The following is a 47,108-nucleotide window of genomic DNA, read 5'->3' as shown; positions in this document are numbered from 1 at the left end:
GGAATCCTCGTCCGGCAGGATGCCGCTCGGATGCGCCAGGCGTTCGTCCGTGTTGAAGGGCAGATCGTCGTCCTCGTCGTCGAGCGCGATCGACGGGGCATCGACGGCGCGGCGGCCGTCCATCGAGGGTTCGACGCGTTCGGACGCGCGCGGCGCAGCGCGGGCGCGCACCGGTTCGTTCAGCGTGCCGAATTCGTCCTCGTTGAAATCATAAGGCTGCTCGATGCCGCGCGCCTTGCGGCGCTGGCCGGTGAGGCCGAAAAGACGGCGCACCCGCGCCTGACCGGTGTACCAGGCATGCGTCATGGCGCCGGCAAACACGGTGAGCGGGCCTTCCCTCTCCTCGTCGTCCTCTTCCTCGGCAACCGTGCGGGCGCGGCTCTGGACGGGGACGGGCGCGAAGTCCTCCTCGTCGTCGATCGTCACGGTGCCGATGAGGCCGGCGCTGAACACCATCAGCCAAGCCGCCGGAACCGCAATGATGCCACCGAGGATGCTGGCCAGCATGCCTGTCGGATAGGCGCCGGTGAAGAGGGCGGGGAAACGCAGGATCATGTCGCCGAAGACGCCGCCAAGGCCCGTCGGCAACGGCCATGTGACCGGGCCGGGCACGCAGGCAAGCGCTGCCGAAGCGAGGATCGCGCCGCCGAGCCAGGCGGCCGCGCGCTGAGGAATGCGGTTGAAGCGGCGGCCGCTGATCAGCCCGATCGCCCAGGCGACGACGGGCAGCAGAGCGATCACGCTGGCAAGGCCGAAGAACTGCATGAAGATATCGGCGAAGACGGCGCCGGGATAGCCGAGCAGGTTCACCGGCGTGCCGCTCGACGCATAGGACAGGCTGGGGTCGGAGACGTTCCACGTGGATAGTGCGGCGATCGCCAGAGCGAGGCCGAGGAAAATGGCCAGCCCGAAAAGGACCTGCACCTGCCGCCAGACGAATGCCGACAGAACGAAACGGTCGTGACGGTTGTCCAGCCCTGCCGAAATGCTTCTGCTCATGGTTACAGCCTGTGCCCACGCAATGAAATACGCACCCTTTCCGCGCGATTCGCGGATGTGCCTGACTGCAAACCCTACGAAGGAAGTTTTAATGGCGCGTTAACCATGCCTTCCCCGATCATGGTTTCCCCAGCGTAAACAAAAAGGGCCCGGACCAGGGTCCGGGCCAAGGGCGGTCTGGTTTCCCAGGCCGCGACGGTTGCATGGCGGCGGCCCGCAAGCCGCCGCGATCTTTTTAGGAGTGGTAGGCCGCTTCGCCGTGCGACGAGAGGTCGAGACCTTCGCGTTCGGCTTCGACCGAGACGCGCAGACCGACGACCAGGTCGACGACCTTGTAGAGGATGGCCGAGACGACGCCGCACCAGACGATGGTGATGACGACGGCGGTGAGCTGCGTCGTGAACTGCGAGGCGATCGAGAAGTCGGCAGCGCCCGTACCGCCGAGCGACGGGGCGGTGAAGATGCCCGTGCCGAGCGCGCCGACGAGGCCGCCCACACCATGGACGCCGAAGACGTCGGCCGTGTCGTCGTAGCCGAACTTGTTCTTCACGACGGCGACGAAGAAGTAGCAGATCGGCGAGGCGATGAGGCCGAGCACGATGGCACCGAACGGACCGACGGAGCCGGCAGCCGGGGTGACGACGACGAGACCGGCGATCATGCCCGAGGCCGCACCGAGCAGCGAGGCCTTGCCGCGGGTGAAGGCTTCGACCACCGACCAGGCCAGGATGGCGGCAGCGGTGGCGACGAAGGTGTTGACGGTGGCGAGAACCGCGCCGCCCGAGGCTTCGAGGTTCGAGCCGGCGTTGAAGCCGAACCAGCCGAACCACAGCATGGCGGCACCGACGAGGGTGAGCGTCATGGAGTGGGGGGCCATCATGTCCTTGCCGAAGCCGGTGCGCTTGCCGACCATGATCGCGCCGATGAGGCCTGCGACGCCGGCATTGATGTGCACGACGGTGCCGCCGGCGAAATCAAGCGCGCCCATGTTGAAGATCAGGCCGTTGCCGTCCCAGACCATGTGGGCGATCGGGAAATAGACGAAGGTGGCCCAGAGCACGGTGAAGAGGATGACGGCCGAGAACTTGATGCGCTCGGCGAAGGCGCCGATGATCAGGGCCGGCGTCAGCGCCGCGAAGGTCATCTGGAACAGCATGAAGATATATTCCGGAATGACGACGCCGTCGGAGAAAGTCGCCGCCGTGCTGTCGACGGTCACGCCCGACAGGAACATCTTGGCGAAGCCGCCGAAATAGGGGCTCGTCGAACCACCGAAGGCGAAGGAATAGCCGTAGGTGACCCAGACGATCATCATGACGGCGCCGATGACGGTGCACTGCATGAGAACGGACAGCATGTTCTTGGCACGCACCAGGCCGCCATAGAACAGAGCGAGGCCCGGTATCAGCATGAAGAAGACGAGCAGCGTCGACAGGAACATGAAGACGGTATCCGCCTTGTCCGGAACGGGTGCAGCAGCAGCGGCTTCGGTTGCGGCGGGTGCCGTTTCCTGCGCGAAGGCGACCACGGGCGCAAACACGGCCGTCGTGGCGGCAGCCACGCGGGAAAGGGTATGAGAAAGCTTGAATGACGACATTGTAACTAGGCTCCCTGAAAGGCCGTTTGCTTAGAGCGCTTCGGTATCGGTTTCGCCGGTGCGGATGCGCACGGCATGGTCGATGGCATAGACGAAGATCTTGCCGTCGCCGATCTGGCCGGTCTTGGCGGCACCGGCGATCGCTTCGACGGCTCTGTCGGCGAGGTCGCCCGGCACGGCGATCTCGATCTTCAGTTTCGGCAGGAAGCTGACGGCATATTCGGTGCCACGGTAGATTTCCGTGTGGCCCTTCTGGCGCCCGTAACCCTTCACTTCGGTCACGGTCAGGCCCTGGATGCCCACGGCGGTGAGGGCTTCGCGCACCTCATCGAGTTTGAACGGCTTGATAATGGCCATTACGATTTTCATCTGGTTTCCCATCCTTCGTGCTTGTCCCCCAGCCGGGGCCATGTCTCTGGCCGTTTGCAGATGCAACGACTGAGACCTACACATTCAAGGGGCGTGCCAGATTCGAACGCCTCAGCTAAAACGCTGATTTTCAACCAATAAAAATAGCTCTTATGCTGCGGCGCAAAAAATCGTCACCGCAGATGATCAAAAAGTAGGCGATATTAGTATTATGAATGAAATTTAGTCAGTTGCCTTTTTCCGAATCAGCCCCTCCTGGGCGACGGAGGCAAGAAGGGTGCCGGAACGGCTGAAAATTGCGCCACGCGTCATGCCGCGCCCGCCGAAGGCCGAGGGACTGTCCTGGCTGTAGAGCAGCCAGTCGTCGAGAACGGGCGGGCGATGGAACCACATGGCATGATCGAGGCTCGCCACCTGCAGCCTGCGATCCAGCACGGAGGTACCGTGCGCGAAAAGCGACGTATCGAGCAGCGTCATGTCGGAGAGATAAGCAAGCACCGCCGCCTGCAGGTGACGCTCGGCCGGCACCGGCCCGGTCGTGCGCACCCAGATATTCTGGCTCGGCTCCAGCTTCTCGGCGGAAAAATAGTGGTCGAGCGCGATGGGGCGCAGCTCGATCGGCCGGGGACGCTCCCAATAGGCGCGGATATGCGCGGGCGCCTGCGTCAGGAAACGCTCCTTCAGATCCGCCTCCCCGAGCAGCGTTTCCGGCATCGGCACATCCGGCATCGGCGCTTGGTGCTCGAAACCGTCCTCATCGTCCTGGAAGGAAGCGGTCATGAAATAGATCGGCTTGCCGTGCTGGATGGCAGTGACGCGGCGCGTGGCGAAGGAGCCGCCGTCACGGATGTTTTCGACGTCGTAGATGATCGGCACGGAGGGATCGCCCGGCCGCACGAAATAGGCGTGCAGGGAGTGCACGAAGCGCCCCTCCTCCACCGTGCGCGTGGCCGCCACCAGCGCCTGGCCGATCACCTGCCCGCCGAACACCCGCTGCCAGCCGACCTGCGGGCTCTTGCCGCGAAAGAGCTGCGCCTCGAGCTGCTCGAGATCGAGCGTTTCGATGAGGAGGTCCATGGCGGGGTTCTGGGCAGGATGGCGCGACATTTGGACGTGGCTCCGATAGGTGGCCTGAGGTAGGAAAGCGGTCCTTCCTCCTCTATATAGGGGGAAACAAGACCTCAAGCGGCCAGGAGCCTTCCCATGACCGACGCGACCAAGCCCGACGCTCCCATGCTCGACGTTCTTGTCGCCGGCGGCGGCTATGTCGGCCTGTCGCTGGCCGTCTCGATCAAGAAGGCCGCGCCGCACCTTGCCGTCGAGGTGGTCGATGGCGCGCCGGAGCATGTCTGGCAAAAGGACGAGCGCGCCTCGGCCATCGTCGCGGCCGCGCGCAACCTGCTCGACGTGCTCGGCGTGTGGAACGAGATCGCCGCCGAGGCCGAACCGATCCGCTGCATGGTCGTCACCGATTCGCGCACCGCCGATCCCGTGCGCCCGGTCTTCCTGACCTTCGAGGGCGCCGGCTCCGGCGATGACGGCCAGCCCTTCGCCCATATGGTGCCGAACCGCGCCATGACCGGCAGCCTGCTGCGCCAGGCCGAACTTCTGGGCATCCCCGTGCACTGGTCGACATCGGCCGAGGGGTTTGCCACCGGCCAGCATGCCACCGACGTCACCCTCTCCGACGGCTCCACGCGGAAAACCCGCCTGCTCGTCGCCTGCGACGGCGTGCGCTCGAAACTGCGCGACATGGCCGGTATCAAGACCGTGCGCTTTGACTACGGACAATCCGGCATCGTCACCACCGTCGCGCACGAGCGCCCGCATGACGGCACGGCGGAAGAACACTTCCTGCCCGCTGGCCCCTTCGCCACGCTGCCGCTCACTGGCAACCGCTCCTCGCTCGTCTGGACCGAGCGCACGGAGGACGCCCGCCGCCTCGTAGAGAGCGACGACCTCGTCTTCGAAGAAGAGCTGGATCGCCGCTTCGGCCACAAGCTGGGCGCACTGAAAGTCGTCGGCGGCCGCCGCGCCTTCCCGCTCGGTCTCACACTCGCCCGCGCCTTCATCGCGCCGCGCTTCGCGCTGGCGGGCGATGCCGCGCACGGCATCCATCCGATTTCCGGCCAGGGCCTCAATCTCGGCTTCAAGGATGTCGCGGCGCTGGCCGAAACAATCGTCGAAGCCGACCGTCTCGGCCTCGATATCGGCGCCGTCTCGGTTTTGGAGCGCTACGAGACCTGGCGCCGCTTCGACACGGTGCGCATGGGCGTCACCACCGATGTGCTGAACCGCCTGTTCTCCAATGACATGACACCGATCCGCGTGCTGCGCGACGTCGGCCTCGGCGTCGTCGACCGCCTGCCGGGCCTCAAATCCTTCTTCATCCGGCAGGCCGAAGGCACCACCGGCGGCGGGCATCCGCGCATGCTGGTCGGTCAGCGGATTTGATTAGCAGCGCATCTCTAAACGCGCACCCCACCCACCTCCGTCATCCTCGGGCTTGACCCGAGGATCCATGCCACAGGCAGGACAGTGCGGATGCGTGGATCCTCGGGTCAAGCCCGAGGATGACGAAGGAGAGGGCTGTGTTCAAAGCCCCCAACCACACCTCAATCCTTGATTTCACGCGCCTCAGAAATCAGCATGATCGGGATGCCGTCGCGGATCGGATAGGCGAGCTTGGCTTTTTCGGAAATCAGTTCGCCGGCCTGCGCATCATAGTGCAGCCTCCCCTTGGTCAGGGGGCAGACGAGAAGTTCGAGCAGTTTGGGCGCGACCCGGCTGGTGCTTTCGTCCATCGATACCGTCCTACTGTAGCCGCGTATCGACATCGCCATAGCTGCGCGCCAAAACGATCTCGGTGATGGCGATCAGCGTTTCGGCGCGGGTTTTGAGATCCGGTGCCTCCAGCAGCGCCTGCTTTTCCGCGGGGCCATAGGGCGACATCATCGCCATGGAATTGACCAGCGTCGTGTTGCTGGCACGCTCCACGCTCTCCCAATCCGCCTCCAGCTTGTTGGCGTCGAGATAGGCCTTGAAGGCGGCGAGCAGCGCGTCACGGTCGACGGTATTCTCGTCATCCTGTGCGGAGAGATCGCCGATGAAGGGCGCGATGCGGAAACTGCGGTAGGATTTCGCGCCGGTGGCTTCCTGCAGCAGGCGGTAGCGGCACACGCCGGTCAGCGACACGACATAGCGCCCGTCACCCGTTTCCGCGAAGGAGGTGATGCGGCCGATGCAGCCGACCTTGCAGAGCTCGGGATTGTCGTGGCCGGTCTCGTACGCGCGGTGCTCGCCGAAAACAGGCTGCACCATGCCGATCAGCCGGTGCGAGGCGAGCGCATCGTCGAACATGGAGAGATAACGCGGCTCGAAGATGTTGAGCGGCAGCTGGCCGCCGGGCAGGAGAAGCGCCCCCGTCAGCGGAAAGACGGGGATCGTCTCGGGCAGGTCCGCCGGCTTCAGATAGCGCGCATTTCCCACATGCATGGCATTGCCTTCCCTTCCACGGCGCGGTGCTGCGTCCGGGCTCCTCCGTCCCGGCCCCTCGCCGACGCGCCTTTTCCGAATGTGGGGCGGGCGCGCCGTTTCTCAAGGGATGCTGTCTTATCCCGGGCAAAAAACCTCAGGAAAACAGGATCGACGAGAGCTTGCGGCGGGCCGATATCGTCGCCGGGTCCTTCGGTCCCCAGACATCGAAGAACTGCAGCAATTCGCGGCGCGCGCCGTCATCGTCGAAGGCGCGATCGCGCTTCATGATATAGAGCAGGTGCTCGGCCGCCGCCTGGCGATCGCCCTCGACATTGCGGATCTTCGCAAGGTTCAGCCGGGCGGTGTGGTCGTCGGCATTCAACGCCAGCGCCTGCTCAAGGGCGGAGGGATCGCCGAGCTTGCGCGCCTCTTCGATCTGGTCGAGCTTCTTGAGGACTGCTAGCACGGCAGGATCCGCCGCGACCGCGTCCGGCAGGTTGCTCAGCGTCTGGCGGGCATTCTGCACCTGATCGACGGCGATCATGCACTCGGCAATGCCGGCAAGAGCCACGGCGTTTTCAGGATCGGCTTGCAGCAAGGCGCCGTAGAGATCGGCGGCACCGGCAACATCGCCGGCATCGAACAGCGTCTTGGCCTCGGCCAGCAGCGCCTCGATCTCGGCCTTCTCATCAGTACCCGCCGGGCCGGCGACCTTGTCGATGAAGTCGCGGATCTGGCTTTCCGGCACCGCGCCCATGAACCCATCCACCGGCCGACCGCCGACGAAAGCGACGACGGCGGGAATGGACTGGATGCCAAGCTGGCCGGGAATGGACGGATGGTCGTCGATGTTGAGCTTGACGAGCTTCACGCGGCCGGCGCTTTCGCGCACGACCTTCTCGATGATCGGCTGGAGCTGCTTGCAGGGGCCGCACCAGGGCGCCCAGAAATCGACGAGAACGGGCTGCTGGCGCGAGGCCTCCATCACGTCGCGCGAAAAATTCGCCGTCGTCGTGTCCTTGATCAGGTCATCCGCCGCCGGAGCCGCGCCGCCACCATAGCTCGCCGAAACGTTCATCTGGCCGCCATAGGACGATGCATAGGGGTTTTCACCTGCACTCATGGTCTTCTCCTGTGGCGCCAAGCGCCTGAATCACGTGTCTGCGCCCAAAATCGTATGTCAGGCGGTGACTTTCAAGACAAGCGGCTCATGTCCCGTCGCCTCGATGAAGCGCAACAGGTCCTTCGAGCCGATCGATGTCGTCGCGTCGTTGCGCAGCGGATGGCAGTTGATCGTATCGTATTGCATGAGATCGGCATCGACGATCACCTTTACCTGGCGTTCGGTATCGTTGATGACGCCGAAAGCGGTGACGGCGCCGGGAATGACGCCGAGATATTCCATCAGCTTTTCCGGCTTGCCGAAGGAGACCTTGCTCGCCGCGCCGATGACCGTATGGATGGTCTTCAGGTCGATCGTCGCATGTTCCTCGACAGTCATCAGGAAGTAGTTGTCCTTCTTGTCCTTCACAAAGAGGTTCTTCGTGTGGCCGCCGGGAATTTCGTCACGCAGCGCCACCGATTCGGCGACGGTGAAGACCGGCGCGTGCTCCTTGGTCGAATGGGCGATGCCGAGCCCGTCGAGAAACTGGAAAAGGTCCTTGTCGGTCTTCGGCTGCGGTTCGCTCATGTCATCGTTCCCGGCGTGATTTGTCCCTGCCGCTGATAGGGCTTAGATCCCTTTAGCGCAACCGCCTGAGAATCCGGCGCTTTGAAAGCCGCTGTAATTTTTTCTTCAAAATCCGAAATTTCCCTGTTGCCTTTTAAAAGGCCTTGGGCCATATACCGCCCGTCGCCGCAACGCAGCGACCTTCGGCCAAGCGATCTACCCCAGGCCGTCGCAGATGAGCGGGTGTAGCTCAGGGGTAGAGCACAACCTTGCCAAGGTTGGGGTCGGGCGTTCGAATCGCCTCACCCGCTCCATTCTCTCCAAAGTTTCGAAGCCTCGGTTTTCCGGGGCTTTTGTTTTTTCTGGCTTTCGCTACGGCATCGCCGGGCGGTTTTCCGTGCGCCAGGTGGCTGGGCTCTGGGCGGTGACGCGGCGGAATTCGCGGTTGAAGTTGGATTTCGTCTGGAAGCCCGATTCGAGCATGGCCGTGGTGACGGGCATGTCGGTCTCACGCAGCAGCCGGCAGGCCTCCTTGATGCGGAAATCATTGATATATTGCGAGACGTTCTTGCCGGCGAGTCGGTTGATCGCGCCGGAGATTTGCCGCGCCGGTACGTTTGCACGCCGGGCGAGGCGCGCGAGGGTCAGATTGTCATCGCGAAACAGTTTTTGCTCCGAAAGCAGCCGGTCGACGCGTTCCAGCACATCGCGGTCCCTTTCAGCGATCGCTGCGTCTTCTTCCGTCTCCTCCGAGGGCAGGGAAGGCGCGCGGGCGCGCGCCGCAACCGTCGCGGTCAGGCCGACAAGGAGGAGGCCCAGCAGATTGGCGTTGCTGACGAGCATCGGCACGTTTTCTCCGCGACTCCATTCGAATGCGAGAAGCACGGCGATGTCGAAGCAAGCTGAAACGCAGAGAGCGCCCGCGGCGATCAGAAGAGCCTTGTGGGCGCTGACGGCGTCATCGAGTCGGGCTTCCTCCAGCCCATCGGGCCCGGCATGGGCGAGCCGCAGCAGGATCATGGCGTAACCGACGAAGATGACGACGAGCGCGCCATCGATGAGACTGGGTGCCAGCAAAAGCAAAGCGAGAACAACGAACGGCGGCGCGATATTCAGCCAGCGGATGTTCGCGCGGTCACGATGGATAAGGCTTTGAAAGCTCGCCAGCACCAGCGGCGGCAGGGCGCCCGCCAGCACCGGCAGGACGAAGCGCACTGCCGTCACATCATAGCCCCAGCGCAGGCCGACGGCGATCGACTGTACGATACAGAGACCGATCAGCACCAGAAACGGCCGGTTGCCGACCTCGTGCTGGCGCAGGAGAGCGACGAAGCGCAGGAAAAGCAGAATGGCGATGACGAAGGGCAGGGGGATGAAGAGCACGGACAGCACGGTTCGATTGACGGTGACGGCCATCATGGGCCGGATCGCGATCAAGGGCGACCTCAAACACGATCGAGGACGCGTTGAGCGGCGCTTGCAATGAAGATTTCGGGGTCAAACGCAACCAAACGAGGTTTTCATGACCCGCCACCGTTTTCTTCCCACCCTCCTGCTTGCCGGTATCGCCGCCACATCGGCCCATGCCGCAGATGTCGGGGTTCGCACGATCTCTGTTTTCGCACCAGACCGCGGACGCGATATGCCGGTCACCGTCTGGTATCCGGCCACCGCCGGCGGCACGCCCGGTCTGGTCGGCGACAACAAGCTCTTCAAGGGCGCGCCGGCGCTCAAGGATGCGCCCATCGCCGAGGGACATTTTCCGCTGGTGCTGTTCTCCCATGGCTCAGGCGGACGCATCGAAGGCATGGCCTGGCTGGCGACTGCGCTCGCCGAATCCGGCTTCATCGTCGCAGGGCCGAACCACCCCGGCACGACGAGCGGCGATTCGACGCCGGCCGCGACGCCGAAGATCTGGGAGCGTACCGCCGATCTCTCGGCTCTGATCGACCGGTTCTCGACCGATGCCGGCTGGCGTGCGGCGATCGACCCCGCGCGCATCGGTGTCGTCGGCTTTTCGCTCGGCGGCGCCGCGGCGATGGAAATCGCCGGCGCCCGCGCCGATCTCAAGGCCTATGCACGCTATTGCGACAGCTACGGCAAATGGGATTGCGCCTGGTTTTCTGGTGGGCGCGGTTATGTCGGCGATGTGCCTGTGGACGTGGAGAAGGTCGATTTGCGCAAGATCGACAAGACGCGCTTCGAGCAGTCGAACCGCGATCCGCGTGTGCGCACCGTGGTGGCGGTCGATCCCGGCCTGGCTCAGGCCTATCAGCCGGACAGCCTGAAGGCGGTCGACATTCCGCTCACCTTCATCAATCTCGGCAATCCGGACACGATCCCCGAGGCGGTGATCTCGGACAAGCTTGCGGCACTCGTTCCCGACAGCGCCTATGCGGCCGTTGCCGATTCCGTGCATTTCAGCTTCCTACCGGAATGCAAGGATGGCAGCGCGGCGCTGCTGAAGTCGCTCGGCGAAGTCGATCCGATCTGCGACGAACCCGGCAAACGCACGCGTGGTGACATCCATGCCGAGCTGAAGCAGCTGATCGTCGAGGCGCTCCAGCGCGATCTCAAGGCTTCGTTCTGACCGGAGGAGAAAAGCCGGCGACCCGTTGCGGGCGCCGGCCTTTCCGTATGAGATAGCGATCCGCCTCAGGCGGCGCGGCGCTGCTGCATGGACGGCCCGCGCCCTGCTGCGATGTGGAACTGCGACAGCGCCGTCTGAAGCTGGGCGGCTTCGCTGGCCAGCACCTGGCTGGCGGCGGTGGTTTCTTCCACCATCGCGGCATTCTGCTGGGTCATCTGGTCCATCTGGTTGACGGCGGTGTTGATTTGGCCGAGTGCGGCGGACTGTTCCTGCGCCGCGCGGGTGATCGAGACGACATGGTCGTTGACGCGGTTGACGAGGTCCTTGATCTCGGAAAGCACGTCACCGGTCGAGAGCACCAGCGAGACGCCGCCCTTCACTTCGCCGGCCGAAGCGTTGATCAGGGTCTTGATCTCCTTGGCGGCATTGGCCGAGCGCTGGGCGAGTTCGCGCACTTCCTGGGCGACGACGGCAAAGCCGCGGCCGGCTTCGCCCGCACGCGCCGCTTCCACGCCGGCATTCAGCGCCAGCAGGTTCGTCTGGAAGGCGATTTCGTCGATGACCGAGATGATCTGGCTGATCTTCTGCGAGGACTGCTCGATGCGGCCCATGGCGTCGATCGCGCTCTTGACGATATCACCCGACTTTTCGGCGCTTTCCTTGGTCTCGCGCACGATCTCGGAGGCTTCGATGGCGCGCGTGGTGGAGGTCTTCACCGTCGTGGTGATCTCCTCGAGCGCGGCTGCGGTCTCCTCCAGCGAGGCGGCCTGCTGCTCCGTGCGGTGGGCGAGCTGGTCGGCGGCGGCCGAAAGCTCGCGGCTGTTGCCGGTGATCGTGCCGGCCGTGGTGAGGATGCCACCCATCGTGCTGCGCAACGTGCGCATGGCGCCGTTGACGTTGGCCTGCAGCTCGGCGAAATCGCCCTGGAACTGGCCTGCCATTTCCTGCGTGAGATCGGCATGCGAGAGCGAGGCGATGACACGACGCACTTCGCTGACGCCGCGGTCGACATTCTGCACCAGCGCGTTGACGCCAGTGGCGAAGCGGCTGAGATCCTCATCCTCATAGGCTTTGGTGATGCGGCGCGAGAAATCGCCGGCAGCGGCAGCCGCGACGATCGTCGAGATATTCGATTGCAGGTCCTTGCTCTGCGCCTGAAGGGCTGCTTCCTGGGCTTCCATGTCGCGCATCTGCATCTCGTTGGCGCGGAAGACGTCGAGCGTACGGGCCATGGCGCCGATCTCGTCCTGGCGCTCGGTGCAGGGGATCGCGTCATCGAGCTTGCCGGCGGCGAGGTTCGACATGACGCCGGTCAGAAGCTGGATCGGGCGCACGATGCCCTTGCGGGCAAAGGCGATGCTGAACAGCATGCCCGCGACGATGCAGACGAAGGCGGTGGCAAGCAGCAGGACCTGCGTGGTCGTCGAGCGCGAGATGGCGGTGGCGCGTGATTCCGAAAGCGTCCTGGCGGAATAGGTCGTGTATTCCTTGAGCGCCGCGGTGACGGCCTTCTGACCTTCCAGCGCCTTGTCGAGCGCGGCGAGAATGGCTGCGCGGTCGTCACCCTTTTCCGTGGCAACGGCGACCATGGCGCGGATCTCGTCGAAATAGGGCGTCATGGCAGCGCGCACGCCGTCGAGCAGCTTCTGTTCGCTGGCGTCAGCCGTCGAGGCAATCTTCGGCAGGCGGTCGAGCATTTCCTTCGAGCGCTTATCCGTCTCGGCGGCGAAATCGCCGGCCTTTTCCGGGGCGAGCGCCAGCTGATAGGTCATGCGGCTGATGGCGATGACATCGATGCGCAGGTCCATGGCCTCGCGGGCCACCTCTTCCCGCGCACCGGTATCCTCAAGCGCACCGCCGAGCGAGGTCAGGCCGCGGCTGCCGACGGTGGCGATGGTGCCGGCGGCAATGCCCATTAGGAGCACGAGAAAGCCGACCTTCCGGGAGATCGAGAGATCCGAGATTTTCATGGACAGAAGTCCCCTGGGGCGACCGACGCTGTCCTGGCGCATTCATCCCGCACAACCCGGCATCATTCCGGGTCCATGCGGGCCTTGTGCGGCACAAAGGTTTCGATTGTCTTGCGTTTTTCCCGTTGCCTTTGGGGGTCGGGAACCGCCGTCAGGCCTTGCGGAAGACGTAATCCGTCTCCTGCCGCAGCGTCTCGCCGGGGCGCAGGATCGCCTTGGGGAAATCCGCGTGATTGACGGCGTCGGGCCAGATCTGCGTCTCCAGGCAGAAGCCGGCGAACGCGCCGTAGTGGCGACCTTCGAGGCCGGGAACGGCCGGACCGACCTTGGCGCCGGTATAGAGCTGCACACCCGGCTCGGTCGTCAGCACGGCAAGCGAAACGCCCGAAACGGGGCTGCGCACCTCGGCGACGGGACGCTTGGCCACGCGCTCCGGCGAAAGGCAGAAATTGTGGTCGAAGGCGACACCTCCCTCTTCCGTCTGGCGGGCAAGCGGGGTCCATTCCCTGAGATCGAAGGGCGTGCCGGCGACAGGGCGGACCTCACCGGTCGGAATGAGGTTTTCATCGACGGGCAGGTAGTGTTCCGCCGCCAGACGGATCTCGTGGCCCAGCGCATCCGCGCCGCCATCCAGAATGAAATAGCTGTGCTGGCAGAGATTGACCGGCGTCGGCGCGTCGGTCACGGCCTCATAGACGACGGAGAGCACGCCCTCGCCCGGCAGGCGATAGGTGCAGGTGATGGCGCAATTGCCGGGATAACCGGCGCGGCCGTCGGGATCGGTCAGCGTGAGCGTGACGAAATCGGCGCCCTTTTCGGCAATCCGCCAGTTCTGCCGGCCAATGCCGTCGCTGCCGCCGTGCAGATGCGTGACGCCGCGCTCGTTGCGTTCCAGCTGGTAGTCGCGACCGTCGATGGCGAAGCGTCCGCCGCCGATCCGGTTGGCGCAACGGCCGGGCGTGGCGCCGAAGAACGGCGAATGATCGAGATAGGACGGCAGGTCTTCGAAGCCGAGCACCAGCGGCGCATCGTGCCCGTCAAGCCTGAGGTCCTGGATGACGGCGCCCCAAGTCAGGACAGAGGCCGTCAGTCCGCCGCCCGATATCGTAACGCGCTCCACCGCTTCCCCCTGATCGAGCCGACCGAAGATATCCTGTTGCTGACCCACGCTTGCGTCTCCTCCGCCGGCTTTCCCAGCGCGGCAACCTGCTTCAATTCCTTGCCGGCCGCAACCGAAAAGTCATACTATTCGACAACCCGTCAGAGGTTCTTCTGATAGACGAGGAAGGAGGTCTTCTCGGCGATGCGGTCGTAGAGTTGGCGCGCAGTGGCGTTGAACTCCTGTGTCATCCAGTAGACCTCGGGCGAGCCGGCCTCCTTCGCCTTGGCATAGACGCCTTCGATCAGCGCGCGGCCAATGCCGCTGCCGCGCACGTCGGGATCGGCAAAGAGATCCTGCAGGTAGCAGACATTGCCAACCGTCCAGCACGAGCGATGGAAGAGGTAGTGCGCGAGGCCGACAGGCTTGCCGTCGAGCGTGGCGATGAGGCCACGGTATTCGCCCTCGGCGACCTCGCCCGTCAGACGGGCGAAGGTCGTGGCAAAAATCTCTTCCGGCAGAACCGTCTCGTAGAAGGCGAGATAGGCGGTCCACAGGCGGCGCCATTCGCCTTCATCATCCTTGTGCAGCGGGCGAATAACGACACGGCTCATGGTCAGGCTCCCGTTCCGATCTTTTCGAGGTCGTATGGCGTTGTCTGGTAGATTTCGTTGATCCAGTTGCCGAACAGCAGATGCGCATGGCCGCGCCAGCGGTTCTGCGGCGGCAGCGCCGGATCGTTGTGGGGGAAATAGTTCTTCGGCATCTTGATCGGCACGCCGGCCGAGACGTCGCGGAAATACTCGTCTGCGAGCGAGGTCGAGTCGTATTCGACATGGTTGAAGATATAGAGCCGGTTGCCGGCCGTCTCCTGCACGAGGCAAACGCCCGTCTCGTCGGATTCGAGCAGGATATCGAGATCGTCGACCGCGCGGACGTCCTCCGTGCGGATCTCCGTCCAGCGCGACACCGGCACTTCGAAATCGTCGGAGAAGCCGTTGAGATAGACCGATGACGGCTTGCGATTGTGGTGGCGATAGACCCCGAAAGCCTTTTCGTCGAGCGTGTGCTTGGGCACGCCGTGGAAATGGTAGATCGCCGCCATCGCGCCCCAGCAGACATTCAGCGTGGAATGCACATTGGTTTCGGTCCAGTCGAGGATGGCCTTCATCTCGTCCCAGTAGGTGACGTCCTCGTAGTCGAGCGTCTCCACCGGCGCACCGGTGATGATGAAGCCGTCGAACTTGCGGTGCTTCACTTCCTCCCACGTGTCGTAGAAGGCAAGCAGGTGCTCCTCGGAGGTGTTCTTGGCGCGATGGCCGCCGACACGCACCAGCGACAGTTCGACCTGCAACGGCGAGGCGCCGACGAGGCGTGCCATCTGCACTTCCGTCTTGATCTTGTTCGGCATGAGGTTGAGAAGCCCGATCTGCAACGGGCGGATATCCTGCCGGATCGCCATCGTTTCGGTCATCACCCGGACACCCTCGTTCACGAGAGTTTCGAAGGCGGGGAGCGTATCGGGAATCTTGATGGGCATGTCTCAACTCGATCCAAAACAAAAACCGGCCGCAACGACGTCGCAACCGGTCCACGTAAGGGTCTTCCTCGCGCGGCCCTTTAGCGACTTGTTTAACGTGGCTGCAAGCCGGCCGGCCAAATCACCACGAGGCATTTAAATAGCGCCACTCCGCCTGCGAATCAATCCATGCCCGAATGCACCGAGGCCCGGATGCGGCGGGCATCCGGGCCTCGATCGGAAATCTCGATAAAGGCTCAGTAGTAGCCGAACGAGAAGCTGTAGCCGTTGTGGCTGTTGTAGCCGTAGCTGCCACCGTAGTGCTTCTTGTAGCCATGGTGTTTCTTGTAGCCGTAATGGCCACCATAGTGCTTCTTGTAACCGTAATGCTTCTTGTAGCCGTGATGCTTGTGGCCATAGCCGTAGCTGTTGTAGCCGTAATTGCCAGCCTCGGACGGGGCGGCGAAGGACACGGCAGCGACAGCGGCGACGACGGCGGAAATGATGAACTTGCGCATGGGATGCTCCTGATCTCTTTCGGTTGCAGGATGAGCGCTTCTCATCCAATGACCCGACTATCCCATGGTCCGTTCATGCGCGCTGTTTCGGATGGAACAGGGCTTTTACCCTCAATCCCACCCACTGCCGTCATCCTCGGCCTTGAGCCGAGAATCCATACCGCACCCGCAGCGGTGGATGCTCGGGTCAAGCCCGAGCATGACGAGGAGGGGGGTGGCGGCGACATGTGTCCGGAAAGGGCTCAGCCCTCCAGTTCCTCCCGCAGCATTTCCAGCTCCAGCCATTCCTCTTCCATCTTCGTCAGAGATGCGCGCAGCTTTTCCATCTCCGTGGCCAGCTTGTTGAAGGTGGCGCGGTCCTTGGTGAAGAGGTTGGGATCGGCCATCTTCGCCTCGCGAGCGGCGATCTCCTTTTCCGCCTTCTCCATCTCCTTCGGCAGGTTTTCCAGCGCGAATTTCTGCTTGTAGGAAAGCTTGCCCTTGGCCTTGCCGTCCGCCGGGGCGGATGCGGGCGATGCCTCGGCGGCCTTCGCCTTCTCGGCCTTTTCCGCCTTGCGCTTCTCGTCGATCGCGCCACGGCGCTGCGCCATCATGTCGGTATAGCCGCCGGCATATTCGATCCAGCGACCATCAGGGTTTTCCGGGTCGGCAGGCGCGATGGTCGAGGTGACGGTGCGGTCAAGGAAGTCGCGGTCGTGGCTGACGAGCAGCACCGTACCGGCAAAACCGGCGACGATTTCCTGCAACAGGTCCAGCGTCTCGATGTCGAGGTCGTTGGTCGGCTCGTCGAGGATGAGCAGGTTGGTCGGGCGCGACAGGATGCGCGCCAGCATCAGCCTTGCGCGCTCGCCGCCGGAGAGGTTGCGGATCGGCGTGCGGGCCTGTTCCGGCTGGAAGAGGAACTCCTTCATATAGCCGGTGACGTGGCGCTGCTCGCCGTTGACCAGCAGGTTTTCGCCCCGGCCGTCGGTGAGGTAGTGGGCGAGCGTGTCATCGAGGTTCAGGTCCTCACGACGCTGGTCGAGCGTGGCGATCTCCAGATTGGTGCCGAGCTTGACGGTGCCGCTATCGGGTTCCAGCTGGCCGGTCAGCATTTTCAGCAGCGTCGTCTTGCCGGCACCGTTCGGGCCGACGAGGCCGATGCAATCGCCCCGGTGCACGCGGATCGAGAAGGGCGCGACGATGGTGCGCTCGCCGTAGGCCTTGGTGATCTTTTCCGCCTCGATGACCAGCTTGCCGGATTCCTGCGCATCGGAGGCGCTGGCCTGCACACTGCCCTGCGGGCCCTTGTGGCCGCGATAACGCGAGCGCAAATCGTGCAGCGCGCCGAGACGGCGCATGTTACGCTTGCGGCGTGCCGTCACGCCGTAGCGCAGCCAGTGCTCCTCGCGCTCGATCGCCTTGCCGAGCTTGTGCTGCTCCAGCTCCTCGGCCTCGAGCACCTCGTCGCGCCAGGCTTCGAAATGGCCGAAACCGCGGTTGAGCCGGCGCGACTGGCCGCGATCGAGCCAGACGGTGGCATTGGAGACCTTTTCGAGGAAACGACGGTCGTGCGAGATGACGACGAGCGCCGAGCGGGTCGATTGCAGCTCGCCTTCCAGCCATTCGATGGTCGGAAGATCGAGATGGTTGGTCGGCTCGTCGAGCAGAAGAATATCCGGTTCCGGCGCCATGACGCGGGCAAGTGCGGCGCGGCGCGCCTCGCCACCCGACAGCGACTTCGGGTCTTCCGTGCCGTCGAGGCCGAGATGTTCGAGCAGATAGGTGACGCGGTACGGATCGTCGCTCGGGCCAAGCCCGGCTTCGGCATAGGCCGCGACCGTGTCGTAGCCGTCGAAATCCGGCGCCTGGTGCAGGTAACGGATGGTCGCGGAGGGATGGCGGAAGACCTCGCCCGATTGCGCCTCAGCAAGGCCGGCGGCGATCTTCATCAGCGTCGACTTGCCCGAGCCGTTGCGGCCGACAAGCGAGATTCGGTCACCGGGCTCCACCTGGAGGCTCGCGCCAGCCAAGAGCGGCGTGCCGCCGAAGCTCAGAAAGATATCGTCGAGTTTGAGAATGGGCGGTGCCAAGGGTCAGGCTCCTGAAAGGTCATAGGGCCGGGCGATGAGGATCGCGCGGCCGGAGGCAAGCGAAAGGCGGATCGGACCTTCGGCGACGTTGGAAATGGTGCGCGAGGAGCCGAAGGGCAACGAGAAATCATTCAGCGGATAGCGCACATTGCCGATGAAGAGACCCGACAGCGGCGAAAGGCCGAGGATCGAAAACAGGCTGCCCTTCGGCAGGTCGATCTCCCGGCTGCCCGGCAAGAGCGGCCAGGCTTCCTCCTCGCCGGAGGTGAGCTTGATCGCATAGCCGTCTTCAGCGAGCGACACCGCATGGAGCAGGTGCATCAGCGCATGGTCGCTGCGCTCGCCGCCGAGCGCGCCGACCAGCACGATATCCTTCGCGCCGCGTTCGGTCGCGACGGAAACGGCGATCGCCCCGTCGGTCTCGTTCTTGGCGACGGGATAGGGCTGGCGGTCGACACCGGGCCAGGCGGCGATGAGATCGTCCGGCGTCGAATCGAAATCGCCGACCCAGATTTCCGGTGTGACGCCGAGCGCTGCGGCATGCCGCATGCCACCATCGGCCGCCACGAAGCGCGCACCGACAATATCGGCCCGCACCCGCGGCGTCACCGCAAGCGCGCCGCCGAGAAGGACGACGAAGGTCTGGTCTATCGGGGCCGATATGGTCATGGCTGATGCCCTTAGCGCATGTTCCGGCGAAAGGGAAAGAGTTTGGCGGCAGCGCATAGGCCCGAACGGCAAAAGACCCGGATGCAGGGGAACATCCGGGCCTTCGGGGAGATCAGTAATGGGGCCGCTTAGCGGCAGACCTTGATGCGCTTGATGACGACATTGCCGTAGTAGTCGTAGGACTTGATCTTCTTGATGAAGCAGTACGGCTGATAATCGTAGCTGTAGTAACCGGCCTGCGAGGGAGCCGCAAACGAGACGGCGGCGACGAGGGCAACGGTGGCGGAAACGATGAACTTGCGCATGGGGTCTCTCCTGATCGGTTAAGGATGAGCCTCTCTCATCCGGTGATCTGAAGATCGCATATCCCTACGCATGCCGCTGTTCCGGATGGAACAGGGCCGGCCGCCCTGCCTGTCCGCATCCACACCCCTTGCGCCGCAGCGTTTCCGGGACTATGCCTTTTTTCGCTCTAACGGGGTGCCTGCAGGTTTGCGGGCTGAGAGGCTTCATCGCCAACCCGAAGAACCTGATCCGGTTTGTACCGGCGGAGGGATTAGACGGCACAATCCAGCGCCCTATTCCCGTTTTTGACGAAACAAGGAGGCGCTGATGCGCAAGACAGTTTTTTCCTCCATCGCGGCGCTCGCCGTGTCCCTCGCCTTTCCGGCGCACGGCGCTGAAAAGACGCTGACCGTCTACACCTATGAAAGCTTCGTTTCCGACTGGGGCCCCGGCCCGAAGGTCAAGGAAGCCTTCGAAAAGACCTGCGGCTGCACGGTCGAATGGGTGGGCGTTGCCGACGGCGTGGAGCTCCTGACCCGGCTGAAGCTCGAAGGCGAGGGCACCAAGGCCGACGTCGTGCTCGGCCTCGACACCAACCTCATCACCGAAGCGAAGGCGACCGGCCTTTTCGAAGCGCACGGCCTTTCACCAAAGGACCTGACGGTGCCGGGCGGTTTTTCCGACGATACGTTCCTGCCCTATGACTACGGCCACTTCGCCGTCGTCTACGACACCGAGACGGTAAAGACCCCGCCGACAAGCCTCAAGGAGCTGGTCGAGGGCGATCCGTCGCAGAAGATCGTCATCGAGGACCCGCGTACCTCCACGCCGGGTCTCGGCCTGCTGCTCTGGGTGAAATCCGTCTATGGCGACAAGGCGGGCGAGGCCTGGAGCAAGCTGAAAAACCGCGTGCTGACCGTCACGCCCGGCTGGTCGGAAGCCTATGGCCTGTTCACCAAGGGCGAGGCGCCGATGGTGCTCTCCTACACGACCTCGCCGGCCTATCACGTGATCGCGGAAAAGACCGAGCGCTATAAGGCAGCCGCCTTCTCCGAGGGCCACTATGTGCAGATCGAGGTTGCCGGCCTGACGCGGACCTCGCACGACAAGGACCTTGCCCGCCAGTTCCTGACCTTCATGACCAGCCCGGATTTCCAGTCGATCATTCCGGAAACCAATTGGATGATGCCGGCCGCCAAGACGAAAGACCCACTGCCCGCCGCCTTCGACGCGCTGGTCAAGCCGGAAAAGACCTTCCTGATGCCGTCGGATGAAGTTGCCGCCAACCGCAAGGCCTGGATCGACGAATGGCTCGCTGTGATGAGCGCCAAGTAAGGAACGCCTGAGATGTTCGCCCGCGCGGAACGACGCACACTGCGTGTCGCCGGGGGCCTTGCCCTCGGCTTCGTGCTCGTCTTCGCGGGCGCGGCAACCGCGGTGCTGCTGGCCCATGCGGGCGGCAGCACCGCGCCGCTCTTCGATGCCTATACCTGGCGGGTGGCGCAGTTCACGCTGATGCAGGCGACGCTCTCGACGCTCCTGTCGGTGGTGCTCGCCATTCCCGTTGCCCGGGCACTTGCCCGCCAGCGCACCTTTCCCGGTCGCGTCTGGATCCTCAGGCTCTCCGTCGTGCCGCTCGGCCTGCCGGCGCTGGTGGCGGCCCTCGGCATCATCGAAATCTGGGGGCGGCAGGGCGTCGTCAACGATCTCCTGCGGCTCGGCGGGCTGGAAAGTCCCGTCAGCGTCTATGGCCTTGCCGGCATCCTGATCGCCCATGTCTTCTTCAACCTGCCGCTCGCCGCGCGTTTCCTGCTGGCCGCACTCGACCGCATCCCGCCGGAATACTGGCTGACCTCGGCCAATCTCGGCATGGGCAGCGGCGCAACCTTCCGGCTCATCGAGTGGCCGGTCATAAGGCGCGTCCTGCCGGGCATTGCCGGCCTGATCTTCATGCTCTGCGCGGCAAGCTTCACCGTGGTGCTGACGCTCGGCGGCGGGCCGGCGGCAACTACCATCGAGGTCGCGATCTACCAAGCGCTGCGTTTCGATTTCGACCCGGAGCGCGCGGTGCTGCTGTCTGGCCTGCAAATCGCCGTCACGGCCCTGCTGATCTGGCTGCTCTCGCTGTTCGGCCGTCCGCCGGAAGAGGGCATGACGGCGGGGCGCGATATCAGGCGCTTCGACGGCCGGCGCCGCCGCCTGTCCGATGGCCTCATCCTGCTCGCCTTCTCGCTTTTCACCGCAGCACCGCTTGCCGCGACGCTCGTCTCTGGCCTTGCGGCCGATTTCGGCCGGCTGGCGCTCGATCCTTTGCTGCACCGGGCGCTCGCCACCAGCCTTGCCATATCCTTCGCCTCCGGCTGCCTCAGCCTCGCCATCGCGCTGCCCATCGTGCTGGTGCCGCGCCTGGCCGAGACGAGCGGCGCGGGACTTGCCACGCGACTGATGGCACGGGCGCTGCCTGCGACGGGATCGCTGATCCTGCTGGTGCCGCCTGTCGTGGTGGCGACCGGCTGGTTCCTGATGCTGCGCACCTTCGGCGAGACCGGACATTTCGCGCCCGTCATCATCACCGTCATCAATGCACTGATGGCGCTGCCCTTCGTGGTGCGCGTGCTGGAGCCGGCCTATAGCACGCACCTCACGCGTACAGCCCGACTTGCGCTCAGCCTTGGTGTCACCGGGATGCATCGCTTGCGATGGATCGACTGGCCGGCGCTGAAAAAACCGTTCCTCACCGCCTTCGCCTTCGCCATGGCGCTATCGCTCGGCGATTTGAGCGCCGTCGCGATTTTTGGCGCGGAAGGGTTCGCCACGCTGCCCTGGCTCCTGTTCTCGCGCATGGCGAGCTACCGCACCGCCGATGCGGCGGGCATCGCGCTGATCCTCGGCGTGATATGCCTTCTGCTGACACTGCCCTCCACCGCCGCCGAACGCCCAACCGAAAGCCCGCCCGCCGATGCCTGATGCCGCCATTCGCTTGATCGACGTCACCGTGCGCTTCGAGGAGAAGCGGCTCGCTTTCGACTGCGCCATTCCATCCGGTGCGGCCGTCGCAGTCGCGGGTCCCTCGGGCGCGGGAAAATCGACGCTGTTCAATGTCATCGCCGGTTTCCAGAAACCGGCCTCCGGCAGCGTCACGCTGCTCGGCGAGGACATGGCCGGGCGCGATCCGGCCGAGCGCCCGGTCTCCATCATCTTCCAGGACAACAATCTCTTCGCCCATCTCACCATCGCGGACAATGTGGCGCTCGGCATTCATCCGGGCCTCAAGCTCGATGTTGCCCAGCGCCAGAGCGTGTTTGCAGCCCTTTCGCGCGTCGGGCTCGGCGGCTATGAGCGACGGCTGCCCGGCTCGCTCTCCGGCGGCGAGCGGCAGCGCGTGGCGCTGGCCCGCGCGCTGGTGCGCCGCCGACCGATCCTGCTGCTCGACGAACCCTTCGCAGCGCTCGATCCCGCCATGCGCGCGGATATGGCGCGGCTGCTTTCGGAACTGCACGCCGAGACGAAAAGCACCATGCTGTTCATCACCCACCAGCCCGACGATATCCGCCGGCTTGCCGGAGAGGTAATGTTCCTGGAGGCCGGCGTCATTCTGCTGGACGAACCGGCGCGTGACTTCCTGTCTCGCCACGAGCCGCCGGGAGTTGCAAAATTCCTCGGCCACACCACCATTTAGCCGGAGGAGTTGTCTTTTGACGGGATGTCGCGCCACAATTTGGTCGCCCACCTGTGTCACCGGAGCCACAAGGGAACCGTTTGTCGACCAGGGAGTTGCCGGCCGGGTGTGGTGCGTCTATCTCATCCCTATGAGGACGCGAATTTTTGCACCTGCGCTGCACCTTAGGGCTGCAAGGCGGGCGTGAACCCATCAGGGGGCGTGGGCAAGAGAGATGGCGAAGGTAACGCAGGCAGCTGCAACGGTATCCGGGCGCGGGGTTTTGAGACCCATCGCAGCGCTGATGCTTGCCGGCACGCTGCTGGCCGGCTGCCAGTCGATCATCGAACAGACCTACGAGCCGACGATCTCGCCCTCCTCCAATCCGCAGATCGTCGACGAAGTGCAGAAGAACGATCCGCGCGCCCAGATGGGCGCGCGTGAGCATCCGCGCATCGTCGCGAGCTATGGCGGCGAATACAAGGACGCCAAGACGGAGAAACTCGTCGCGCGCATCACCGGCGCGCTGACGATCGTTTCGGAAAATCCCAACCAGTCCTATCGCATCACCATCCTGAATTCGCCCGCCATCAACGCCTTCGCGCTGCCGGGCGGCTATCTCTATGTGACGCGCGGCCTGCTGGCTCTCGCCAACGATGCCTCGGAAGTCGCGGCCGTGCTGTCGCACGAGATGGCGCACGTGACGGCCAATCACGGCATCGAGCGGCAGAAGAAGGAAGAGGCCGAGGTCATCGCCAGCCGCGTGGTGGCCGAAGTGCTCTCCAGCAACATTGCCGGAAAGCAGGCGCTGGCGCGCGGCAAGCTCAGGCTCGCCGCCTTCTCGCGCAACCAGGAACTCCAGGCCGACGTGATCGGCGTGCGTATGCTGGGCGAAGCGGGCTACGACCCCTATGCCGCCGCGCGCTTCCTCGATTCCATGGCGGCCTATGCCCGCTTCACGGCCGTCGATCCCGACAACGACCAGAGCCTCGACTTCCTGTCGAGCCACCCGAACGCGCCGCAGCGCGTGGAACTGGCGCGCCTTCATGCCCGCGCCTTCGGGGCGGAAGGCACGATCGGCGACCGCGGCCGCGACTATTATCTCGCCGGCATCGACGGCCTGCTCTACGGCGATGCGCCGGAGGAAGGCTATGTGCGCGGTCAGACCTTCATGCATGGCAAGCTCGGCATCCGCTTCGACGTGCCCAACGGCTTCCAGATCGACAACAAGGCCGACGCGGTTCTGGCGACCGGCCCGGGCGATGTCGCCATCCGCTTCGATGGCGTTGCCGACAGCCGCGGGCAGGATCTGGTCAATTACATTTCGAGCGGCTGGGTGACCGGCCTGAAGCCGGAAACTATCCGCCCGATTTCGCTGAACGGTCTTGAGGCCGCGACCGCCAAAGCGGCCGCCGACCGCTGGGAATTCGACGTCACGGTCGTGCGCATCGACAAGCAAATCTACCGCTTCCTGACGGCCGTGCCGGCGGGTTCGAAGGCGCTGGAGCCAACGGCGGCAATCCTCAAGAGCTCGTTCCGCAAGTTGACGCCAGCCGAGGTCGCCTCGCTGAAGCCGTTGCGCGTCCGCGTCGTGACGGCACGCCCCGGCGATACGGTCGCCACACTGGCCGGCCGTATGATGGGCACCACGCGCAAGCTCGACCTCTTCCGCCTCATCAACGCGATGACGGCGACGAGCACGGTGCGGCCGGGTGAAAAATTCAAGATCATCAGCGAGTGAGGGGAATGCCCTTCGGGGCGCTCCGTGCCGCGCGAATCCTCGGGTCAAGCCCGAGGATTCCTTCCACCGGTAAAACCCCTTAGGCGTAAGCGAAATCCGTCGTCTTGCTGACAAGCACGGCCTTCAGCTTTTCCAGCGCCCGGTTCTCGATCTGGCGCACGCGCTCCTTGGAAATTCCGAGCACCGTTCCCAGCTCCTCCAGCGTAGCCCCATTTTCAGCGAGCCGACGGGCGCGAATAATCTTCATTTCGCGCTCATTGAGCTGGCCAAGGGCTGCATGTAGCCAATGATGGCGGCGTTCGCCGTCGATGCTGTCCTGCGCCTGCTCGTCGGGAAGCGGGGCGTCGCTGGTCAGGAAGTCTATCCGGCTCGACCCCTCACCTTCGCCAGTGGAGATTGGGGCCTGGAGGGAAATGTCGGAGGATGAGAGACGGGCATCCATAGTGCGCACGTCGGCGGTGCTGACGCCGATCGCCGCGGCGATCTCCTGGTGCATCGCCTCGCTGGTAAGGTAGCTGTCGCCGCGAGCAAGGCGGGCACGCAGACGTCTCAAATTGAAGAAGAGCGCCTTTTGTGCCGAGCTGGTGCCACCGCGAACGATCGACCAGTTGCGCAGCACGTAATCCTGAATGGAGGCGCGGATCCACCAGCTGGCATAGGTGGAGAAGCGGACCTGACGCTCCGGCTCGAAGCGGGCGGCAGCTTCCAGCAGGCCGATATAGCCTTCCTGCACGAGATCGCCGATGGGAAGGCCGAAGTTGCGGAACTTCCCGGCCATCGAGACGACCAGGCGCATATGCGCCATGGCGATGCGGTTGCGGGCTTCCTGGTCCCTGTTGTCTTTCCAGGCCTGGGCCAGGGCCTGCTCCTCGTCGCGCTCCAGATAGGGAGCGGACATGGCAAGCTTGATCATGCGGCGGTCTGCGGTCGTCGTAGCCATGGCATCTCTCCACGTAAGCCGAACCGGCTCAGGGAGGCGCGCGCCCGCCCTGTCGCCCTTGAGAGAAGACGTTTCAGCAGGGGCGGCGAATGGCCGAAAGCGGTTTTCGGACAAAATTCGTGGTGACGCCACGGCGCCGGCCCCTTTTGCAAGCGGTCGTTCTCGGCACCAGAACGGCGAAGACGCAAAAAAGTTCCAATAAAAAACCCGGCTGTCGCCAGCCGGGCTTTAAAAGTTCAGACAGCGCCCTAAATCAGGCCGCTTCGTCCTGGCTATCGTCTTCTTCGATGGCCTTGCCGCGCTTCGGACCCTTTGCAAGGTTCGTCTCGACGAGGCGGACAGCTTCGGTTTCCGACATCTTGTTCACGGCGGCGATTTCACGGGCCATGCGGTCGAGGGCGGCTTCATAAAGCTGACGCTCGGAATAGGACTGTTCCGGCTGGTTTTCGGCGCGGTAAAGGTCGCGGACCACTTCGGCGATCGAGATCAGATCGCCGGAATTGATCTTGGCATCATATTCCTGCGCGCGGCGCGACCACATGGTGCGCTTCACGCGGGCCTTGCCCTGGACAACCTTCAGCGCACGCTCGACGAAATCGGTCTCCGACAGTTTGCGCATGCCGATGGAAACGGCCTTGGCAACCGGCACCTTGAGGCGCATCTTGTCCTTTTCGAAATCGATGACAAAAAGCTCGAGCTTCATGCCGGCGACTTCCTGCTCTTCGATGGCGATGATCTGGCCAACGCCGTGAGCGGGATAGACGATCGACTCGCCGGTTTTGAAGCCATGGCGCGTGGAGGATTTCTTCTGCTGGGTCGTCATTCTGTTCAAATACTCCCTGTTACGCTCCCGGCGGAGGCCGGGTGGGTCTGGGGACCCGGGAAAAAAGGGGGGCACCGTTGCGGTGTCACCACTCTGGTCCACCCTCCATGCGCAAAAAAGTCCCCGGCGACGCGTTCACATTTGAGCAACCGGAGTTGCCTATGGGAGGTGAGCGTCGTTGAGGGATCGTTTGCTTTCGTGGTGGTGTTCGGGCACGCGAAATGCCGCGAATTGGATCAGTATCAGGACCCTACCACAAAAAAGTGCCGAAATCAATAATTTGCTTCGCGTGGGTCATCAAGCCTGTCCCATCGCCTTTTGGCGCGGGCAGGCTTTTTTCCCCAGATCGCTTGTCGCCGGTGGCGACGCTCAGTCGCCCTGGCCCGGATTCGGCGAGAAGAACTGCTCGTACTTGTTCTCGACGCCGTCCATTTCCTTGGCCTCGGGCATGGCGTCCCGCTTGACGGTGATATTGGGCCAGATCGCGGCGAATTCCGTGTTGACCTTCAGCCACTTGTCGAGGCCCGGCTCCGTATCCGGCTTGATCGCCTCGGCGGGACATTCCGGCTCGCAGACGCCGCAATCGATGCATTCGTCGGGATGGATCACGAGGAAGTTCTCACCCTCGTAGAAACAGTCGACGGGGCACACTTCCACGCAGTCCATGTACTTGCAGCGGATGCAGTTGTCGGTCACGACATACGTCATGAGGAACTCCAGAAACGTCACGAAGCGGGCGGTGGCTCACCGGTGAAAAGGCCGGCTGGCCGGGGCGAAACGCCTCACCCGCGCAGGGCTGTCGATGGTGGAGGTAAAGGCTTTGCCGACGCTTTGCAAGCGCAATACATGCGCCTTTACGCCCCCGGGAGGTATAGAATTCTAATCCTCGTCGCCGCCGGGGCCGCCATGCAGCCGGTCGATCTCGCGGCGCTCGCGTTTGGTCGGGCGGCCGGCGCCGCGCTCACGCGTCGCCTGCGCAAAAACAGTGCGTTCCTCGCGCGGCGGCCGAGGCGGCGTCATGTCGTGATAGAGCAGGCGGGCTTCCTCGTAGGGACCGCGGCGCTCGCCCGGCAACAGCACCTTCACCACCATGTCGTGGCGGTCGAGCGAGAGCACGATCACGTCGCCCGGCCGCACCATATGCGAGGGCTGGCGGATGGCGAGATCGTTGACCCTGATATCGCCCGCTTCGACGGATTTCGCGGCAAGCGAACGGGATTTGCGCAGACGCGCGAAGAACAGCCACTTGTCGATGCGCTGGCGCGCGGCGGGCTGTTCTTCGTGTCGCGTCATGCCTTACTTCTTCAGCTGCTCCTTGAGCGCTGCGAGCTTTGCGAAGGGCGAATCCGGATCGATCGGCTTCTCCTTGCGGGGCGGCCGGGCCTCGAATTTCGCCTGCTCGGGCTTGGCTGAACGGTCGTTGCGATCACCACGGTCCGGGCGGTTGCCGCCCTGCGGCTTTCCGTCGCGGCCACCCTTGCCCTGATCCGGGCGGCCACCACGGCCGCCGTCACGGCGTTCGCCGCGCTCGCCCCGTTCACCGGCCTGCTGGCCACGGTTGCGGTCGCCGCCACGGCGTTCGCCCCGGTCCGGACGGTCTCCCTGGCGTTCGCCGTTGCGATCACCCTGACGCTCGCCGCCATGGCGATGACCACCCTGGCGCTGGTTGTCGTGACGCGAGCCGGGACGCCAGAGCAGGACGGGCTTAGCTTCGACCGCTTCGCCTTCGACGGCGGCTTCCACCGCTGCCGGAGCGTCCGCAGTTTCAGCGGCAGGCGCTTCGGCGGCTGCGGCCGGGGCTTCGCTTTCGTCCGATGCGTCGGCATCGTGTTCGTCGGAGGTCTCCGCAGCGGCTTCCGCCGGGGTTTCCGTTGCTGCGGCGGCCGGAGCCTGCGCCGCGAGGAAAGCGGCGGCCTCCTCGGGCTTCACGCTGTCGGCGCGGTAGCCGAGACCCTTGAGGATCTCCTCCATATCGTCGGGCGTCGCGCCGAGGATGGAGAGCATGGCAGTCGTTGCGGTGAAGCGGCGACCATCATAGGCGCCATCGGGGCGCGGTGTGCCGGGCTTCCACTGGAGAAGCGGACGAATGAGGTCTGCGAGGCGCTCGAGGATATCGATACGAACGGCGCGCTTGCCGAGGAACCGGAAGCCGGCGAGCTTGTAGAAGGCGCGCTCGAAGCTCGGATCCGTGACGACGGAGGTGCGGCCGGCGGCGAGCACCGGGATCAGGTCGCCATAACCCGGCTTGTCGAGGCCGTCATTCTTCAGCGCCCAGAGCAGCGTGATGAGTTCGGCCGGGGCGGGCTTCAAAAGCGCCGGCATGAAGATGTGGTAGGCACCGAAGCGGATGCCGTGCTTGCGCATGGAGGCACGGGCATCCTGGTCGAGTGTCTTGACGTCGTCGGCGACATCGCGGCGGAACAATACGCCGAGATTTTCGACGAGCTGGAAAGCGAGGCCCTTGGCGAGCCCCTGCAGGTCTTCCGCGCGCGAGAGATCGTCGAGCGGCTTCAGCACGGTCGCGATATGATGGTTCACGAAACGCTCGATGCGGGCAGCGACGTGGTCGCGCGCATTGCCCGTCAACTGCTCGTCGGAGAGCAGGATGACGCGCGGGCGCATGATGTGATCGGAAGCGGCGAGACGGGCGACGGGATCGCCGAGCCAGCGCACCGTGCCATCGGAACCGAGCGCGAGGTCGGAATTGCCGGCGGCATGCAGGCGCGCAGCCCGGGCTTCGAACTCCAGCGCGAGCGCCTTCTGCGCGGCAGCCTGCACGGCCTTCGCGTCGGGACCTTCCGTTCCGGAGACGAGCGTGAACCGGAAACCGGCCAACTGCCCGACATGATGTCCTTCCACGAAGACATCGCCATTCACACTGATTTCAGCTTCCAACATTGCATTCTCTCTCAGGCGCTTCATGAGCACAGATGTCCTGCGATCAACAAAGCGTTTCGTCAACCGTTCATGTAACGCATCGGACAATCGGTCTTCGATTTCCCGCGTCTTTTCCTGCCAGTGTGTCGGATCGGCAAGCCAACCGGGCCGATTCGACACATAGGTCCAGGTCCTTATCTGCGCGATTCGCGCCGAAAGCGTGTCGATTTCGCCATCGGTGCGATCCGCGCGGCGGACCTGATCTCCCATAAAATCCTCGTTAACCGTGCCACGCTTTACGAGATCCGCATAGAGCGTCGAGATGAGATCGGCGTGCTGGGCGGGCGTGATGCGGCGGTAATCGGGAAGCGCGCAGGCCTCCCAGAGTTTTTGCACGCGTTCCGGCGTCGTCGCAAGGTCACGAACGTCGGGATAACGCGAAAGGTGTTCCAGCGCCTGCTGGTCCACGGCCGGCAGAGCCCGCGTCAGCCCGGCGATCGGCGGGGCGGCCTCAAGCGACAGACGCAGCGATTGCAGCGAGGAATAGTCGAAGCGCGTCGTGCGCCATTGCAGCACCTTTACCGGATCGAACTGGTGGGTCTCGATGCGCTTCACCAGCTCGTCGTCGAAGGGATCGACGCGGCCCGTCACGCCGAAAGTGCCGTCGCGCAGATGCCGGCCGGCGCGGCCGGCGATCTGGGCGAGTTCCGCGGGGTTCAAATTGCGGAACTGGTAGCCGTCGAATTTTCTGTCCTGCGCGAAGGCGACATGGTCGACGTCGAGATTGAGGCCCATGCCGATCGCGTCGGTGGCGACGAGATATTCGACATCGCCCTCCTGATAGAGCGCGACCTGCGCATTGCGGGTGCGTGGGCTGAGCGCGCCCAGCACGACGGCCGCCCCGCCGCGCTGGCGGCGAATGAGCTCGGCGATCGCATAGACCTCGTCGGCGGAAAACGCGACGATGGCGGTGCGCTGCGGCAGGCGGGTGATCTTCTTCGAGCCGGCATAGAAGAGCTGCGAGAGGCGCGGGCGCTCGATGACATGGATGCCGGGCAGCAGCTGCTCCAGGATCGGCTTCATGGTGGCGGCGCCGAGCAGCAGCGTCTCGTCGCGGCCTCTCAGATGCAGCACCCGGTCGGTGAAGATATGGCCGCGCTCGAGATCGCCGGCAAGCTGCACCTCGTCGATGGCGACAAAGGAGGCACGCGTCTCGCGCGGCATGGCCTCCACAGTGCAAACCGAAAAGCGCGCCATATGCGGCGTGATCTTCTCCTCGCCGGTGATGAGCGCCACGTTGTGCTGCCCGACCTTGTCGACAAGCCGCGTATAGACCTCGCGCGCGAGGAGGCGCAGAGGCAGGCCGATAATGCCTGTCTCATGGGCCACCATGCGCTCGATTGCGTAGTGGGTCTTGCCCGTATTGGTCGGGCCGAGCACCGCGGTGACCCCGCGGCCGCTCAAGATCATGGGTGCTTGCGACAAGTCACGCCCCGGCTGTTTCAACGCTCGCCGAACACATCCGGCAGGCAACAGATGCCCATCGGGGCGGGGAATGGCAAGGGGGGAGGTGAAAGTCAGATGGTTAACCTGCTTCACCGCTCTCTTTTGATTCTTTTTGTTGCTCTCTGCCCTCGACCTCGGGTTCCAATTTTAGAGAAGATTGTCTGGATCGCGGCTCCGCTGCGACAAAACGAAGAACTTCAAGCACCTTGTATCGGGGTCTAGCTACAGAGCCTTTTTCATCGACATCCACGGTAATTTCAAGTTTTACTTGGTATGTATCATCTGTTAGAGCGCCACCTCGCTCCAATGCGTCATGGGCTATGGAAGTTTCCGAGATGTCCGCATATATAACTTCGGTTCCAAGCCTAAATCGCCAGCTGCTGGCATCCTCATCGTAAACGGGTGAATACACACTCATCCAAGCCGTCGTCACATCGACGTTTGGTGCTGTTTCCTTTGATTCAGCAATTCCGGCCGAGCAAGAGGCGACTATATTCTCAATTTCCACCGGGTTGATTGTTTCCACCAACCTGGCTCCTTCTCTCACTTCAACACTATCAAACCCGTCGTGACCTACAGGAAGAAAAGCGTCTCTAGTTGCACGCAAGGCCCGAGGATTTACTGAAAGATTATAAACTGTTTGGTGGATCGTTATGGGATTTTTTTCGCCTTCGATTCGAACAGTTACGGTTCCGGCGCCGCTCTCATCTCGCACTTCGCTAGCCTCAATCGTCTTTCGGCCTTTTTTTCCATTTTAGATAGCCCAAATAGCTAGTTAAGCCTAGGCTTGGTGGGGCACCAAGAATTCCGACCCACTCTAGAAGATTTTTTGCATCCTCAACGCCATCAAGGTGTAAAAAATTCCTAATTTGCTCGTAAAATCCCAGTACTAATTCAAAATTGATATTGAAGCATTTATGCTCAAAGTCAGAAACGACAAAAACATTTGCTTTTGCCTTCTTTCCATTGAACTCAGCATTTGCTTCTCGCATTAATTTTCCAAAAGCCAATAGCGCCGGCGCTAGCGTGTCGACGTTAATGGAATGGTCGTCTTCTCGACCAGCGCCCGTGTAGGCAATGGAGAATTCGTGCCTACTCAAGTCAATAACCTCTGGCATGCCTCGCCTCTCTGCGATTAGAAGGCGATATTCCTACACACTACTCGCGTTACAGGGAATAAAAAATCCGCTTTAGAGTTCCGCCTCCAGCGGTAAAATCCGTAACAATCGGAAAAAACTGCGGACGCATCGCTGATCTGCAGCATGTCATATCTACTTTAGCACAGCAGAAGATGCTTGATGGAAATACCCTGCGTTTAATATCTAAGATGTTAAGCGGGATGTTCTATCCCAACACCATCCCAGCTACCGCCGGTCTCGTACAATGGAAACACCTCTTCCGTCAGATACGGCCCGCCGCCGACCGATTCCTTCGAGGACATCAGCACGAAGCGGTTCACCGTGAAGGGACTGGTGTAGAAATTGCCGCGGCCGGTGAGGTAGTGGGCGACATCCTCGGGGCGGACGTTGCGCAGGCGGGCCAGCGTCACGTGGGGGGTGAATTTGCGCGGATCGGCCGGCAGGCCGAGGCGCTGGCAGATGCGTTCGATTTCCGCCTGAAGAGCATACATTTCCGGCGCCTGGGTGACGCCGGCATAGATGGCATGCGGCTTCTTCGAGCCGAAAGAGCCCATGCCAGAGAGGCTGAGCTGGAATTCGGGCCGCTCGATACGATCGAGCCTGTCGACCACCTCGTCGGCAGTGCGGCCGTCGATATCGCCGATGAAACGCAAGGTGATGTGGAAATTCTCGACGTCGATCCAGCGGGCTCCGGGAAGGCCGCCTCTCAGAAGCGAGAGGCTCATCGCCGCGGTGCGCGGCACTTCGAGGGCAACGAAAAGTCTCGGCATGGCGACTTCTCCCGACTGGAAAGTAGTGTCAGCGAATCATGCGGCGCCTTTTTAGGCAACCCTTATTTCGCACCCGCAAAAACTATTCCCCGGCCGTGACCGCCTTGAGAAAGGCCTCCGCCGTCGGCAGGATCTTCGCGACCATCACATCGACACCGGCCGGATTGGGATGCATGCCGTCGTCGATCTGCAGGTCGGCCTGGGCGGCGACGCCATCCAGAAAGAACGGATAGAGCGCAACACCGTGCTTTTCGGCCATGCGCTGGTAGATGCCGTTGAAGCGCTTCTCGTAGTCCGCGCCCATATTGGGCGGCGCGAGCATGCCGGCGAGCAGAACGGCGATGCCGCGCTCCTTCAGCCGCGTCAGCATGGCGTCGATGTTCTTCTCCGTCTCCTCCGGCGCGATGCCGCGCAGCGCATCATTGGCGCCGAGTTCGAGGATGACGCCCTTCGTACCATCAGGCACCGACCAGTCGAGCCGGGCAAGACCGCCGGAACTGGTATCGCCGGACACGCCGGCATTGGCGATCTCGACGTCGTAACCCTTGGCCTTCAGCGCGGCCTCCAGCTTCACCGGAAACGCATCGGATGCGGGCAGCTGGTAGCCGGCCATCAGGCTGTCGCCAAAGCCGACGAGCTTGATCGGCTCCGCAAAGGCCGAACCTGCGGATAACAAAGCTGTGATTGCAAGTGAGATGAAAAAGCCGAGCGCCGCTTTAAACGACATGATGCTGATCCTAGATTGCCGGTATTCCAGTTTATCCCTCCCATATAGGGCAGAATTCCTTGGCCAAAACCATCATCGACCTGAAAAAAGCCGATCTCACTCTCGGACAGGCCGCCGCGTCCGTCCATGTGCTGAAAGGGATCGACCTTGTCATCGATGCGGGTGAATCGGTCGGCATCGTCGGGCCCTCGGGCTCCGGCAAGTCAACGCTTCTGATGGTACTGGCCGGGCTGGAGCGGCTGGACAGCGGCGAAATCCACATCGACGGTGCGGGCCTGCATGGCATGAACGAGGATCAGGTGGCGGATTTCCGCGGCCGCAACATCGGCATCGTCTTCCAGTCCTTTCATCTCATTCCCAACATGACGGCGCTGGAAAACGTCGCGGTGCCCTTGGAACTCGCCAATGTGCGCGATGCCTTCGAGATCGCCCGGCGCGAGCTGACGGCCGTCGGGCTCGGCGAGCGCCTGTCGCATTATCCCGGCCAGCTTTCCGGCGGCGAACAGCAGCGCGTGGCGATCGCCCGTGCGCTCGCGCCTGCGCCAAAACTGCTGATCGCCGACGAGCCGACCGGCAATCTCGACACCGAGACCGGAAGGCAGATCGCCGACCTGCTCTTTTCCAAGCAGGCCGAGCGCGGCACGACGCTGGTGCTGGTGACACATGATCCCTCGCTTGCCGCCCGCTGCGGCCGGCAGGTCGCCATGCGCTCCGGCGAGATCGTTTCCGGTGCGGCCCCTATGCGCATCACGGCACAGGCGGTGCCGGCATGAGGATCGGTGGGATCCTGCGGCAGTTTCCACTGGCCTTTCGCCTGGCGCTGCGCGAGATGCGCGGCGGGCTGAAGGGCTTTTACATTTTCCTCGCCTGTATCGCGCTCGGCACGGCGGCGATCGCCGGCGTCAATTCGGTCTCGAGCGCCATCACCCAGGCGATCGCCTCGCAGGGGCAATCGCTGCTGGCGGGCGATGTGCGCTTCGAGTTCAACAACCGTTTTGCGACGCCGGACGAGCTGAAACATTTCCAGTCGCTGGGCGATGTTTCCCTGTCCTCCGGTCTGCGCTCCATGGCGCGCCTGCCCGACGGATCGGACCAGACGCTGGTCGAGGCCAAGGGTGTCGACGGCGCCTATCCACTTTACGGCACGCTGGAGACCGCGCCGCAGCAGCCGAGCGCTGAGCTCTTCGCCAAGCAGGGTGACGCCTATGGCGCGGTCGTAGCACCCCTGCTGCTCGACCGTCTCGGCGTCGCCATCGGCGATGAGGTGCTGCTCGGCACGGCGAAGCTGAAGATCACCGCGACGCTGGTGCGCGAGCCTGATTCCGTTTCCGAAGGCTTCGGCTTCGCGCCGCGCCTGATGCTGTCGGAAGACGCGCTGACGGCGAGCGGCCTGGTGCAGACCGGCAGCCTCGTCGAAAACGCCTATCGCGTGCGGCTTGCCGACCAGAGCCTGTCGCTCTCCAAGGTCCGCGCCGATGCCAACAAGGCGTTTCCGAAGGCCGGCTGGTCGATCCGCACATCGAACAGCGCCGCGCCCTCGCTGACGGCCAACATCACCCGCTTCTCGCAGTTCCTGACGCTGGTCGGCCTCACCGCTCTGATCGTCGGCGGCGTCGGTGTGGCGAATGCCGTGCGGGCCTATCTCGATTCCAAACGCGCTGTCATCGCCACCTTCAAGTGCCTGGGTGCACCGGCCTCGCTGGTGGCGCTTATCTATCTCACGCAGATCGCGCTGATCGCCGCTGTCGGCATCGCCATTGGCCTCGTTGCCGGCGCGCTGATGCCGATGGTCGCGATGCGCTTCCTCGACGGCGTGCTGCCGGTGCCGGCGGAAACCACGCTCTATCCCTCAGCCTTGCTGCTCGCGGCTGTCTTCGGCCTGCTGACGGCGCTGGCGTTTGCCATCCTACCGCTCGGCCATGCCCGCGAAGTGCCGGCGACGGCGCTGTTCCGCGAGCAGGGTTTCCAGAAAAGCCGTTTACCGAGCTGGCCATACCTGCTGGGCGCGGCGGTGTTTCTGGCCGCGCTCGCCGGCCTTGCCATCGTCACGGCCTATGACCGCTATATCGCCATGGTCTTCCTCGGCGCGATCGCCATCGCCTTCGTCGTGCTGCGCGTCGTCGCCATGCTGATCACGATGCTGGCGCGGCGTAGCCCGCGCGTCAATTCGCCGTCGCTACGACTTGCCATCGGCAATATCCACCGCCCCGGCGCACTCACCGCCTCCGTCGTGCTGTCGCTCGGCCTCGGCCTTGCGCTGCTCGTCACGCTGACGCTGATCGATGGGAACCTGCGCCGCGAACTCACCGGCAACCTGCCGGAGCGGGCGCCGAATTTCTTCTTCGTCGATATCCAGGGCAGCGAGCTCGACGGTTTCCGTGACGTGCTGAAAAGCAACATGCCCGACGGCAAGATCATCGAGGTGCCGATGCTGCGCGGCCGGGTGATGGAGCTGAACGGCGTCGATGTCGCCAAGGTCAAGGTTCCCCAGGGCGGGCAATGGGTGCTGCGCGGCGACCGCGGCATCACCTATGCCAAGCGCGTGCCGGAAAACTCGACGCTCGCCGAGGGCGAATGGTGGCCGGAGGATTACACCGGCGAACCGCTCGTCTCTTTCGCCGCCGAAGAGGGCAAGGAACTCGGCCTGAAGATCGGCGACACCGTGACCGTCAACGTACTCGGCCGCAACATCACGGCGCGCATCGCCAATTTCCGCACCGTCGAGTGGGAATCGCTGTCGATCAACTTCGTCATGGTCTTCTCGCCCAACACCTTTGCCGGCGCGCCGCATGCCTGGCTGGCGACGATGATCGACCCCAAGGCCAGCGCCGAGCAGGAGGCCGCAACGCTGAAAGCCGTCACCAACGCCTTTCCGACGATCACCACGGTGCGCGTCAAGGATGCGCTCGATGTGGTCAACGAACTGGTCGGGCAGCTTGCGACCGCCATCCGCGCGGCGGCGGCGGTGGCGCTCATCGCCTCCGTGCTTGTGCTGGCCGGTGCGCTTGCGGCCGGCAACCGGGCGCGCGTGCACGATGCCGTCGTCCTGAAGACGCTGGGCGCGACGCGGGCGACGCTCATCCGCGCCTTCAGCTACGAATATCTGATGCTCGGGCTGGCCACCGCCATCTTCGCGCTTCTGGCCGGCGGTGTGGCGGCGTGGTTCGTGGTGAGCACAATCATGAAGCTGCCGTCGAGCTTCCTGCCCGATGTCGCCGTGATGACGGTGGTGACGGCCCTCGTCATGACCGTCGGGATCGGCCTTGCCGGCACCTGGCGCATTCTGGGACAGAAGGCAGCACCGGTGCTGCGCGAGCTGTAGAATCATAGGCCTGCGGCCTCCCGTCAGGGTCGCGGGTCTTGTGCGAGACACAATTCATGCGCATATTTACGTCAGGCAAGCTGGAGCCCACAGCGGTTGCCTGGATCCCGACGATGTTCCGGCAACGGAGCGAATAAGCGGGTGCCCGACACCGTACACATTTGGGGCTTTGACCAAGAGGAAAACATGGCTGATCTCCGCAACTACCAGACCCGAACGGCAACGGCCGGCGCCCAGGCCGGCGCCGTCATTGACCAGGGCCTGCGCAGCTACATGCTGCGGGTCTACAATCTCATGGCCTTCGGTCTCGCGATCACCGGTCTCGTGGCGTATTTCGCCTCGCAGGCTGCGATCGCCGATGGCCAGCTGACCGCGTTCGGCCAGGCGATCTACCTCAGCCCGCTGAAGTGGGTTGTCATGCTCGCCCCGCTCGCACTGGTCTTCTTCCTGAGCTTCCGCATCCACACGATGAGCGTTTCGGCCGCGCAGGCGACCTTCTGGGTCTATGCCGGCCTGATGGGCCTGTCGCTGTCGTCGATCTTCCTGATCTACACGGGCGCCAGCATCGCGCAGACCTTCTTCGTCTCGGCCGCCGCATTCGGCGCCCTGTCGCTGTTCGGCTACACGACGAAGCGGGACCTGTCCGCGATGGGCTCGTTCCTGGTGATGGGTCTGTTCGGCCTGATCATCGCCTCGCTCGTCAACCTGTTCCTGCAGTCGTCGGCGCTCGACTTCGCGATCTCCGCGATCGGCGTGCTGGTCTTCGCCGGCCTGACGGCCTGGGATACGCAGAAGATCAAGGAAATGTATTTCGAAGCAGACGACGCCACCGTGGCCGGCCGCAAGGCCATCATGGGTGCGCTGACGCTCTACCTCGACTTCATCAACCTCTTTCTCTTCCTGCTGCGTTTCCTCGGAAACCGCGACTAAGACGGACAGTCGGATGACCGAATGCGAAACCCCGCCGTTTCAGGCGGGGTTTTTGTTTGTGGGTAGAGATATGACAGCACTGAGGTCACGCTGCCCGTGAGGCGCTCATGTCTCAATGAGACGCAGGACCTTGTCGAAGACCTTCAGCACCTGCTTCAACTCATGGCCGCGCTTGAGGATCGTGCCATGCTGGTTGACGACGCTGTAGGCGCCCTGCTTGGCGGCGAGCTTCGGATCCTTCTCAATGCGGTAGAGCGGCATTTCGCCGGAGCGTTTGAAGACGGAGAAGACGGCCTTGTCGCGCATATGGTCGATGGCATAGTCGCGCCACTCACCCTCGCCGACCATGCGACCATAGACCCAGAGGATCGCATCGAGCTCGCGTCGATGAAAGGTCACGGGCAGCGGATCCTTGCTGCTCCTGTATTCCCTGAGGTCGACCACGACATCGGACGCCTGCAAATCCGGCTGATCAGTCATCGAATCTCCGCACCTTTTCTGTGACGGCACGGTGACAGTGTGCCTGACCGGAGATGAAATGCAAGGCTGAGGGACAAGGCAAGGCGCCGGATTTGCGATTTCGCAAAAATCCGTCCTGCCGCATTTCAGACAAACAGACGCCCAAATTTAAAGAGAGAGTTCGCCCGTCGCCGCCTGTCCCGGCCATCCGCTTCCCGCGGAAACCGGCCGATCCGGCGAGCGTCTGTCGAGGTTGCCCTGTATTCCGTTGCCGGCAACTTCGTCCCGGTCCGGTCCGTCTCCTTCGAACCCTCAAGCCCCAGCCCCTCGAAGAAGCCGGACCGGATCTCCCCCAAAAGGGGAGGTTATCGGGTCGCTTTTTCTCCGGTCAGCACCGTCGCGCCCAGAATGGCACCCGGCGTATCTGCCGTCTTCATGCGCTGCAACAGGATGGCGCAGCCGCCGGATTTCTTTTTCTTCTTCAGCATATCGGCGGGAAGCACCAGGTTCGTCTCCTTGCCTTCCCACATGCCGATCGTCTCCATGTCGGTGACGGCGTGCCAGTAGTTGATCGTCTTGCCGCGGTTTTCGCCGGTATCGATGTTGATCGTGCGCTCGCGCTCGAAATAGGCGATCAGGATATTGGCCTTGCCCTCGCCCGCGCCGACGCGGATGCGCAGCTCGTCGTTCTTCACCTCGACATCGACGGGCACGTCGAGGCCCTTGCCCTCGGCGGGCATCGTTTCCATGCGGTTGCGGATGCCGGAAATGTCGGCGCCGTTGATGTGTTCGCGGCCGTTCAGCACGGCCTGGGGCGTGTAGACGCCATTGCGGCCGAACATGCGGGCATAGGCATATTGCCGGTCGGTATTGTCCTTGGAGGCCAGCGTGTCGGTCCAGCCGAGATAATTCCAGTAATCGACATGGTAGGAGAGCGCCACGACCTTGCCCTCGCGGGCAAGCTGCTCCAGCGCCTTGTCGGCCGGCGGGCAGGACGAACAGCCCTGGCTGGTGAAAAGCTCGACGACGCCCTTGGGCTTGAGGCCTTCCTCGGCGGCAGCGGTGCTGGCCCCGAGCATCAGCAGGATCGCCAGACATTCCGGTCTATACAGTCTCGGCATGATCATTTCCAATGAAGCGCCGGCAAAGGCCGGCCTTTTGAAGCCTCATACGCCCTTGCCGCTTCAACAGGAAGTCACGATGGAGTGAGATTTTTTTTGCCCAAGAACGGGAAATGCCGGAGCCAAAGGCCCCGGCATTCAGGATTTCACGCCGATAGAGATCAGGCGGCGAGGTCGCGAAGAACGGTTTGCAGGATGCCGCCGTTGTTCATGTAGGTAACCTCGTCGAGCGTATCGATGCGGCAGAGCAGCGGAACGTCCTTCACCGTGCCGTCGGAGTAGGTGATCTTGGCGATCTTCTTCTCGCGCGGCTTGATGTCGCCTTCCAGGCCCTCGATCGTGACGATCTCGTCGCCCTTGAGGTCGAGCGAGGCCCAGGTCGTGCCGTCCTCGAAGACGAAGGGCACGATGCCCATGCCGACGAGGTTGGAGCGGTGGATGCGCTCGAAGGACTGTGCCACCACGGCCTTGACGCCGAGCAGGTTGGTGCCCTTGGCCGCCCAGTCGCGCGACGAGCCATTGCCGTATTCGACGCCGGCGAAGATGACGAGCGGAACGCCCTCGGCCTTGTACTTCATGGCCGCATCGTAGATCGAAAGCTCTTCCTTGGTCGGGTAATGGATGGTGTAGCCACCTTCCTTTCCGTTCGGGCCGAGCATGTGGTTGCGGATGCGGATGTTGGCGAAAGTGCCGCGCATCATGACTTCATGGTTGCCGCGGCGCGTGCCGTACTGGTTGAAGTCTGCCACCGCAACGCCGTTATCGGTGAGGTAGGCACCGGCCGGCGAGGCGGCCTTGATCGAACCGGCTGGAGAAATATGGTCGGTGGTGATCTTGTCGCCGAACAGGCCGAGGACGCGTGCACCCTCGATGTTCTTCAGGCCCGAGCCGGTCTTACCCATGCCGACGAAGTAGGGCGGGTTCTGCACATAGGTCGACTTGTCGTCCCAGGCATAGGTCTGTCCCTCGGGAACCTGCACGGCCTGCCAGTTCTCGTCGCCCTTGAACACGTCGGCATATTTCGCGGCATAGAGCGCGCGGGTGACGTATTTCAGGATGAATTCCTGGATTTCCTGCGAGGTCGGCCAGATGTCCTTGAGATAGACCGGGTTGCCGTCCTGGTCTTCGCCGAGCGGCTCCGTCGTCAGGTCCTTCTGGACCGAACCGGCGAGCGCATAGGCCACGACGAGCGGCGGCGAGGCGAGGTAGTTCGCCTGGACATCAGGCGAGATGCGGCCTTCGAAGTTGCGGTTGCCGGAGAGAACGCCGGCAGCAATCAGGCCCTTGTCGTTGATCGTCTTGGAGATCGGCGCCGGCAGCGGGCCGGAATTGCCGATGCAGGTCGTGCAGCCGAAGCCGACGAGGTTGAAGCCGAGCTTGTCCAGATCAGCCTGGAGACCCGACTTGGCAAGGTATTCACCGACGACCTGCGATCCCGGCGCCAGCGACGTCTTGACCCACGGCTTGGTCTTCAGGCCCTTGGCGACCGCGTTGCGGGCGAGAAGGCCGGCGGCGATGAGGACCGACGGGTTGGACGTGTTGGTGCAGGACGTGATGGCGGCGATGGCGACGTCGCCATGGCCGAGATCGTAGTCGGTGCCTTCGACCGGGTAGCGGTTGGTCAGCTGGCCCGGCTTCTTGTAATCGGTGTCCATCGAGCCGGCGAAACCCGACGCAATGTTTTCCAGCGGGATACGACCTTCCGGACGCTTCGGGCCGGCCATGGCGGGCACGACGGCGCCGAGGTCGAGTTCGAGCGTGTCGGTGAAGACGAGGTCGGACCCGTCATTGTCACGCCACATGCCCTGCGCCTTCGAATAGGCTTCGACCAGCGCGATGCGCTGTTCTTCGCGGCCGGACATGGTGAGGTAGTTGACGGTTTCGCCATCGACCGGGAAGAAGCCGCAGGTCGCGCCGTATTCCGGGCCCATATTGCCGATCGTCGCACGGTCGGCGAGCGTCATGTTGTCGAGACCGGGGCCGAAGAATTCGACGAACTTCGAGACCACGCCCTTCTTGCGCAGCATCTGCACGACCATCAGCACGAGGTCGGTCGCGGTCACACCTTCCTTGAGCTTGCCGGTCAGCTTGAAGCCGATGACCTCCGGCAGCAGCATGGAGACCGGCTGGCCGAGCATGGCGGCTTCCGCCTCGATGCCGCCCACGCCCCAGCCGAGAACGCCAAGGCCGTTGATCATCGTCGTGTGGCTGTCCGTGCCCACGCAGGTATCCGGGTAGGCGATGATCTCGCCGTCTTCTTCCTTGGTCCAGACCGTCTGGCCCAGATATTCCAGATTGACCTGATGACAGATGCCGGTGCCCGGGGGAACGACGCGGAAGTTCTGGAACGCCTGCTGGCCCCACTTGAGGAAGCGGTAGCGCTCGCCGTTGCGCTGGTATTCCAGCTCGACATTGCGGGCAAAGGCGGTCGGCGTGCCGAATTCGTCGACGATGACGGAGTGGTCGATGACGAGGTCGACGGGAACGAGCGGGTTGATCTTTTCCGGATCACCGCCGAGCGACACCATAGCGTCGCGCATGGCCGCGAGATCGACGACGGCGGGAACGCCGGTGAAGTCCTGCATCAGCACGCGCGCCGGGCGATAGGCGATCTCGTTTTCGACCGTGCCCTTGTTGGTCAGCCAGTCGACGACAGACAGGATCTGCTCCTTGGTGACCGAGCGGCCGTCCTCGAAGCGCAGCAGGTTCTCAAGAAGCACCTTCATCGAGTAGGGCAGCTTCGAGACGCCGGTAAGCCCGTTCGCTTCGGCCTTGGGCAGGCTGTAATATACGTAGTCGGTGCCATTGACCGTGAGGGTCGAACGACAATTGAAACTGTCTAGGGATTTGGACACTTGATACCCCGTCTCGTCTGGCGCCAGAAATCTGACGTACGAACGCCCGTGCGCTGTTGAAGCGCGTTATGGGATGCGGGTGCGGTCATTTCCGCTGTCCGCACGCGGAATTCATTCCGGTTCGGCGCTTGGATGAAATTCACGCCGACCGCTGGCGTGTTGCGGGGGTTATAGATAATTTCTAAGAAACGTTCCAGAGCGCCAAAGGGCAAATCGGGACAATTTTTTTGCGTTGCGACCAAGGTCGTAAAGGGAAAGTGAACAGTCATGCGGCTCGTCGCCGAAGGGTTGAGCGCCAGGCGCGGCGAAGACCTGATTTTCCAGGACATTTCCCTTGAAATCGCCAGCGGCGAAGCGCTGGTCGTGAAGGGGCCGAACGGCTCCGGCAAGTCCACCCTGCTGCGCGTTCTGGCCGGCCTCCTGCCGGCCGAAAAGGGCACGATAAAACTCCTTGCTGCAGCGCAACCGGTGGAGCGCCTGAGCGAGGCCGCACACTATCTCGGCCATCGCAATGCGATGAAGCGCGAACTGAGCGTCGAGGAGAATCTCGCATTCTGGAAGGCCTTTCTGGGCGATTTCGCCGGCGGCACCGGCGCCTCCGTCGATGAGGCGGCCGAATCGGTCGGCCTCGGCGGTATTCTCCATCTCCCCTTCGGCTATCTCTCCGCCGGCCAGCAGCGCCGCATGGCCATGGCCAAGCTCCTCGTCGCCTGGCGCCCCGTCTGGATTCTCGACGAGCCGACCGCGGCGCTCGATGCCGCCGCCGAGGAGATGTTCGCCGGCCTCGTCACCGCCCATCTTGCGCGCGGTGGCATAGCGATTGCCGCGACACATCAGCCGCTGGGGCTGGAAGGGGTGAAGGAACTTAGAATGACGGGGTTTGCCGGGGTGATGGAGGAGGTTTGGTGATGGCCTTGCTTGTGGCTCCCCTCCTCTGCCCGGAGACCAGCGCATGATCGCCCTCCTCGCCCGCGACCTCAAACTCTCCGTCCGCGCCGGCGGCGGCGCCTTGATCGGCGTGCTGTTCTTCATGACCGTCGTTGCCGTCATCCCCTTCGGCGTCGGGCCGGATCTCAATCTTCTCGCGCGCATCGGTCCCGCGATCCTCTGGATCGGCGCTTTGCTTGCCTCGCTGCTCGGCCTCGACCGGCTGTTCCAGGCCGAGCGCGAGGATGGTTCGCTCGACCTGCTGCTGATGCAGGAAACTCCGCTGGTGCTGACGGTCTTCGTCAAATGCGTCGCGCACTGGATCGCGACCGGCCTGCCGCTGGTCATCGCCTCGCCACTGCTCGGCCTCTTCATGAACATGGACGAGGTGGCGATCGGCGCAACGACATTGACGCTTCTAGCCGGTACGCCCGCCATCACCTTCATCGGCGCGGTGGGGGCAGGCATTGCCGTCGCGCTGCCGCGCGGCGGGCTGCTCGTCTCTATCCTCGTGCTGCCGCTCGCCATACCCGTGCTGATCTTCGGCGTCAGCGCCGTCTATGCGGCGATCCAGGAGCCGGCGCCCTTCCTGCCGCCGTTCCTCATCCTCGTCGCGCTCAACCTGTTCTTCGCCGTCATCGGCCCCGTCGCGGCGGCTGCGGCACTTCGCCTTTCCAGCGACTGACACAAATGTGATTGCGGCAGATCAATTGAAGCCGGCGGGCTTCCGCGTTAAAGAACCATCATGAGCGAACCGAGCCTTGCCATCCGCAAATTCAGCGATCTCGCCAACCCGACGCGGTTTCTGGCGCTGGTCGCCACCGTCTGGCCGTGGCTTGCCGGGCTGACGCTCTGTCTGTTCGCTGTGGGTATCTACCTCTCCTTCACGACCACGGGCGATTACCAGCAGGGCGAGACGGTGCGCATCATGTATGTGCATGTGCCGGCCGCCTGGCTCTCGATGATGTGCTACACGGTCATGGCGCTGTCGGCACTCGGCACGCTCGTCTGGCGCCATCCGCTCGCCGATGTCTCGGCCAAGGCCGCAGCCCCTATCGGCGCGAGCTTCACGCTCGTCGCGCTCATCACCGGCTCGCTCTGGGGCAAGCCGATGTGGGGCACCTGGTGGGTGTGGGATGCGCGGCTGACCTCGGTCTTCGTGCTCTTCCTGATGTATCTCGGCCTGATCGCCCTCAACCGCGCCATGGACGACCCGACGCGCGCCGCGAAGGTCAGCGCCGTGCTCATCCTCGTCGGCTTCGTCAACATCCCCATCATCAAGTTTTCCGTCGAATGGTGGAATACGCTGCACCAGCCGGCAAGCGTCGTGCGCATGGGCGGCCCGACCATCGATCCGGAATTCCTGTGGCCGCTCCTGGTGATGGCGATTGCCTTCACCATGCTGTTCTTCACGCTGCATATCCTGGCGATGCGCAACGAAATCCTGCGTCGCCGCATCGCCGTGCTGCGCCGCCATGCCGCCCGCTCGGCCGGAGATGCAGCATGAGCCACACCTTCTACGTCACGGCCTCCTATATCGCCGCCTTCGCCATCACCTTCGGCCTCATCGGCTGGGTCTTCATCGACCATCGCGGCCGCCATCGCGAACTGGAACGGCTGGAAGCCGCCGGCATCCGCCGCCGCTCGGCGCGACCAGAGGAAACCCGATGAGCGAGAGCGAAGGCAATGCCGAAGGTGCGGGCACGCGCACGCGCCTCATCCTCGCCGCGCTGCCGCTGGCGATTTTTTTGGGCCTCGCGCTGATCTTCTGGACGCAGCTCAATTCCGGCCGCGATATCTCGGAAATCCCCTCGGCGCTGATCGGCACCAAGGCGCCCTTCCGCGACCTCGATCCGCTGGCCGGTGCTATCAGGGATGGCGTGCCCGTCCCGGCGCTGACCAAGGACATCGGCAAGGGCAAGCTGACGCTCGTCAATTTCTGGGCCTCCTGGTGCGTGCCCTGCCGACAGGAGCATCCTGTTATCCTCCAGCTTTCCAAGGATCCGCGCCTCACGGTCGTCGGCGTGAACTACAAGGACGGCGCGGAGAATGCGCTGCGCTTCCTCGGCGAGCTCGGCAATCCCTTCTCCGCCATCGGCCTCGATCCCGTGGGAAAAATGGCGATCGACTGGGGCGTCTACGGCATTCCGGAAAGCTATCTCGTCGGCCCGGACGGGACGATCCTCTACAAGCGCGTCGGACCGTTCGACGACAAGAGCCTCAAAAACGGCCTCTACCCAGCGATCGAAAAGGCGCTGGGCACGCCGGCTAAGACCGGCTGATCCCGCCGGTTACGGTAGGCTCTTCGGCGTCACGAAGGCGGCAAGCCGCCCGGCACCGGGCGCGACATCGGCCCAGCGCTCCTCATCGAAGCGGATCACCGCCAGCCCCGCGGTCGGATATTTCGCCCTGAGGCGCGCAAGCGTATCCGCGTCGCCTTCCGATGCCAGCAACACCGCCAGATCCTCGAAACCCGGATTGTGGCCGATGACGAGCAATATGCCGCACTCCTGCGGCGCCGCATAGATGGCCGCAAGGATCGCACCCGGCTCCGCCTCATAGATCGAAGCGACGGTCTGCGACGGGCAGTCCTTGCCAAGCGCCGGCGCGACCAGCGCCCAGGTTTCCTGCGTTCGCCGCGCCGACGAGACCAGCGCGAAATCCGGCTCGAGACCCATCTCGGCCATATAGGCACCCATGCGCGGCGCATCGCGGCGACCACGCTCGGCAAGCGGCCGGTAGTGATCGGCGACGCCGTCGGGCCAGGCGGATTTTGCGTGTCGCAGCAGAAGAAGGGTTTTCATGGATAATTCCAGCCTTGAAACGAAAAAGGCCGGCATCGCGCCGGCCTTTCCGTTGTGAATTTCGCGTGCCTCAGCGGCACTTTTCGATCTGCTTCAGCGCGGCCGAGATGCCCGACAGCGAGTAGGAATAGGCCGTGCCCGTGCCGCGGCGCGACTTCGCCTGCACCTGCATGTCCTTGCCCGTCTTCATGGCGTTGACGAGCGCCGGCTCCTCGGCGGCGTTTTCCACCCAGGCCGAATTGCCCTTGGTGAACATCACGAAGGTGCGGCCGTCGATGACGACGTTGACCTTGGAGTTCTCCTGCAGCGGGTAGCCCATCATCGCCTGCGGCTCGTAGCTGATGTTCTGGCCGGGACGCTGCGAGACGAGGAAGAAGACATCGCCGTGATCGACGCCGGGGGGCGTCTTTTCCTTCGGCACGGACAGAACGTAGCAGACCTTGCCGCCATTCGCCTGGTACGAATAGGCACCCCAGGCGTTGAACTGCTGAATGCGCGTCGGCGACTGGGCCGAGGCAACGCCTGCGGTCGCGATGACGAGGGCGAGTGCGGTTGCGAGCTTTCTTACGAACATGTTTTCCTGCCGGTTGTCTTGCCAGTGATTGCCGGCCGAAGGCAGATGCCTGCCACGCCGGTGTCGGCCTGCATGATGACGATTTGGTTCATTTTGACTTAATTCAGGTTACCAAACCGTCAACATGCACCTAATTTCCGAAGGTCTTCCGTGCCGCACCGGGACAAATTTGCGTTGAAAACCGCCGCTGCCCTTGCCGCAAGGGCTGAGCGTCCGCAGTCCCCATTTGGTGAGATAGACCCCGTCGAAACCCACTAATGGCAGAACGATTAGGGCAAGAATTTGACCCGCGAGAGTGCGGGCCAGACTGCCACAACCGCACTAGCCCGCAGGCTGCATTTCCGGCTCGTCCTCAAGCGCCTTGTCGGCGGAAATATAGTGGTCTTCGCGGATGTGACCGCGGATGGCGGCGAAGGCGGCCGTCAGCACCGCGATGTCGTCTGAAAAGCCGACGAGCGCGAAGAAATCCGGGATGCCGTCGAGCGGCAGCACGAAATAAGCAAGTGCTGCCAAGAGGATACCGCGGACCTTGGTCGGCGTGCGTGGATCGAGCGCGCAATAGTAAGAGGCGACGAGATCGCGGGAGAACGGCACCTGCCGCATTGCGCGCTTCAACACGGGCCAGAACCGCTTCTTGATGCGGGTTTCCTGGCGCGCCTGCTCGTCCTTGTCGCCCGGCAGCAGAATCTCGCCGATCTTCACATCATCCATTCAAGGCCTCCCTTGTGGTTTTTGCGCATTTGCGGGCGCAAAACCGCTTCGCACTTTTGCTGCAATGCTTCAGGTGGCAGCGCCGGCAAAGCCCGGCGCGGAAACATATGGGGATGTCTTCACGTCGCTTCAACTCTTCGTGCGAAACGCCGCCGCCTTCTCCATGGCGGTCGCCATCTTGACGTCGACCTCGGTCAGGCCGCCCGCATCGTGGTTCGTCAGGCGGACGTCGACGCGGTTGTAGACATTGAACCATTCGGGGTGGTGATTGAATTTTTCCGCCGCCAGCGCCGCCTCGGTCATGAAGCCGAAGGCCTCACGGAACGACTTGAACTTGAAGGTCTTCTCGATGGCGATGCCGTCGTCCGACCGGGCCCAGCCCTCCAGGCCA

48 protein-coding genes, 1 tRNA gene and 2 riboswitches (1 of these 51 running past the window's edge) are annotated in these 47,108 nt (G+C 63.5%); of the genes, 15 read left to right on the top strand and 34 right to left on the bottom strand.

Features of this window, described 5'->3' with window-relative positions; all coding sequences use genetic code 11:
- The 4 genes from AC27VQ_RS16215 to tesB form a co-directional block, all read right to left on the bottom strand.
- Window positions 1–999: DNA translocase FtsK 4TM domain-containing protein (locus tag AC27VQ_RS16215; RefSeq protein WP_488717060.1), on the bottom strand; the 999-nt coding region annotated here is incomplete at its 3' end.
- A gap of 235 nt (window positions 1,000–1,234) precedes the next feature.
- Entirely contained in the window at window positions 1,235–2,596 is a 1,362-nt protein-coding gene (locus tag AC27VQ_RS16210) for an ammonium transporter (protein ID WP_488717059.1), read from the bottom strand.
- Window positions 2,597–2,626: 30 nt separating this feature from the next.
- Entirely contained in the window at window positions 2,627–2,977 is a 351-nt protein-coding gene (locus tag AC27VQ_RS16205; RefSeq protein WP_409530444.1) for a P-II family nitrogen regulator, read from the bottom strand.
- Between the two features lie 210 nt (window positions 2,978–3,187).
- Complete coding sequence (gene tesB / locus AC27VQ_RS16200) at window positions 3,188–4,072, bottom strand: acyl-CoA thioesterase II (protein ID WP_488717058.1); 885 nt, start codon at window positions 4,070–4,072, stop codon at window positions 3,188–3,190.
- A 126-nt stretch (window positions 4,073–4,198) separates the two neighbouring features.
- Between tesB and AC27VQ_RS16195 the strand changes: the two genes are divergently transcribed.
- Window positions 4,199–5,419: a ubiquinone biosynthesis hydroxylase gene (locus tag AC27VQ_RS16195; protein ID WP_488717069.1), complete on the top strand. Its 1,221-nt coding sequence runs from the start codon at window positions 4,199–4,201 to the stop codon at window positions 5,417–5,419.
- A 161-nt stretch (window positions 5,420–5,580) separates the two neighbouring features.
- Here the strand turns inward: AC27VQ_RS16195 and AC27VQ_RS16190 are convergent, their stop codons facing one another.
- The 5 genes from AC27VQ_RS16190 to AC27VQ_RS16170 form a co-directional block, all read right to left on the bottom strand.
- A complete protein-coding gene (locus AC27VQ_RS16190) occupies window positions 5,581–5,769 on the bottom strand; it encodes a Trm112 family protein (RefSeq protein WP_488717057.1) in 189 nt (62 codons plus the stop codon).
- Between the two features lie 10 nt (window positions 5,770–5,779).
- Complete coding sequence (locus AC27VQ_RS16185; protein ID WP_488717056.1) at window positions 5,780–6,460, bottom strand: LON peptidase substrate-binding domain-containing protein; 681 nt, start codon at window positions 6,458–6,460, stop codon at window positions 5,780–5,782.
- Between the two features lie 136 nt (window positions 6,461–6,596).
- Window positions 6,597–7,565 carry a thioredoxin gene (gene trxA, locus AC27VQ_RS16180; protein ID WP_488717055.1) on the bottom strand — a complete coding sequence of 323 codons (969 nt, stop codon included), beginning with the start codon at window positions 7,563–7,565 and terminating at the stop codon, window positions 6,597–6,599.
- A 57-nt stretch (window positions 7,566–7,622) separates the two neighbouring features.
- Window positions 7,623–8,132: a prolyl-tRNA synthetase associated domain-containing protein gene (locus tag AC27VQ_RS16175; RefSeq protein ID WP_488717054.1), complete on the bottom strand. Its 510-nt coding sequence runs from the start codon at window positions 8,130–8,132 to the stop codon at window positions 7,623–7,625.
- Window positions 8,129–8,284 (bottom strand): hypothetical protein, encoded by a 156-nt coding sequence (locus tag AC27VQ_RS16170; RefSeq protein ID WP_488717053.1) that lies wholly within the window; start codon window positions 8,282–8,284, stop codon window positions 8,129–8,131. The genes AC27VQ_RS16175 and AC27VQ_RS16170 overlap by 4 nt, the downstream gene beginning before the upstream one ends.
- A 66-nt stretch (window positions 8,285–8,350) precedes the next feature.
- Here AC27VQ_RS16170 and AC27VQ_RS16165 point away from each other — a divergent pair.
- A tRNA-Gly gene (locus AC27VQ_RS16165) sits at window positions 8,351–8,425 on the top strand.
- Window positions 8,426–8,483: 58 nt separating this feature from the next.
- On the opposite strand, the gene AC27VQ_RS16160 is transcribed toward AC27VQ_RS16165, so the two are convergent.
- Entirely contained in the window at window positions 8,484–9,494 is a 1,011-nt protein-coding gene (locus AC27VQ_RS16160) for a helix-turn-helix domain-containing protein (protein WP_488717068.1), read from the bottom strand.
- 139 nt (window positions 9,495–9,633) lie between these two features.
- Here AC27VQ_RS16160 and AC27VQ_RS16155 point away from each other — a divergent pair, with 139 nt between their 5' ends.
- Window positions 9,634–10,701 (top strand): alpha/beta hydrolase family protein, encoded by a 1,068-nt coding sequence (locus AC27VQ_RS16155; protein ID WP_488717052.1) that lies wholly within the window; start codon window positions 9,634–9,636, stop codon window positions 10,699–10,701.
- Window positions 10,702–10,766: 65 nt separating this feature from the next.
- On the opposite strand, the gene AC27VQ_RS16150 is transcribed toward AC27VQ_RS16155, so the two are convergent.
- The 8 genes from AC27VQ_RS16150 to AC27VQ_RS16115 all read right to left on the bottom strand — a co-directional run bounded on the left by AC27VQ_RS16150 (window position 10,767) and on the right by AC27VQ_RS16115 (window position 18,853).
- Window positions 10,767–12,671, bottom strand: coding sequence for a methyl-accepting chemotaxis protein (locus AC27VQ_RS16150; RefSeq protein ID WP_488717051.1), 1,905 nt, complete (start codon window positions 12,669–12,671; stop codon window positions 10,767–10,769).
- Between the two features lie 151 nt (window positions 12,672–12,822).
- On the bottom strand, window positions 12,823–13,839 hold the full coding sequence (locus AC27VQ_RS16145; RefSeq protein ID WP_488717050.1) for an aldose epimerase family protein: 1,017 nt from the start codon (window positions 13,837–13,839) through the stop codon (window positions 12,823–12,825).
- 92 nt (window positions 13,840–13,931) lie between these two features.
- The gene (locus AC27VQ_RS16140; RefSeq protein ID WP_488717049.1) at window positions 13,932–14,384 is read right to left on the bottom strand and encodes a GNAT family N-acetyltransferase; all 453 of its coding nucleotides are present in this window, start codon (window positions 14,382–14,384) and stop codon (window positions 13,932–13,934) included.
- A 2-nt stretch (window positions 14,385–14,386) separates the two neighbouring features.
- On the bottom strand, window positions 14,387–15,310 hold the full coding sequence (metA, locus tag AC27VQ_RS16135; protein WP_488717048.1) for a homoserine O-acetyltransferase MetA: 924 nt from the start codon (window positions 15,308–15,310) through the stop codon (window positions 14,387–14,389).
- Window positions 15,311–15,370: 60 nt separating this feature from the next.
- Window positions 15,371–15,448, bottom strand: a riboswitch (SAM riboswitch).
- A 98-nt stretch (window positions 15,449–15,546) separates the two neighbouring features.
- Window positions 15,547–15,807 carry a hypothetical protein gene (locus AC27VQ_RS16130; RefSeq protein WP_488717047.1) on the bottom strand — a complete coding sequence of 87 codons (261 nt, stop codon included), beginning with the start codon at window positions 15,805–15,807 and terminating at the stop codon, window positions 15,547–15,549.
- Window positions 15,808–16,049: 242 nt separating this feature from the next.
- Window positions 16,050–17,879 carry an ABC-F family ATP-binding cassette domain-containing protein gene (locus AC27VQ_RS16125; RefSeq protein WP_488717046.1) on the bottom strand — a complete coding sequence of 610 codons (1,830 nt, stop codon included), beginning with the start codon at window positions 17,877–17,879 and terminating at the stop codon, window positions 16,050–16,052.
- 3 nt (window positions 17,880–17,882) lie between these two features.
- Window positions 17,883–18,548, bottom strand: a complete 666-nt coding sequence (locus AC27VQ_RS16120) for a thiamine diphosphokinase (protein ID WP_488717045.1) — start codon at window positions 18,546–18,548, stop codon at window positions 17,883–17,885.
- Window positions 18,549–18,676: 128 nt separating this feature from the next.
- A complete protein-coding gene (locus tag AC27VQ_RS16115) occupies window positions 18,677–18,853 on the bottom strand; it encodes a hypothetical protein (protein ID WP_421592103.1) in 177 nt (58 codons plus the stop codon).
- A gap of 161 nt (window positions 18,854–19,014) precedes the next feature.
- Window positions 19,015–19,121: riboswitch (TPP riboswitch) on the top strand.
- Window positions 19,122–19,160: 39 nt separating this feature from the next.
- On the opposite strand from AC27VQ_RS16115, the gene thiB reads away from it, so the two are divergent.
- From thiB to AC27VQ_RS16095, 4 genes are all read left to right on the top strand, one after another.
- Window positions 19,161–20,168 carry a thiamine ABC transporter substrate binding subunit gene (gene thiB, locus AC27VQ_RS16110; protein WP_488717044.1) on the top strand — a complete coding sequence of 336 codons (1,008 nt, stop codon included), beginning with the start codon at window positions 19,161–19,163 and terminating at the stop codon, window positions 20,166–20,168.
- Between the two features lie 12 nt (window positions 20,169–20,180).
- Window positions 20,181–21,800 (top strand): thiamine/thiamine pyrophosphate ABC transporter permease, encoded by a 1,620-nt coding sequence (gene thiP, locus AC27VQ_RS16105; protein WP_488717043.1) that lies wholly within the window; start codon window positions 20,181–20,183, stop codon window positions 21,798–21,800.
- Window positions 21,793–22,512: a thiamine ABC transporter ATP-binding protein gene (gene thiQ, locus AC27VQ_RS16100; RefSeq protein WP_488717042.1), complete on the top strand. Its 720-nt coding sequence runs from the start codon at window positions 21,793–21,795 to the stop codon at window positions 22,510–22,512. The genes thiP and thiQ overlap by 8 nt, the downstream gene beginning before the upstream one ends.
- A 283-nt stretch (window positions 22,513–22,795) precedes the next feature.
- The gene (locus AC27VQ_RS16095) at window positions 22,796–24,232 is read left to right on the top strand and encodes a M48 family metalloprotease (RefSeq protein WP_421590176.1); all 1,437 of its coding nucleotides are present in this window, start codon (window positions 22,796–22,798) and stop codon (window positions 24,230–24,232) included.
- A gap of 79 nt (window positions 24,233–24,311) precedes the next feature.
- Here AC27VQ_RS16095 and AC27VQ_RS16090 read toward each other — a convergent pair whose 3' ends face one another.
- The 9 genes from AC27VQ_RS16090 to AC27VQ_RS16050 form a co-directional block, all read right to left on the bottom strand.
- Window positions 24,312–25,172, bottom strand: coding sequence for an RNA polymerase factor sigma-32 (locus tag AC27VQ_RS16090; RefSeq protein WP_488717041.1), 861 nt, complete (start codon window positions 25,170–25,172; stop codon window positions 24,312–24,314).
- Window positions 25,173–25,425: 253 nt separating this feature from the next.
- Window positions 25,426–25,995, bottom strand: coding sequence for a CarD family transcriptional regulator (locus AC27VQ_RS16085; RefSeq protein ID WP_313532595.1), 570 nt, complete (start codon window positions 25,993–25,995; stop codon window positions 25,426–25,428).
- Between the two features lie 369 nt (window positions 25,996–26,364).
- Window positions 26,365–26,703 (bottom strand): ferredoxin FdxA, encoded by a 339-nt coding sequence (gene fdxA, locus AC27VQ_RS16080; protein WP_313532594.1) that lies wholly within the window; start codon window positions 26,701–26,703, stop codon window positions 26,365–26,367.
- Window positions 26,704–26,874: 171 nt separating this feature from the next.
- Window positions 26,875–27,288 (bottom strand): RNA-binding S4 domain-containing protein, encoded by a 414-nt coding sequence (locus tag AC27VQ_RS16075; protein WP_488717040.1) that lies wholly within the window; start codon window positions 27,286–27,288, stop codon window positions 26,875–26,877.
- Between the two features lie 3 nt (window positions 27,289–27,291).
- Window positions 27,292–30,342 (bottom strand): helicase-related protein, encoded by a 3,051-nt coding sequence (locus AC27VQ_RS16070; RefSeq protein WP_488717039.1) that lies wholly within the window; start codon window positions 30,340–30,342, stop codon window positions 27,292–27,294.
- Between the two features lie 115 nt (window positions 30,343–30,457).
- A complete protein-coding gene (locus AC27VQ_RS16065) occupies window positions 30,458–31,093 on the bottom strand; it encodes an LAPAL motif-containing putative phage structural protein (protein ID WP_488717038.1) in 636 nt (211 codons plus the stop codon).
- 10 nt (window positions 31,094–31,103) lie between these two features.
- Window positions 31,104–31,496 (bottom strand): LAPAL motif-containing putative phage structural protein, encoded by a 393-nt coding sequence (locus AC27VQ_RS16060; protein WP_488717037.1) that lies wholly within the window; start codon window positions 31,494–31,496, stop codon window positions 31,104–31,106.
- 212 nt (window positions 31,497–31,708) lie between these two features.
- The gene (gene thpR, locus AC27VQ_RS16055) at window positions 31,709–32,287 is read right to left on the bottom strand and encodes an RNA 2',3'-cyclic phosphodiesterase (RefSeq protein WP_488717036.1); all 579 of its coding nucleotides are present in this window, start codon (window positions 32,285–32,287) and stop codon (window positions 31,709–31,711) included.
- Between the two features lie 82 nt (window positions 32,288–32,369).
- The gene (locus AC27VQ_RS16050) at window positions 32,370–33,014 is read right to left on the bottom strand and encodes an arylesterase (protein ID WP_488717035.1); all 645 of its coding nucleotides are present in this window, start codon (window positions 33,012–33,014) and stop codon (window positions 32,370–32,372) included.
- Between the two features lie 59 nt (window positions 33,015–33,073).
- Here AC27VQ_RS16050 and AC27VQ_RS16045 point away from each other — a divergent pair, with 59 nt between their 5' ends.
- From AC27VQ_RS16045 to AC27VQ_RS16035, 3 genes are all read left to right on the top strand, one after another.
- On the top strand, window positions 33,074–33,787 hold the full coding sequence (locus AC27VQ_RS16045) for an ABC transporter ATP-binding protein (RefSeq protein WP_488717034.1): 714 nt from the start codon (window positions 33,074–33,076) through the stop codon (window positions 33,785–33,787).
- Window positions 33,784–36,336 (top strand): ABC transporter permease, encoded by a 2,553-nt coding sequence (locus AC27VQ_RS16040; protein WP_488717033.1) that lies wholly within the window; start codon window positions 33,784–33,786, stop codon window positions 36,334–36,336. The genes AC27VQ_RS16045 and AC27VQ_RS16040 overlap by 4 nt, the downstream gene beginning before the upstream one ends.
- 186 nt (window positions 36,337–36,522) lie before the next feature.
- Window positions 36,523–37,266: a Bax inhibitor-1/YccA family protein gene (locus tag AC27VQ_RS16035; RefSeq protein WP_313527505.1), complete on the top strand. Its 744-nt coding sequence runs from the start codon at window positions 36,523–36,525 to the stop codon at window positions 37,264–37,266.
- Between the two features lie 105 nt (window positions 37,267–37,371).
- Here the strand turns inward: AC27VQ_RS16035 and AC27VQ_RS16030 are convergent, their stop codons facing one another.
- From AC27VQ_RS16030 to acnA, 3 genes are all read right to left on the bottom strand, one after another.
- The gene (locus AC27VQ_RS16030; RefSeq protein ID WP_313527503.1) at window positions 37,372–37,746 is read right to left on the bottom strand and encodes a DUF2794 domain-containing protein; all 375 of its coding nucleotides are present in this window, start codon (window positions 37,744–37,746) and stop codon (window positions 37,372–37,374) included.
- A gap of 344 nt (window positions 37,747–38,090) precedes the next feature.
- Complete coding sequence (locus AC27VQ_RS16025; RefSeq protein ID WP_488717067.1) at window positions 38,091–38,804, bottom strand: DUF1223 domain-containing protein; 714 nt, start codon at window positions 38,802–38,804, stop codon at window positions 38,091–38,093.
- 203 nt (window positions 38,805–39,007) lie between these two features.
- Window positions 39,008–41,701, bottom strand: coding sequence for an aconitate hydratase AcnA (gene acnA / locus AC27VQ_RS16020; protein ID WP_488717032.1), 2,694 nt, complete (start codon window positions 41,699–41,701; stop codon window positions 39,008–39,010).
- Between the two features lie 267 nt (window positions 41,702–41,968).
- Between acnA and ccmA the strand changes: the two genes are divergently transcribed.
- Genes ccmA through AC27VQ_RS15995 form a run of 5 tightly spaced genes read left to right on the top strand, consistent with a single transcriptional unit; the run spans window position 41,969 to window position 44,910 of the window.
- Complete coding sequence (gene ccmA / locus AC27VQ_RS16015) at window positions 41,969–42,610, top strand: heme ABC exporter ATP-binding protein CcmA (RefSeq protein ID WP_488717031.1); 642 nt, start codon at window positions 41,969–41,971, stop codon at window positions 42,608–42,610.
- 43 nt (window positions 42,611–42,653) lie between these two features.
- Window positions 42,654–43,313: a heme exporter protein CcmB gene (gene ccmB / locus AC27VQ_RS16010; protein WP_488717030.1), complete on the top strand. Its 660-nt coding sequence runs from the start codon at window positions 42,654–42,656 to the stop codon at window positions 43,311–43,313.
- A gap of 60 nt (window positions 43,314–43,373) precedes the next feature.
- Window positions 43,374–44,135 (top strand): heme ABC transporter permease, encoded by a 762-nt coding sequence (locus AC27VQ_RS16005; protein WP_488717029.1) that lies wholly within the window; start codon window positions 43,374–43,376, stop codon window positions 44,133–44,135.
- Window positions 44,132–44,299: a heme exporter protein CcmD gene (ccmD, locus tag AC27VQ_RS16000; RefSeq protein ID WP_488717028.1), complete on the top strand. Its 168-nt coding sequence runs from the start codon at window positions 44,132–44,134 to the stop codon at window positions 44,297–44,299. Before AC27VQ_RS16005 ends, ccmD begins: the two co-directional genes overlap by 4 nt.
- Window positions 44,296–44,910, top strand: a complete 615-nt coding sequence (locus AC27VQ_RS15995) for a DsbE family thiol:disulfide interchange protein (RefSeq protein ID WP_313527489.1) — start codon at window positions 44,296–44,298, stop codon at window positions 44,908–44,910. The genes ccmD and AC27VQ_RS15995 overlap by 4 nt, the downstream gene beginning before the upstream one ends.
- Window positions 44,911–44,919: 9 nt before the next feature.
- On the opposite strand, the gene AC27VQ_RS15990 is transcribed toward AC27VQ_RS15995, so the two are convergent.
- The 4 genes from AC27VQ_RS15990 to AC27VQ_RS15975 form a co-directional block, all read right to left on the bottom strand.
- Complete coding sequence (locus tag AC27VQ_RS15990; RefSeq protein ID WP_488717027.1) at window positions 44,920–45,432, bottom strand: SixA phosphatase family protein; 513 nt, start codon at window positions 45,430–45,432, stop codon at window positions 44,920–44,922.
- A 70-nt stretch (window positions 45,433–45,502) separates the two neighbouring features.
- Entirely contained in the window at window positions 45,503–46,006 is a 504-nt protein-coding gene (locus AC27VQ_RS15985; RefSeq protein WP_313527485.1) for an invasion associated locus B family protein, read from the bottom strand.
- Window positions 46,007–46,327: 321 nt separating this feature from the next.
- Window positions 46,328–46,717, bottom strand: a complete 390-nt coding sequence (locus tag AC27VQ_RS15980; RefSeq protein WP_488717026.1) for a YkvA family protein — start codon at window positions 46,715–46,717, stop codon at window positions 46,328–46,330.
- A 129-nt stretch (window positions 46,718–46,846) separates the two neighbouring features.
- Window positions 46,847–47,108, bottom strand: partial view of a 4a-hydroxytetrahydrobiopterin dehydratase gene (locus AC27VQ_RS15975; RefSeq protein ID WP_488717025.1) — the 3' portion only. It continues 47 nt past the right edge of the window; only the last 262 of its 309 coding nucleotides appear in the window; its start codon lies off the right edge, out of view; the stop codon is at window positions 46,847–46,849.

It is taken from the genome of Shinella sp. 20P9.1.1 (assembly GCF_057798995.1).
This window is presented reverse-complemented; position numbering and strand designations above follow the sequence as displayed.

Bases quoted from the DNA above. Each gene is read 5' to 3' on its own strand.
- thiQ (WP_488717042.1), top strand. From the start codon at position 21,793: ATGCCTGATGCCGCCATTCGCTTGATCGACGTCACCGTGCGCTTCGAG.
- AC27VQ_RS16050 (WP_488717035.1), bottom strand. From the start codon at position 33,014: ATGTCGTTTAAAGCGGCGCTCGGCTTTTTCATCTCACTTGCAATCACA.
- AC27VQ_RS16095 (WP_421590176.1), top strand. From the start codon at position 22,796: ATGCTTGCCGGCACGCTGCTGGCCGGCTGCCAGTCGATCATCGAACAG.
- AC27VQ_RS16170 (WP_488717053.1), bottom strand. From the start codon at position 8,284: ATGGCCCAAGGCCTTTTAAAAGGCAACAGGGAAATTTCGGATTTTGAA.
- AC27VQ_RS15980 (WP_488717026.1), bottom strand. From the start codon at position 46,717: ATGGATGATGTGAAGATCGGCGAGATTCTGCTGCCGGGCGACAAGGAC.
- AC27VQ_RS15985 (WP_313527485.1), bottom strand. From the start codon at position 46,006: ATGTTCGTAAGAAAGCTCGCAACCGCACTCGCCCTCGTCATCGCGACC.
- AC27VQ_RS16130 (WP_488717047.1), bottom strand. From the start codon at position 15,807: ATGCGCAAGTTCATCATTTCCGCCGTCGTCGCCGCTGTCGCTGCCGTG.
- AC27VQ_RS16060 (WP_488717037.1), bottom strand. From the start codon at position 31,496: ATGCCAGAGGTTATTGACTTGAGTAGGCACGAATTCTCCATTGCCTAC.
- AC27VQ_RS16120 (WP_488717045.1), bottom strand. From the start codon at position 18,548: ATGACCATATCGGCCCCGATAGACCAGACCTTCGTCGTCCTTCTCGGC.
- AC27VQ_RS16140 (WP_488717049.1), bottom strand. From the start codon at position 14,384: ATGAGCCGTGTCGTTATTCGCCCGCTGCACAAGGATGATGAAGGCGAA.
- AC27VQ_RS16185 (WP_488717056.1), bottom strand. From the start codon at position 6,460: ATGCATGTGGGAAATGCGCGCTATCTGAAGCCGGCGGACCTGCCCGAG.
- AC27VQ_RS16040 (WP_488717033.1), top strand. From the start codon at position 33,784: ATGAGGATCGGTGGGATCCTGCGGCAGTTTCCACTGGCCTTTCGCCTG.
- ccmA (WP_488717031.1), top strand. From the start codon at position 41,969: ATGCGGCTCGTCGCCGAAGGGTTGAGCGCCAGGCGCGGCGAAGACCTG.
- AC27VQ_RS16005 (WP_488717029.1), top strand. From the start codon at position 43,374: ATGAGCGAACCGAGCCTTGCCATCCGCAAATTCAGCGATCTCGCCAAC.
- AC27VQ_RS15995 (WP_313527489.1), top strand. From the start codon at position 44,296: ATGAGCGAGAGCGAAGGCAATGCCGAAGGTGCGGGCACGCGCACGCGC.
- thiB (WP_488717044.1), top strand. From the start codon at position 19,161: ATGCGCAAGACAGTTTTTTCCTCCATCGCGGCGCTCGCCGTGTCCCTC.
- ccmB (WP_488717030.1), top strand. From the start codon at position 42,654: ATGATCGCCCTCCTCGCCCGCGACCTCAAACTCTCCGTCCGCGCCGGC.
- AC27VQ_RS16090 (WP_488717041.1), bottom strand. From the start codon at position 25,172: ATGGCTACGACGACCGCAGACCGCCGCATGATCAAGCTTGCCATGTCC.
- AC27VQ_RS16190 (WP_488717057.1), bottom strand. From the start codon at position 5,769: ATGGACGAAAGCACCAGCCGGGTCGCGCCCAAACTGCTCGAACTTCTC.
- AC27VQ_RS16175 (WP_488717054.1), bottom strand. From the start codon at position 8,132: ATGAGCGAACCGCAGCCGAAGACCGACAAGGACCTTTTCCAGTTTCTC.
- AC27VQ_RS16150 (WP_488717051.1), bottom strand. From the start codon at position 12,671: ATGAAAATCTCGGATCTCTCGATCTCCCGGAAGGTCGGCTTTCTCGTG.
- trxA (WP_488717055.1), bottom strand. From the start codon at position 7,565: ATGAGTGCAGGTGAAAACCCCTATGCATCGTCCTATGGCGGCCAGATG.
- thpR (WP_488717036.1), bottom strand. From the start codon at position 32,287: ATGCCGAGACTTTTCGTTGCCCTCGAAGTGCCGCGCACCGCGGCGATG.
- AC27VQ_RS16025 (WP_488717067.1), bottom strand. From the start codon at position 38,804: ATGCTCGGGGCCAGCACCGCTGCCGCCGAGGAAGGCCTCAAGCCCAAG.
- thiP (WP_488717043.1), top strand. From the start codon at position 20,181: ATGTTCGCCCGCGCGGAACGACGCACACTGCGTGTCGCCGGGGGCCTT.
- tesB (WP_488717058.1), bottom strand. From the start codon at position 4,072: ATGTCGCGCCATCCTGCCCAGAACCCCGCCATGGACCTCCTCATCGAA.
- AC27VQ_RS16155 (WP_488717052.1), top strand. From the start codon at position 9,634: ATGACCCGCCACCGTTTTCTTCCCACCCTCCTGCTTGCCGGTATCGCC.
- AC27VQ_RS16030 (WP_313527503.1), bottom strand. From the start codon at position 37,746: ATGACTGATCAGCCGGATTTGCAGGCGTCCGATGTCGTGGTCGACCTC.
- AC27VQ_RS15990 (WP_488717027.1), bottom strand. From the start codon at position 45,432: ATGAAAACCCTTCTTCTGCTGCGACACGCAAAATCCGCCTGGCCCGAC.
- fdxA (WP_313532594.1), bottom strand. From the start codon at position 26,703: ATGACGTATGTCGTGACCGACAACTGCATCCGCTGCAAGTACATGGAC.
- AC27VQ_RS16035 (WP_313527505.1), top strand. From the start codon at position 36,523: ATGGCTGATCTCCGCAACTACCAGACCCGAACGGCAACGGCCGGCGCC.
- AC27VQ_RS16075 (WP_488717040.1), bottom strand. From the start codon at position 27,288: ATGACGCGACACGAAGAACAGCCCGCCGCGCGCCAGCGCATCGACAAG.
- metA (WP_488717048.1), bottom strand. From the start codon at position 15,310: ATGCCCATCAAGATTCCCGATACGCTCCCCGCCTTCGAAACTCTCGTG.
- AC27VQ_RS16070 (WP_488717039.1), bottom strand. From the start codon at position 30,342: ATGATCTTGAGCGGCCGCGGGGTCACCGCGGTGCTCGGCCCGACCAAT.
- AC27VQ_RS16210 (WP_488717059.1), bottom strand. From the start codon at position 2,596: ATGTCGTCATTCAAGCTTTCTCATACCCTTTCCCGCGTGGCTGCCGCC.
- AC27VQ_RS16085 (WP_313532595.1), bottom strand. From the start codon at position 25,995: ATGACGACCCAGCAGAAGAAATCCTCCACGCGCCATGGCTTCAAAACC.
- AC27VQ_RS16115 (WP_421592103.1), bottom strand. From the start codon at position 18,853: ATGCGCAAGTTCATCGTTTCCGCCACCGTTGCCCTCGTCGCCGCCGTC.
- AC27VQ_RS16205 (WP_409530444.1), bottom strand. From the start codon at position 2,977: ATGGGAAACCAGATGAAAATCGTAATGGCCATTATCAAGCCGTTCAAA.
- AC27VQ_RS16195 (WP_488717069.1), top strand. From the start codon at position 4,199: ATGCTCGACGTTCTTGTCGCCGGCGGCGGCTATGTCGGCCTGTCGCTG.
- ccmD (WP_488717028.1), top strand. From the start codon at position 44,132: ATGAGCCACACCTTCTACGTCACGGCCTCCTATATCGCCGCCTTCGCC.